49 protein-coding genes and 1 tRNA gene (2 of these 50 cut by a window edge) are annotated in these 57,671 nt (G+C 64.6%); 32 read left to right on the forward strand and 18 right to left on the reverse strand.

Annotation, left to right across the window (positions count from 1 at the left end; all coding sequences use genetic code 11):
• Positions 1-812, forward strand: partial view of a shikimate dehydrogenase gene (locus tag BLT92_RS12375; protein ID WP_092105987.1) — the 3' portion only. It extends 31 nt beyond the left edge of the window; the window shows 812 of its 843 coding nt (coding positions 32-843); its start codon lies beyond the left edge, outside the window; its stop codon occupies positions 810-812.
• Positions 813-832: 20 nt separating this feature from the next.
• Here BLT92_RS12375 and BLT92_RS12380 read toward each other — a convergent pair whose 3' ends face one another.
• Entirely contained in the window at positions 833-1,597 is a 765-nt protein-coding gene (locus BLT92_RS12380) for a DedA family protein (RefSeq protein ID WP_092105988.1), read from the reverse strand.
• Between the two features lie 150 nt (positions 1,598-1,747).
• Between BLT92_RS12380 and BLT92_RS12385 the strand changes: the two genes are divergently transcribed.
• From BLT92_RS12385 to BLT92_RS12430, 10 genes are all read left to right on the forward strand, one after another.
• Complete coding sequence (locus tag BLT92_RS12385) at positions 1,748-2,170, forward strand: hypothetical protein (protein ID WP_157691438.1); 423 nt, start codon at positions 1,748-1,750, stop codon at positions 2,168-2,170.
• Complete coding sequence (locus BLT92_RS12390) at positions 2,121-3,557, forward strand: sensor histidine kinase (protein ID WP_092105990.1); 1,437 nt, start codon at positions 2,121-2,123, stop codon at positions 3,555-3,557. Before BLT92_RS12385 ends, BLT92_RS12390 begins: the two co-directional genes overlap by 50 nt.
• Complete coding sequence (locus BLT92_RS12395) at positions 3,554-4,213, forward strand: response regulator transcription factor (protein WP_092105991.1); 660 nt, start codon at positions 3,554-3,556, stop codon at positions 4,211-4,213. The genes BLT92_RS12390 and BLT92_RS12395 overlap by 4 nt, the downstream gene beginning before the upstream one ends.
• Before the next feature lie 69 nt (positions 4,214-4,282).
• Positions 4,283-5,509 carry a glycosyltransferase family protein gene (locus BLT92_RS12400; RefSeq protein ID WP_092105992.1) on the forward strand — a complete coding sequence of 409 codons (1,227 nt, stop codon included), beginning with the start codon at positions 4,283-4,285 and terminating at the stop codon, positions 5,507-5,509.
• Complete coding sequence (locus tag BLT92_RS12405) at positions 5,499-6,809, forward strand: glycosyltransferase family 4 protein (protein WP_092105993.1); 1,311 nt, start codon at positions 5,499-5,501, stop codon at positions 6,807-6,809. The genes BLT92_RS12400 and BLT92_RS12405 overlap by 11 nt, the downstream gene beginning before the upstream one ends.
• A complete protein-coding gene (locus tag BLT92_RS12410) occupies positions 6,806-7,981 on the forward strand; it encodes a glycosyltransferase family 4 protein (RefSeq protein WP_092105994.1) in 1,176 nt (391 codons plus the stop codon). Before BLT92_RS12405 ends, BLT92_RS12410 begins: the two co-directional genes overlap by 4 nt.
• A complete protein-coding gene (locus tag BLT92_RS12415; protein ID WP_092105995.1) occupies positions 7,978-9,879 on the forward strand; it encodes an ABC transporter ATP-binding protein in 1,902 nt (633 codons plus the stop codon). The genes BLT92_RS12410 and BLT92_RS12415 overlap by 4 nt, the downstream gene beginning before the upstream one ends.
• Complete coding sequence (locus tag BLT92_RS12420; RefSeq protein WP_092105996.1) at positions 9,876-11,141, forward strand: phosphotransferase; 1,266 nt, start codon at positions 9,876-9,878, stop codon at positions 11,139-11,141. Before BLT92_RS12415 ends, BLT92_RS12420 begins: the two co-directional genes overlap by 4 nt.
• Complete coding sequence (locus BLT92_RS12425) at positions 11,141-12,283, forward strand: aminoglycoside phosphotransferase/kinase family protein (protein WP_092105997.1); 1,143 nt, start codon at positions 11,141-11,143, stop codon at positions 12,281-12,283. The genes BLT92_RS12420 and BLT92_RS12425 overlap by 1 nt, the downstream gene beginning before the upstream one ends.
• A 9-nt stretch (positions 12,284-12,292) precedes the next feature.
• On the forward strand, positions 12,293-12,928 hold the full coding sequence (locus BLT92_RS12430; RefSeq protein ID WP_092105998.1) for a hypothetical protein: 636 nt from the start codon (positions 12,293-12,295) through the stop codon (positions 12,926-12,928).
• Positions 12,929-12,950: 22 nt separating this feature from the next.
• Here BLT92_RS12430 and mgrA read toward each other — a convergent pair whose 3' ends face one another.
• Both mgrA and BLT92_RS12440 read right to left on the reverse strand, forming a co-directional pair.
• A complete protein-coding gene (gene mgrA, locus BLT92_RS12435) occupies positions 12,951-13,991 on the reverse strand; it encodes an L-glyceraldehyde 3-phosphate reductase (protein WP_092105999.1) in 1,041 nt (346 codons plus the stop codon).
• Between the two features lie 229 nt (positions 13,992-14,220).
• On the reverse strand, positions 14,221-14,883 hold the full coding sequence (locus BLT92_RS12440; protein ID WP_092106000.1) for a 4a-hydroxytetrahydrobiopterin dehydratase: 663 nt from the start codon (positions 14,881-14,883) through the stop codon (positions 14,221-14,223).
• Between the two features lie 136 nt (positions 14,884-15,019).
• Here BLT92_RS12440 and BLT92_RS12445 point away from each other — a divergent pair, with 136 nt between their 5' ends.
• From BLT92_RS12445 to BLT92_RS12475, 7 genes are all read left to right on the forward strand, one after another.
• On the forward strand, positions 15,020-15,838 hold the full coding sequence (locus BLT92_RS12445) for a GntR family transcriptional regulator (RefSeq protein WP_231938800.1): 819 nt from the start codon (positions 15,020-15,022) through the stop codon (positions 15,836-15,838).
• Positions 15,835-17,019: an anhydro-N-acetylmuramic acid kinase gene (locus BLT92_RS12450; protein WP_092106001.1), complete on the forward strand. Its 1,185-nt coding sequence runs from the start codon at positions 15,835-15,837 to the stop codon at positions 17,017-17,019. The genes BLT92_RS12445 and BLT92_RS12450 overlap by 4 nt, the downstream gene beginning before the upstream one ends.
• A gap of 81 nt (positions 17,020-17,100) precedes the next feature.
• Positions 17,101-18,606 carry a sodium:solute symporter gene (locus BLT92_RS12455; protein WP_092106002.1) on the forward strand — a complete coding sequence of 502 codons (1,506 nt, stop codon included), beginning with the start codon at positions 17,101-17,103 and terminating at the stop codon, positions 18,604-18,606.
• Positions 18,606-19,586, forward strand: a complete 981-nt coding sequence (gene murQ, locus BLT92_RS12460; protein WP_092106003.1) for an N-acetylmuramic acid 6-phosphate etherase — start codon at positions 18,606-18,608, stop codon at positions 19,584-19,586. Before BLT92_RS12455 ends, murQ begins: the two co-directional genes overlap by 1 nt.
• Positions 19,583-20,641, forward strand: a complete 1,059-nt coding sequence (locus tag BLT92_RS12465) for an N-acetylglucosamine kinase (protein ID WP_092106004.1) — start codon at positions 19,583-19,585, stop codon at positions 20,639-20,641. Before murQ ends, BLT92_RS12465 begins: the two co-directional genes overlap by 4 nt.
• A 96-nt stretch (positions 20,642-20,737) precedes the next feature.
• The gene (locus tag BLT92_RS12470; protein ID WP_197679612.1) at positions 20,738-22,414 is read left to right on the forward strand and encodes a glycosyltransferase family 2 protein; all 1,677 of its coding nucleotides are present in this window, start codon (positions 20,738-20,740) and stop codon (positions 22,412-22,414) included.
• Positions 22,415-22,556: 142 nt separating this feature from the next.
• Positions 22,557-23,810, forward strand: a complete 1,254-nt coding sequence (locus tag BLT92_RS12475; RefSeq protein WP_092106005.1) for an FAD-dependent oxidoreductase — start codon at positions 22,557-22,559, stop codon at positions 23,808-23,810.
• Between the two features lie 18 nt (positions 23,811-23,828).
• On the opposite strand, the gene BLT92_RS12480 is transcribed toward BLT92_RS12475, so the two are convergent.
• On the reverse strand, positions 23,829-25,127 hold the full coding sequence (locus tag BLT92_RS12480; protein WP_092106006.1) for a PH domain-containing protein: 1,299 nt from the start codon (positions 25,125-25,127) through the stop codon (positions 23,829-23,831).
• A 459-nt stretch (positions 25,128-25,586) separates the two neighbouring features.
• Between BLT92_RS12480 and BLT92_RS12485 the strand changes: the two genes are divergently transcribed.
• Positions 25,587-25,838, forward strand: coding sequence for a PspC domain-containing protein (locus BLT92_RS12485; RefSeq protein ID WP_092106007.1), 252 nt, complete (start codon positions 25,587-25,589; stop codon positions 25,836-25,838).
• A gap of 82 nt (positions 25,839-25,920) precedes the next feature.
• On the opposite strand, the gene BLT92_RS12490 is transcribed toward BLT92_RS12485, so the two are convergent.
• Both BLT92_RS12490 and BLT92_RS12495 read right to left on the reverse strand, forming a co-directional pair.
• Positions 25,921-25,993 (reverse strand) — tRNA-Lys (locus tag BLT92_RS12490).
• A gap of 161 nt (positions 25,994-26,154) precedes the next feature.
• On the reverse strand, positions 26,155-27,093 hold the full coding sequence (locus BLT92_RS12495) for a hypothetical protein (RefSeq protein ID WP_092106009.1): 939 nt from the start codon (positions 27,091-27,093) through the stop codon (positions 26,155-26,157).
• A 191-nt stretch (positions 27,094-27,284) separates the two neighbouring features.
• Here BLT92_RS12495 and BLT92_RS12500 point away from each other — a divergent pair, with 191 nt between their 5' ends.
• The 3 genes from BLT92_RS12500 (at position 27,285) to BLT92_RS12510 (ending at position 29,811) form a co-directional block, all read left to right on the forward strand.
• Positions 27,285-27,875 (forward strand): hypothetical protein, encoded by a 591-nt coding sequence (locus BLT92_RS12500; RefSeq protein ID WP_231938802.1) that lies wholly within the window; start codon positions 27,285-27,287, stop codon positions 27,873-27,875.
• Positions 27,876-28,131: 256 nt separating this feature from the next.
• On the forward strand, positions 28,132-28,797 hold the full coding sequence (locus BLT92_RS12505; protein ID WP_231938803.1) for a DUF47 domain-containing protein: 666 nt from the start codon (positions 28,132-28,134) through the stop codon (positions 28,795-28,797).
• A gap of 3 nt (positions 28,798-28,800) precedes the next feature.
• Positions 28,801-29,811 carry an inorganic phosphate transporter gene (locus tag BLT92_RS12510; RefSeq protein WP_092106011.1) on the forward strand — a complete coding sequence of 337 codons (1,011 nt, stop codon included), beginning with the start codon at positions 28,801-28,803 and terminating at the stop codon, positions 29,809-29,811.
• A gap of 44 nt (positions 29,812-29,855) precedes the next feature.
• On the opposite strand, the gene BLT92_RS12515 is transcribed toward BLT92_RS12510, so the two are convergent.
• The 12 genes from BLT92_RS12515 to BLT92_RS12570 form a co-directional block, all read right to left on the reverse strand.
• Positions 29,856-30,296 carry a DUF4383 domain-containing protein gene (locus BLT92_RS12515; protein ID WP_092106013.1) on the reverse strand — a complete coding sequence of 147 codons (441 nt, stop codon included), beginning with the start codon at positions 30,294-30,296 and terminating at the stop codon, positions 29,856-29,858.
• Between the two features lie 374 nt (positions 30,297-30,670).
• Positions 30,671-32,473 carry an ABC1 kinase family protein gene (locus BLT92_RS12520; protein WP_092109255.1) on the reverse strand — a complete coding sequence of 601 codons (1,803 nt, stop codon included), beginning with the start codon at positions 32,471-32,473 and terminating at the stop codon, positions 30,671-30,673.
• A 69-nt stretch (positions 32,474-32,542) separates the two neighbouring features.
• Positions 32,543-33,100 (reverse strand): PadR family transcriptional regulator, encoded by a 558-nt coding sequence (locus BLT92_RS12525; protein ID WP_172802591.1) that lies wholly within the window; start codon positions 33,098-33,100, stop codon positions 32,543-32,545.
• Between the two features lie 294 nt (positions 33,101-33,394).
• Positions 33,395-34,174, reverse strand: a complete 780-nt coding sequence (gene pstB, locus BLT92_RS12530; RefSeq protein ID WP_092106015.1) for a phosphate ABC transporter ATP-binding protein PstB — start codon at positions 34,172-34,174, stop codon at positions 33,395-33,397.
• Positions 34,175-34,276: 102 nt separating this feature from the next.
• A complete protein-coding gene (gene pstA, locus BLT92_RS12535; RefSeq protein WP_231938804.1) occupies positions 34,277-35,392 on the reverse strand; it encodes a phosphate ABC transporter permease PstA in 1,116 nt (371 codons plus the stop codon).
• Between the two features lie 26 nt (positions 35,393-35,418).
• Positions 35,419-36,426 (reverse strand): phosphate ABC transporter permease subunit PstC, encoded by a 1,008-nt coding sequence (gene pstC, locus BLT92_RS12540; protein ID WP_407922859.1) that lies wholly within the window; start codon positions 36,424-36,426, stop codon positions 35,419-35,421.
• A 119-nt stretch (positions 36,427-36,545) separates the two neighbouring features.
• Positions 36,546-37,649 (reverse strand): phosphate ABC transporter substrate-binding protein PstS, encoded by a 1,104-nt coding sequence (gene pstS, locus BLT92_RS12545; RefSeq protein WP_092109264.1) that lies wholly within the window; start codon positions 37,647-37,649, stop codon positions 36,546-36,548.
• 221 nt (positions 37,650-37,870) lie between these two features.
• Positions 37,871-38,845, reverse strand: a complete 975-nt coding sequence (locus BLT92_RS12550) for an NUDIX hydrolase (RefSeq protein ID WP_092106019.1) — start codon at positions 38,843-38,845, stop codon at positions 37,871-37,873.
• Positions 38,842-40,986 (reverse strand): RNA degradosome polyphosphate kinase, encoded by a 2,145-nt coding sequence (locus BLT92_RS12555; protein WP_092106021.1) that lies wholly within the window; start codon positions 40,984-40,986, stop codon positions 38,842-38,844. Before BLT92_RS12555 ends, BLT92_RS12550 begins: the two co-directional genes overlap by 4 nt.
• Positions 40,987-40,990: 4 nt before the next feature.
• The gene (gene mshD / locus BLT92_RS12560; protein ID WP_092106023.1) at positions 40,991-41,965 is read right to left on the reverse strand and encodes a mycothiol synthase; all 975 of its coding nucleotides are present in this window, start codon (positions 41,963-41,965) and stop codon (positions 40,991-40,993) included.
• Positions 41,962-42,927, reverse strand: a complete 966-nt coding sequence (locus tag BLT92_RS12565) for a winged helix-turn-helix transcriptional regulator (RefSeq protein ID WP_092109268.1) — start codon at positions 42,925-42,927, stop codon at positions 41,962-41,964. The genes mshD and BLT92_RS12565 overlap by 4 nt, the downstream gene beginning before the upstream one ends.
• 91 nt (positions 42,928-43,018) lie before the next feature.
• Positions 43,019-43,822, reverse strand: a complete 804-nt coding sequence (locus BLT92_RS12570; protein ID WP_092106025.1) for a class I SAM-dependent methyltransferase — start codon at positions 43,820-43,822, stop codon at positions 43,019-43,021.
• A gap of 270 nt (positions 43,823-44,092) precedes the next feature.
• Between BLT92_RS12570 and BLT92_RS12575 the strand changes: the two genes are divergently transcribed.
• The 10 genes from BLT92_RS12575 to BLT92_RS12620 form a co-directional block, all read left to right on the forward strand.
• Complete coding sequence (locus tag BLT92_RS12575; protein WP_231938805.1) at positions 44,093-44,872, forward strand: ammonia permease; 780 nt, start codon at positions 44,093-44,095, stop codon at positions 44,870-44,872.
• 191 nt (positions 44,873-45,063) lie between these two features.
• Positions 45,064-45,663 carry a heme-binding beta-barrel domain-containing protein gene (locus tag BLT92_RS12580; RefSeq protein ID WP_092106029.1) on the forward strand — a complete coding sequence of 200 codons (600 nt, stop codon included), beginning with the start codon at positions 45,064-45,066 and terminating at the stop codon, positions 45,661-45,663.
• 1 nt (position 45,664) lies between these two features.
• Positions 45,665-46,909 carry a CAF17-like 4Fe-4S cluster assembly/insertion protein YgfZ gene (gene ygfZ / locus BLT92_RS12585; protein ID WP_092106031.1) on the forward strand — a complete coding sequence of 415 codons (1,245 nt, stop codon included), beginning with the start codon at positions 45,665-45,667 and terminating at the stop codon, positions 46,907-46,909.
• Positions 46,910-47,024: 115 nt separating this feature from the next.
• On the forward strand, positions 47,025-48,389 hold the full coding sequence (gabT, locus tag BLT92_RS12590) for a 4-aminobutyrate--2-oxoglutarate transaminase (protein WP_092106033.1): 1,365 nt from the start codon (positions 47,025-47,027) through the stop codon (positions 48,387-48,389).
• 63 nt (positions 48,390-48,452) lie between these two features.
• Positions 48,453-50,141 carry a PucR family transcriptional regulator gene (locus BLT92_RS12595; RefSeq protein WP_092106035.1) on the forward strand — a complete coding sequence of 563 codons (1,689 nt, stop codon included), beginning with the start codon at positions 48,453-48,455 and terminating at the stop codon, positions 50,139-50,141.
• A gap of 110 nt (positions 50,142-50,251) precedes the next feature.
• A complete protein-coding gene (locus BLT92_RS12600; RefSeq protein WP_092106037.1) occupies positions 50,252-51,691 on the forward strand; it encodes a type III PLP-dependent enzyme domain-containing protein in 1,440 nt (479 codons plus the stop codon).
• A 123-nt stretch (positions 51,692-51,814) separates the two neighbouring features.
• Positions 51,815-52,798, forward strand: coding sequence for a TAXI family TRAP transporter solute-binding subunit (locus BLT92_RS12605; protein WP_231938806.1), 984 nt, complete (start codon positions 51,815-51,817; stop codon positions 52,796-52,798).
• Entirely contained in the window at positions 52,795-54,867 is a 2,073-nt protein-coding gene (locus BLT92_RS12610; RefSeq protein WP_092106040.1) for a TRAP transporter permease, read from the forward strand. The genes BLT92_RS12605 and BLT92_RS12610 overlap by 4 nt, the downstream gene beginning before the upstream one ends.
• Positions 54,868-55,128: 261 nt before the next feature.
• On the forward strand, positions 55,129-56,949 hold the full coding sequence (locus tag BLT92_RS12615; RefSeq protein WP_092106042.1) for an ABC transporter substrate-binding protein: 1,821 nt from the start codon (positions 55,129-55,131) through the stop codon (positions 56,947-56,949).
• A 144-nt stretch (positions 56,950-57,093) separates the two neighbouring features.
• On the forward strand, positions 57,094-57,671 hold the 5' portion of the coding sequence (locus BLT92_RS12620) for an ABC transporter permease (RefSeq protein WP_092106044.1). Its footprint extends 496 nt past the window's final position; the window shows 578 of its 1,074 coding nt (coding positions 1-578); it begins with the start codon at positions 57,094-57,096; its stop codon lies beyond the right edge, outside the window.

Below are 57,671 nucleotides of genomic sequence, written 5' to 3' on the forward strand. Positions count from 1 at the left end.
GCGAAGGCATCTCCGCCTCCCGCACCCCGCGCATGCACGAGGACGAAGGCGCCGCACACGACCTCACCACGATCTATCGCACGATCGACATCGGCGAGGAGAGCCTGGCGTCCGTGCCGCTGAATGAGCTGCTGGCATCGGCAGTGCGCCTCGGGTTCGACGGACTCAACATCACCCACCCGTTCAAGCAGCAGGTCATCGAGCTTCTCGATGAGGTCGACCTCGTGGCACGTCGGATCGGTTCGGTCAACACCGTCGTCATCGACGAAGCGGGCCGAACGACGGGTCACAACACCGACGCCACCGGCTTCGCTCGTGGCTTCGAAGCCGGACTCGGCGGTGCGGCCAGGAACCGAGTCGTGCAGATCGGCGCCGGCGGAGCGGGACGCGCAGTCGCCTTCGCCCTGTCGGAGCTGGGAGTCGGAGAACTCACCATCGCCGATATCAGCGCAGAGAGAGCACAGGACCTCGCCGCGGAGATCGGGGACCACGTCCGTGCGATCTCCACATCGGACCTGGAGCCGGCCATCACCTCGGCGGACGGGGTGGTCAACGCCACCCCTGTCGGCATGGCTGCCTTTCCGGGGACGCCCTTCGACACGAGCCTGCTGGATACGCAGACCTGGGTCGCTGATGTCGTGTACTTCCCGCTCGAGACCCAACTGCTGGCAGAGGCGAAGGCCAAGGGCTGCCGGACCCTGGACGGTTCAGGGATGGCCGTCAACCAGGCGATCGACGCCTTCGAACTCTTCAGCGGACGCAGGGCCGACCCGACGCGGATGCGCGAGACCTTCCTGTCCTTCGGCGCCTGACGGCTGCATGAAGGCGCGGTTCACTCCGCGTGTTTCTGCTTCCGATATTCCCGGATATAGGTGATGACGAAGATGCCGACGATGATCGCCAAGGTCAGCCACAGCGCGTACTTGTCGACGATCTTGAGTGCGTCGACGGCGGTCTCACCGAGCTGATAGCCCAGTGTCGTCCAGATGAGCGTGAAGATCAGGCAGCCCAGGAGATCGGCGATGAGGAACAGCGACAGCCGCATTCGCGTCCAGCCGGCGACAAGGTAGACGAGGGTTCCCGGCACTCCCGGGCAGCGCGAGACGATGGTCATGAGGAACAGTGCCCAATTGGGGATCCGCTTGAGGGATTCGATGCGTTTGAGCTGGCGCTCGTTCTGTGCGAAGAGCCGCAGCACTCCATCGCCCCACCGTCGGCCGGCCAACCAGAAAGCCCAGTCGAGTTTCGCCATTCCGATGAAGCCGGCGACCACGACGAGCCACAGTGGAATCTCACCCACGCTGGCGTAGGCGCCGGCCGCGACGACTGCGGACTTCGCGCCGTTGATGAACTCCTGCAGGACCGGGGCATGCACCAGCATCCAGGGTCGCACCGGCATGAGTCCCAGGTAGACGAGCGGCACTCCGATGATAAGGAAGAGCAGGAGTTTGTCGAGGCCCGAAGCCTTGCCCTGCCAGGGCTTGATCGCCGCCCAGGGATGCTCCTTCGGGGCCTCGGCAGCCTGTCCTTGATCGGAGGCGCTGAGTTCGGAGTTCCCGCGCCGGGCCTCGTCATCGGGAAGACGATTGTCACTCATTGAGGGCTCCTGCGTGGGGCTGTGCGGTCGGCGCTCACGGTATCACAGGGACACTGGAGGAACCTTGGCAGTCAGCGCTGGAACCGGTCTAAGAAGACTCTCATCACAGACTGCTCGACAAACCTCTCACCCTTGGGCAGTGTTGAGAGTGTGGAAGGACGATCGAAAATTCTGGGCTGGGTAGTGGCCGCTCTGGTCATCGTGCTCGCTGTTCTCACGGTCATCATCGTCAGGAGCTCGGCTCAACCGGAGCCGCCGGATCTCACTCCGGTCGAAGTCACACCAGGGTCCTCGGCGACCTCGGACGCAGACGGATCGCAGGGCGCCGGCGACTCCGCGGGCCAGCCCTCGCAGCCGTCGGGGTCCTCCGAGTCGTCCGGGACCTCCGAGCCGACGAATCCGTCCGGGTGCTCTGACTCGTCGTCCGACGAATCATCGGTGCCAGATGAACTCGAGCATTCGTACGAACCGGTGCCCAATCCACCTCGTGAAGTGCCCGACGACGACGGGGATGACGACGGCGATGATGACGACGACGATGGGGATGACGACGGCGGTGACGATGACGACTGACCGTCCGATTCGGATGACCGTGCAGAATCGCCTGACGATCACAGTCGCCGTTCTCTCCGTGCTCGCGCTCACCGTCGTCGGCCTCGTCCTCTACACCGTGGAAGCGAACAATGTGGCTGGCCGCAATGCTGCGTCCATGTCTCAGGAGATCGCGGAGATGCGCACGTTCGCCCAGAACGGAGTCGATCCCGAGACAGGGGAGCGCTTCACCTCCGTCGACCAGATCCTCAGCCAGTTCCTCGCCCAGAACCAACCGGACGAAGATGAGATTCTGTTCGCATTCCTCACCGATGGGCGCGTGCTCTATCAAGGAGAGCCGAACGCTCCGCTGAGCGGGTCCAAGGAGTTCGAGAAGGCCGTCGCCGGAGTGTCCGGGGACGGCGGCGAGATCAATCTGACGATTGCCGGAGACGACTACGAAGGCTATGTCCTTCCGATCGCCACAGGCGGTCAGACAGGATCTTTCGTCGTCGTCCACAATGTCAGCGCCAGCCATTCCGACCTCACGCAAGTCATGCAGATCTACACCGTCGTCGCACTGGCCGCGGCGTTGCTCATCACCGGAATCTCTTCGATCCTGGCCCGTCGGCTGCTGTCCCCGGTGACCGAGCTGCGACAGACCGCGCAGTCGATCTCCGGAGGTGATCTGAGCAACCGACTGGCCACCAGGGGCAACGACGACCTTGCGGAGCTCGGACGTACATTCAATGACATGCTCGACCGTCTCGAATCCGCATTCGAGACGCAGAAGCGATTCCTCGACGACGTCGGCCACGAACTCCGTACACCGCTGACCATCCTCAGCGGCCACCTCGAGACCATGGACTCCCAGGATGTCGACGACGTCGACGAGACGCGAACACTGCTGTTGGATGAGACTGACAGGATGGCCCGCCTCGTCGACGAACTGCTCATCCTCGCTCGTTCTCGTCGCCCGGACTTCGTCCGCCCCGCTGAGGTCGATGTGCCCTCGCTGCTGGGCGACACCCTGGCCAAGGCCAAGGGACTGGGGCAGCGTGAGTGGCAGGTCGCGACACCTCCGACCATCACCTTCTGGGCCGATCGACAGCGATTGACCCAGGCCCTCCTCCAATTGGCCGCGAACGCGGTCGAACACACCGAAGAAGGCCAGTCGATCACGTTCGGCGCAGGTCACGACGACAGCCACATCCATCTCTGGGTTCGCGACGAAGGCAGAGGCGTCCCGGATGAGATCGCAACCGACATCTTCGACCGATTCAGCCGTGGATCGACTGAGGGCAATGGGTTCGGCCTCGGTCTGTCCATCATCAAGGCCATCGCCGAGGCGCACGGAGGGACCGTCGTCCTCGATCATGCCTCCAAGGGCGCCCAGTTCCGAATGATCCTGCCGAAAGGACCGCAGTGAACAGAATTCTCGTTGTCGAAGATGAGGAGCGGATCTCCGCCTTCATCGCCAAGGGCCTCAAAGCGGCCGGATTCAGCACAGAGATCGCCCGCGACGGCATCACCGGCCGCGATCTGGCGCTGACCGGAGACTTCGATCTGCTCGTCCTGGACATCGGACTGCCGCAGCTCGACGGCTTCAGCGTGCTCAGCCAGCTGCGCACGCAACGGCCCGACCTTCCCGTTCTCGTGCTCACGGCACGTGACAACGCCGACGATACGATCTACGCCTTGGAATCCGGTGCTGCCGACTACATGATCAAACCCTTCCGCTTCGGCGAGCTCCTGGCTCGCATCAGGCTGCGCCTCAAGGAGACTGTGGTCGAGGCGCCGAAGACGGAGCTCATTCGCGGAAACGTGCGCATCGACCTGCTCAAGCGGCAAGTGTGGGTGGCCGGGAAGATCATCGACCTCTCCGCCCGTGAACTGTCCTTGGCAGAGATCCTGCTGCAGAACCGCGGCAATGTGCTCTCACGCGAACAGCTGCTCTCACACGTGTGGGGCTTCGACTTCGATCCCGGCTCCAATGTCGTCGACGTCTACGTCGGCTATCTGCGCAAGAAGCTCGGCAACGATTTCGTTACCACGGTGCGCGGGTTCGGCTACCGGGTGGACTGAATTCGTCCCTAAGAGTCTTCTCATCTGCGTCTTAACTCCACCTTAATTGCGCGCGACAGGATGAGAAGTATGAATTCCACATTGAGAATCGCACTGTTCTCCCATGACTCTCTAGGACTGGGGCACATCCGCCGCAACCGTGCCCTTGCCTTCGCGCTGGCTGCGGCTCTGCCAGCACTGACCGGTCGACGAGTGAGTGGACTGCTGATCGCGGGTAATCCCGAAGCCACCCGCTTCGACCTGCCGGCAGGGTGGGACTGGGTGATTCTGCCGGGTGTGACTCCGGCAGCCGGTGGTTACCAGCCGCGGGCGCTCGCCTCGTCGATGGAGGGACTCAGTGCGCTTCGGGCCGCCGCCATCAAGGCGATCCTCGACCAGCAGGACCCGGAGCTCTTCATCGTTGATCGGCACCCCTTCGGCATCGACGGTGAACTCAGAGAAGCACTTCGCCACGTTCGTGCCCGTGGATGCAGGACGGTCCTCGGCCTGCGTGAGGTTCTCGACTCACCCAAGGTGATTGAGCGCGAATGGAATCGCGTGGGCGGTGCCGGTGCTGTTGCGGACTCCTTCGACGCGGTCTGGATCTACGGCGATCCTGACGTCTACGACCCTCGCACGACCGGCGAGGTGCCGCCAGAGCTCGCCCGCATCGCCGAATGCACCGGGTACCTGGCCTTGGAACGCCCCAATGACCGGGCCACAACCACTCCGGGGAAGTTCGTGCTCACCTGTTTGGGCGGTGGCTCCGACGGGGCCGAACTCGCGTCGATTGCCGTGCACTCGCAGCCACCGGCAGGCTACAACCACCTTGTCGTGACCGGTCCGCAGATGGATTTCGCAGACTTCGAAGCACTCAAACGCACAGCCGCGGAAGAGACGACGGTCATTCGACACAGCGACGACATTCCCGGTCTCATCGCCTCGGCCAGCGTCGTAGTCTGCATGGGCGGCTACAACACACTGAGCGAGGTGATGGCGACCTCGACACCTGCTCTCGTCGTCCCCCGCAACAGCCATCGCGCGGAACAGCCTCGGCGGGCAGAGGCGCTCGCTGCCGTCGGAGCCGTCGACACCTGCTCCTTCGCCGAGGTGAGCGTCGCCGGGCTCAACGACTGGTTCGGAGATCGGGTGGGCCACTCGATCGACCGCTCGAATGTCGACCTCGCCGGTCTCCAGACCATCGCACATTTGGCCGCCGAACTCATCGGTGCAGACGCCGAGCCCATCGGCACAGACTCAGCTGCAGCAAGCCGTGGCAGCATCACTTCGATCAAGGAGATTCGCTATGCAGGCTGATCACACTCCCACCAAGCCTTCCGTCCGGTGCGCCTACGTGCTGAAGATGTATCCCCGGTTCTCCGAGACCTTCATCGTCTCCGAGATCCTCGCCAGGGAAGCCGCCGGTGAAGAGCTCGTCATCTTCTCCCTCCGTCCCACGACCGACACACGCTTCCACCTGGAGCTGGCCAGGGTCAAGGCACCCGTCATCCACGTCGATCGGCCCTCGAGCGCTCGCAGCTACTGGCAGACCTGGCAGGAAAGCATGCAGGATCCGAGGATCGCCTCCGGTCTGCAAGCCCACCTCGGCGACCTTGCCGAACTCGGCCACGACGATGCCGTCCAGGCCGTTGCCGTGGCCCGCCTGGCACTCGAATACGGGGTCACCCACCTTCACGCCCACTTCGCGTCGGTGGCGACGACCGTGGCCAGAGCCGCCTCAGCTCTGACAGCTATTCCGTACTCGTTCACCACACATGCGAAGGACATCTTCCATGAGAGCGTCGAACTCGACGATCTGAGCCGGAAGGTCGCAGGCGCCGACCACGTCATCGCGATCAGCGACTACAACCACAGCTATCTGCGGCGCATCCTGGGACCTGAGCTCAGCGAACGGTTCGTTGTCGTGCGCAACGGCCTCGAACTTGAGCGTTTCCCCTATCGTCCCGCCATCGCCGAGCGACCAAATGGCGCGGCGCAGGCGATTCCCTCGCTGCTGGCCGTCGGTCGCCTCGTTGAGAAGAAGGGCTTCGCACATCTGCTCACTGCACTTGCCCGGCTGCGTGATCGCGGCCTGCCCTGCCACCTCGACCTCGTCGGCACAGGTCCGCTCGAGGACGAGCTGCGTGAGCTCATCGACACTCTGCACCTCACCGAGCTCGTCGACATGCACGGAGCGCTGACCCAGTCCGAGGTCCGCGAGATGTTCGTCAGCCACGACCTCCTTGTCGCCCCCTTCGTCATCGGCACCGACGGCAACGCCGATGGCCTGCCGACCGTCCTGCTCGAAGGCATGGCCACCGGAATCCCCTGTGTGGCCGGCAATGTCACGGCAGTGCCCGAGGTCATCATCAATGGTGAGACCGGCTGGCTCGTCAACGACGGGAGTGATCCCGAACAGATCACCACCGCCATCGCCGAGGTGGTCCGCCGTCTGCGCGAAGCCCCGGATTCCGTGCGAGAGATCACCGATGCCGCGAGGGATCTGGTGTGCCGGCTGCACGACTCGGCGGCCCAGGCCCGGGAACTGTCCCGACTGGTCGAAGGGATCGACCGCGCCCTACCGAAAGCTGACCGCGAACTGGAGTACGTGTCATGAGAATCGCCTATATCCTGCTCGACCCGGGCATCGGAGTCTTCGGCACCAAGGGCGCGAGCGTCCACGTGCAGGAAGTCGTCCGCACCTTCAGAAGTCTCGGCCACGAAGTCAGCATCTTCTGCACCCGCACCGATGACGACATCCCAGCCGACCTCGCCGACGTCGACATCACCCGCCTCGAGGTGCCACGCGGGCTGGACAGAGGCCAACGCGAGATCGCGCTGATGCGCCTGTCCGACATGCTCGCCGATATGGTCGTCGACACCGTGTCCGATCCGGATGCGGGAGCCGACCAGGGCTTCGACCTCGTCTATGAACGGTATTCGCTGTTCTCCACGGCCGGAGCCGAAATCAGCAGCCGCCTGGGCGTGCCATTGGTCCTTGAAGTCAACGCACCTCTGCTCGCTGAGCAGAAACAGCATCGTGGACTCGTCCACGACGAGCACGCGGCTCGGACCACGGCCCACAGCTTCGTCGGAGCCGAGCGGATCGTCTGCGTCAGCGCTGCGGTAGCCGGCTGGGTGAATCGGGACTACCCGGGTCTGAGTGACGTCTCGGTCGTTCCCAACGGTGTGAACACGGACCGGATCACTCCCGCCGCGACCGCCCGGGACGCCTCTGGCAGCCGTGCGGTGCGGATCGGATTCGTGGGAACCCTTAAACCGTGGCACGGCACCGATCGGCTGATCGAGGCCTGCGCGGGTCTGAACGGAAACTTCCATCTCGACATCCTCGGGCACGGGCCGGAATCGGAGGCTCTGCAGAAGCAGGCGAAGGCTCTTCGTCTCGGTGATCGTGTGACGTTCCACGGTGCGCTGGCCCCCGAAGAGATTCCGGCCCACCTGCGCACCTTCGATATCGCCGTGGCCCCGTACCCGGCGGGCGAGAATTACTTCTCACCGCTGAAGATCTACGAGTACCTGGCCGCGGGCCTGCCCATCGTCGCCTCGGCCGTGGGATCGATTCCCGACGTTCTCGAAGGAACCGGTTCCGCGACCCTGGTGGCCGCGGACGACACCGCTGCACTGACCGTTGCCTTGCAGAACCTCATTGACGACGCCGAGGTGAGGCAGCAGATGGGTGCTGCCGCCCGGGCCGAAGCCATGGCCCACCATTCGTGGACCAGTCGGTGCCAAGAGATCCTGGAATCGTTCGTGTTGGAGTCGGTATGAGTCAGACCCCGCTGCCGCAGCAGAGTGCACGGTCGAAGAAGTCCCGGACGAAGATCTCGCCCGGGGCACTGAAGCGAACCCTGCGAATCCTCACCCCGCACCTGGGCCAGCACAAATGGCTCATCCTCGGCGGACTGGCCGCACTGTTCTGCGACGTCATCTTCCGCATCCTCGAACCGTGGCCGCTCAAAATCGCCATTGATGCGGTGACCTCTGCCCTGGGCGCAGAGATCGGGCCGACCCTCGGCGTCGGATCCAACGTCGGGATGACCTTGGCCGCTGCCGCGATCGGACTGGCGGTCATCGTGGCAGGCAGGGCCGTGGCGAACTATGCCTCGACCATCTGCTTCGCGCTCGTCGGCGCCCGGGTTGCGACCCAGCTGCGCTCACGGGTCTTCGAACATGTGCAGGCCCTGTCGCTGAAGTACCACTCGCGAGCCTCGATCGGAGACACCTCCCAGCGCCTCGTCGGCGATATCGGACGCCTCCAGGAAGTGGCGGTGACGGCCGGTCTTCCGCTGGTGGGCAACGTCCTCACCCTGGCCGTCCTCCTCGTCGTCATGGTCATCCTCGACCCGATCCTCAGCGCCATCGTGCTCATCACGGCCGCGATCTACGGGGTGCTCTCGAAGATCGCGACCCCGAAGATCACGACAGCCTCGCGCTCGACCCGCAAGGGCGAAGGCAGGCTCGTCGGCTCCGCAGCCGAAGCGCTGGGCGCCATCCGCGTCGTCCAGGCCTACGGCCTCGAAAACACAGTGGCACGCGAATTCGCCAACGGAAACGAACGCGCCCTCAAGGCCGGAGTGCGAGCACGTCGCCTCGCCGCCGGCCTCGAACGCTCGACCGATGTGCTCGTCGGTATCTCCCAGGCTCTCGTGCTGATCTTCGGCAGCTACCAGGTGCTGCGCGGGGCCATGTCCCCGGGCGACCTGGTGCTGTTCCTCATGTACCTCAAGATCGCGATGAAGCCGCTGCGTGATATGGCCAAATACACTGGTCGCATCGCCCGCGCCACCGCATCGGGGGAGAGGATCGCCGACCTCCTCGACGAACCGATCGAGATCGCCGACGCACCCGGTGCGCTCACCATGGGACCCGTTGCCGGTGATGTCGTCTTCGACCGCATCACCTCGACCGACGGACATGGAAACCCGTTGTTCGACGATCTCAACCTGCTCGTTCCTGCGGGGCAGAAGGTCGGAATCCTCGGCGCCTCAGGGGCCGGGAAATCCACACTGATGAGCTACCTGCTGCGGCTCTCGCAGCCGGAATCGGGATCGATCTTCATCGACGGCTACGACACCCACAATGTCACCAGAGCCTCCCTGCGGTCGAGCATGTCCGTGCTTCTGCAGGAATCGGTCCTGTTCGCCGCGACCGTGCGAGAGAACATCCGCTACGGTCGCTTGGATGCCACCGACGCCGAGGTGGAGGCCGCGGCCCGTGCTGCCTCGGCCGATGAGTTCATCCAAGGACTGCCCGACGGTTACGACACCGTGTTGGGCAACCGCGGCGACACCCTCTCCGGTGGGCAGCGGCAGCGCCTGGCCATCGCCAGGGCACTGGTGCGCGACGCCCCCGTCGTCGTCTTCGACGAAGCGACCTCGGGCCTTGACCCGGCGACCCGTGGACAGGTCACAGACTCGGTCGCCACGCTGACCGAGGGGCGCACCAGCATCGTCATCACTCACGATCTGGCCATGATCCGCGGCCTCGACCGGGTGCTGTGGCTCGAGGACGGTCAGATCGTCGAAGATGGGGTGCCGAACGAACTGGCCGTCGACCCGGGAACCAGAGTCGCCGAGTGGATGCGTTCGCAGGCCGAGGATTCCCGGATCGAAACCACGCCTCAGACGGTGGGAAACACGCACGAGAACGTAGGAGCGGGAGCATGACGACTGTCCACGAAGCCGATGAGGCAACCGCAGCATTTGCGGGACTGCCGTATGTGACCGAGCTCAGGTCCGGTGAAGCTCTCTCGCGGCGCCTAGGATTCGCCGTCGAGCCGGTCCGGATTCGGGTGAAACCCGGCCGCAGCGCGATCGTGTCCTGGAAGCGTGAGGAAAAGGGCCGCCTCGCCGAGGATCAGGACTGGGGGTGGAGCGCGGTGGTGACCGGCGCGGACAAACTTGCCAACATTCGCAGACGTGCCGCGCGCCGGAACGAGACGGTGACCGTGCACGAATGCAGCGAGCCGCGATCGGCCGGAGCCACGGGCAGCGTGCTGATCAGCGGCTCGGTGCGAGCCGACTCGAAGTTGGAGAAGGAGATCGCCCGCGCGACTCGGGAATTGACCGGCGCCGACGACCAGTCCGGCGAGCTCGAGACGATCGGCTACAACCCCGGTCGGCGCGTTCTGCTCAAGCACACTCGGCGTGGGTCCGGAACAGCCGAGCTCGTCCGCATCGGCACAGGCTCCCAGCAGCACCTGGTCGAGACCGCCGCTCTGTGGGCGGACTGGGGCCTGCCCACTCTGTCGGCCGAGGCCCTGGGTAGCAGAGGCACGGCCGTGCGCTCGCCCTGGTGGGGGATCGGTGACCTCGAGACTCACCCCGATCTGGCCGTGGCCGAGGAAGTGGGGGTGATCATCGCAGAGCTTCACCGCCACACGCCCGCCGAGGTGGGGCATCGAGCCCGGGTGTCCCCACTGGAGCAAGCGGCTGAGACCGCGACCGTAGTATCGCAGCTGTTGCCGGAGGCGGGCAGTGCGGTGGCGGACATCGTGCGGACGCTGCACCATCGGATCAGGCTCGAGCCCGGCCCGGGTGCTGCCGGCGGTGCCGAAGCAGGTTCCGGCGATCGCGCCATCCACGGCGATCTCAGTCCTGACCAGGTCCTCGTCGGTCATTCGGAATGCCGCATCATCGACCTCGATCGGGCCGGGGTCGGGCCGACCGGAATGGACCTCGGCCGCTGGGTGGCCTCATGTCGGCGACGCGCCGATGCACACGCCCAAACCCTCGAGACCGGTTTCCTCGGCGGCTACCGTAGCGCCGGAGGTGCGGACGTCGACGTGGAAGCGTGGGCCGCCTGGGCCATGCTCGTCACGGTCCTCGAACCGTGGCGCACTTGCCGCGCCGATTGGCGACGGGCCACACTGCAGATCATCGGCGCCGCCCAGGACTCGTTGGCCGCGACCGGAAATCGGGTGTCGTGATGACGTCACGCATCATTCCGGAGGTCGTCACGGTCGACGGTGAGGAATGGCCGGTGCGCCGGGCATGGCCGGCCAGCCGCGATCGGATCGCCATCGAGGCGGAGAAGAACTCTGCGATCAGAGCCGGATTCCTCAGCACCGGCCGAGACCGTGTCGGCATGTTCGCCTCGGGCAGAGACCCCAAGCTGCCTGGGCTCGAATGCCTCCTCGCCGCCGGTGAAACTTCGGGTGCTGGTGGGGCTTCGGGCGCTGGCGGGAGTTCGGCTGCCGGCAGCACTGGAAACCGCTTGATCTCCCACCGGCCGGGTAAGCGAGCAGTGATCCGATTGGCGGACGGCAACTTCGCCAAATGTGTGCGCCCATCACGGGCGGCAGACATCATCGCCGGCCAAGACCGGGCCGAAACATTCCGGAACGGTTTCGCATTGCCGAACGTCCTCACTGCCGATGATTCGACAGTGGTGCTCAGCGCCCTTCCGGGCGTCGAACTTCACGACCCGAGCCGTCTGGGCGCCGATTGGACGCGTGCCTGGGGAGAGGCCCTCGACGCGTGGGCGCTCGCCGCGGACAGCATCGACTCCGGGTACACGCCGACTGCCACCCCCTCGACGGACGCAGCCCCCGCAGCGATGTCCTCTCTGCCGACCCATTCGGCGGACTCGGAGGCACGGGTGCTCGACGAATGGCGGGCTCGCGCACACCACGTCCTCGGACCGAGGGCCGCCGAGATGGAATCCCTGATCACACAGGTGCGCGGGGACCTCCTCAACGACGATGCCGCCTCGGCGGGGGAACGGAACTGGGGGCCGATCCACCGGGACCTCCACGACAAGCAGATCATGTGGGATCCGGTCGCCGGGCCCGGTCTGCTCGACGTTGACACTGCGTGCCTCGGCGAACGCGAACTCGACCTGGGCAACCTTCGTGCACATGCGAGGTGGCGGACCCACCAGGGGATCTGGACGGTCGACGACGCCGAGGTGGTGCTCGGGGAGATCTCCCGCGTCACCTCGGCGAGCCGGCTGGACCCGCGGAGGGTCAGCGCCTATGAGCGCTCGACCCTGCTGCGGCTGGTCTGCGTCTACGCTTTCCGGCCGAAGTGGAGTGATCGCACGGGTTGGCTGCTCGAGGCGGCACGCTAGCCTGGATGCATGTTGATTCGCGATGGGAACCGATGGGTTCTGCCCGCCGACCCGCGTTCGGTGGGCAGAATCTCGCGGGTCTCACGTGTCCTGGGTATCATCTGCGCGTTCATCGGCGGGTGGGCGCTGCTCTGCGGTCTCGGCGTTCTCGTCTTCGGCGGCGTCCTGTTCGCTGCGATCTCCACCGCGGACCCAGGCAACACCGCCACCGCCCGCTGGGGCATCGGCGGCGGACTGGTGGTGTGCGGAATCGTCTTCGCAGGGGCAGGAGTCGTGCTCCTGGTGCGGGACCGCAAGTTGCGGAGCAATCGCAGGGCGCCCGTGCTGACCATCGACGGGCGTGGAATCACGATCGCCGGAATGGGGTTCGTGACGTATGCGGATCTCGTCTCGATCCAGGCGCACATCGGCCCGCGACCCGTCCTCTGGTCGACGAGTTTCGGTAAGACCGCCGGCAATGAACTCGGTGCGAGGATGACCGGTCGCCCCCGGATCGTTCACGAGCTCAACATCCGCAGACGAAGCGGACCCGATATTCGAGCCGACCTGTCCATGCACACGAATGCCGCGGGATTCACTCGGCTGGTGGCGCACCTGCGGGACCTTCTCGCTCCATACTCAGTTCCGGTCGAGTTTCACTCCTGAACAGTTTCAAGCCTGAGCAGCTTCACTCCTGAGTGCTGCGGCGGGCATCGCCCCAGATGTCGACGCCCGAGTCGACGGCGAATGCGTCGATCTTCTTCAGTTCGTCAGCGCTGAGCGGTTCGGAGCTGAGAGCGGCGACGTTGTGTTCGAGCTGCGCGACACGACTGGCGCCGATGACCAGCGAAGACACCCGATCGTCGCGAAGTGCCCAGCTCAGGGCCATCTGGGCTAAGGATTGTCCGCGTGCCGCGGCAATGTCGTTCAGGCTGCGGATGCGCTCGAGGTTGTCCTCGGAGAGGAACCCGTCCCTGAATGACGGCGTGGCCTTGCCGGCCCGTGACTGCTCGGGAACTCCGCCCAGGTACTTGTCGGTGAGCAGGCCCTGCGCGAGTGGGGAGAACGCGATGACGCCCAGACCCTCTGCCTCCGTGGTCTCGAGCAGATTGTCGGATTCGATCCACCGGTTGACCATCGAATACGAGGGCTGGTGGATGAGCAGCGGAGTGCCCAGATCCTTCGCCAGCGCCGAGGCGCGGGCCGTATCGGCCGCAGAATACGAAGAGATGCCGGCGTAGAGGGCACGGCCCGAACGCACCGCGGTGTCGAGGGCACCGATGGTCTCCTCCAGCGGAGTCGAGGCATCGGGGCGGTGAGAGTAGAAGATGTCGACATAGTCGAGGCCGAGCCGGTTCAGCGAGGCGTCGAGGCTCGAAAGCAGATACTTCCGACTTCCGCCCGGACCACCGTAGGGGCCAGGATGCATCCCCCAGCCGGCCTTGGTCGAGATGATGAGTTCATCGCGGTAGGCACCGAGGTCTTCGCGCAGCAGGCGCCCGAAGTTCGTCTCGGCCGAGCCGGGAGGCGGGCCGTAGTTGTTCGCCAGGTCGAAGTGGGTGATGCCCAGGTCGAAGGCCCGACGCACGATGTCGCGCTGATTCTGGAAGGCGACATCATCGCCGAAATTGTGCCACAGCCCCAGGGACAGCGCCGGGAGGACGAGACCGGAGCGGCCGACCGGGCGATAGGTCATCGATTCGTAGCGGTTCTCGGCTGCTTGGTACACGGTGCCTCCTGCGACGGGAAAGTACTCGGGATGGTCCACTCAGCTTATGCGAGAACGAGAAACGAATCGCTGGCTGCACGCGCTCGATCAACGCTCAGTTCGAATTTGTCGTCGCCGGCGACGACAAATTCGGGCGCTGCGTGGACCGAGCGATCACAGGGCAGGAGGCACCGGACGGTGCGACTCCTCGGCGACAGCGCCCGACAGGGGCGACAGCCTCCGGCAGCAACTACGAGCGATTCTCCAGGGTGCAGACGCAGGCGCGATTGCCGTCGGCATCGGCGAGGACGGTGAACGACGGTGCCTGGGACTCGTCGACGACCGTGCCACCGGCCTCGACGGCCGCGCGGATGCGCTCGGGTGCGACCGCGCCGGGGACCGAGACGTCGACGTGCAGGCGCTGATGCGGCACCGCGTGCTCTTCGCAGTCCTGGAACCACAGCAGCGGCATCTGCCCGGCGGGGTCGATGACATCACGGCCGGAGACATTGCTCGCATCGCCAGTGAGCAGGGCGGCCCAGAACGGGGCGATGGCATCCCGGTGCGCCGTGTCCAAGCCGAGCTCGAGCAGTGCGGGAATCTTCGGATCCGCGCTCACCCCCGCCGAGGCGGCGAGTTCGCTGATCTGTGCCGCGAGTTCGAGGTCGCGTTCGGTCACGGCTCCGGTGTCGTGACTGGTCAGTCGAATATCGACATGCGGAAAAGTGAGGGTGATGTCTGGGTGGTGGTTCGCCTCCTCGGCGGCGGCGCCGATGCGTGAGACGAGGTCGAGCCCGGTCGCGAAGTCGCCGGTGAGGAACCGTGCGCCGATGCGGCCCGGCAGGCCCTGCCAATCCTCGAGACCGTGCGCATCGAGGGTGTCGAGCAGCTTCTGTCCGGTGTATGCAGTCATGAATCAATGCTAGAAGCTCGATGGGTGCCTGTGAACCTCGCCTCCCGCCTCCTTTCAGTGATAGGTAGGGATCAGTTCCGCAAAAAATAGACCAGTGGTCTTGATTTTGGGGTGTGTCCTATGCCTCAATGGTCACGTGACGAAATTCCACTCGATTCGCGATCAGCTCCTCGACCGCCTTGAATCCATGGCTGCCGGCGAGCAGTTCCCACCCGAACGCCAGCTCGCCGAGGCGCTGGGCATCTCGCGGATGACCCTGCGTCGGGCCATCGCCGAACTGGTCGCCAAGGGGGTGGTCCGGCGCCGCCACGGTTCCGGTGTCTTCGCCCTCGGACCGAAACTCGATCAGCCGCTGGCTGCGAGTTCCTTCACCGAGGACATGCTCGCCCGCGGTATGCGCCCCGGTTCCCGTGTGCTTGCCTTCGACGTGACGAATGCGGGTGCCCACATCGGGCGCAGGCTGCACATCGACGATGATGCCGAGGTGATCACGATTCTGCGTCTGCGCTTGGCCGATGACGAACCGCTCGCGCTCGAAGAGCTGCACATTCCGGCCGCACTCGTCCCGAGCCTGAGAGCTGAGGACTTGGAGAACAGTTCGTTCTACGAGCTGCTGCTCTCGCGCTTCGACATCGCTCTCAACCACAGCGTGCAGACCATCGAACCGACCCTACTCGATGCCGATGAGGCGAAGGTTCTCGGCGTCCCCGAACAGTCCCCGGCGCTGCTCTTCGAGCGCACCTCACGCGGGGCCGAGGGCATTCCCTTCGAATTCGTTCGCTCCGTCTACCGCGGCGACCGCTACAAGATCCGCACCGAGCTCACCCTGCCCGATCGGCTCAGCGAGACGGACCAGCTCAGCGAGACGGACCAGCTCAGCGAGACCGGCCCGCCCGCCCGCGACAGGACCACCGCATCGGCCGAACAGCCTCAGCCCGAAGGAGATCGCGCATGATCATCGCCGGCCTCATGACGGGCACCTCCGCCGATGCCCTCGACGTGGTCCTCGCCGAATTCGTCGACGACTCGATCGCCGAGGCGACCCTGGGCGTGCGCATCCTCGCCAGTCGAGAGGTCGAATTCGACCACCGGCTGCGCGCCGACATCCTTCGTCTCCTCGAGCCGGCCGATGTTCCCCTGTCGCTGGTCTCCAGCGTCGATGCGCGCCTGGGCCTGTTCAGCGCCGAGGCGCTGCAGCAGGTCTGCACCGAGCTCGGAGTCGAGGCCGACCTCGTCGTCTCCCATGGGCAGACGGTGCGCCACGACATCACCGACGGGACCGTCACCTCGACTCTGCAGATCGGCCAACCCGCTTGGATCGCCGAGGTGACCGGAGCACCCGTACTCTCCGACGTTCGCGCCCGCGACGTCGCCGCCGGCGGTCAGGGAGCCCCACTCGTCGGAATCCTCGACGGGCTCCTCCTCGGGAACGTCGAGGCGCCGACTGCGGTGCTCAACCTCGGCGGCATCGCCAACATCACGGTTCTCGCGCCCGAACGTGCACCGTTGGCCTTCGACACCGGCCCGGCCAATGCGCTCATCGACGTCCTCGCCCGCCGAATCACCAAGGGCGAAGAGGGCTTCGACCGCGACGGCGACCTGGCGGCACGGGGCAGGGTCGACGACGATCTGCTGGCCGATCTGCTGGCCGACCCGTACTACCGGCTGCCGGCACCGAAATCGACGGGCAAGGAACTCTTCCACGCGGACTACCTCGACCGTTTCCTCGGGACTCGGACCAACCTCGGCGAGCATGATGCCATCGCCACGGTGACGGCGCTGACCGCACGCACGGTCGCCGATGCCTGCCGAGTCCACGGGGTCACCACGGTCATCGCCTCCGGAGGGGGCACCCGGAATCCGACGCTGCTGGGGCGTTTGGCCTCGGAACTCGGGCCCGGCGTCACTCTGACCGGCACAGAGGAAGCATTCGGGCTGCCCGAAGGCGCCAAGGAAGCCCTCCTCATGGCGCTGCTCGGGTGGTTGAGCTGGAACGGCCTGGCGGGAACCGAACCGAATCTCACGGGTGCCGCACATCCGAGCATCGCCGGTCGCCTGAGCCCGGGACACGGCCCCCTGAACCTGCCCGCACCTCGGGAGGCCAGACCCACGCACCTGAGAATCCTGCCGACCTGACAATCCTGCACTGACGAGAATCCTGCACTGACGCACACCCTCTCGAAGCAACGCACACCCCTTGTACGAAGGAGACACACCATGCAGATCATCGACCTTCTGGTGATCATCGCCTACCTTGCCGCCACGGCATGGTTGGGACTGAAGCTCAGCGGAAAGCAGAAGGACCTCCAGGGCTACTTCCTGGGTGGCCGGAACATACCGTGGTGGGCGGTGTGTCTGTCCGTGGTCGCCACCGAGACCAGCGCGCTGACGGTGATCGGCATCCCGGTCATGAGCTACCTCGGCGACATCAACTACCTGCAGCTGGGGCTGGGCTACATCCTCGGCCGAGTCATCGTCGCCTTCTTCATGCTCCCGAGATACTACGACGGCGAGATGCTCACCGCGTACGCCTACCTGGGCAAACGCTTCGGCACTTCGACCCAGACGACCGCGGGTGTGACCTTCCTGTTCACCCGTCTCCTGGCCGACGGCATCAGGGTCCTCGCCGCAGCCATTCCGGTCAAGGTCATCCTCGACGGTCTGGGCATCCACACGAACTACTTCGTCATCATCGTCGTCCTCTCGCTGGTGACGATCGCCTACACCTTCATCGGCGGCATCAAGGCCGTGGTCTGGGTCGACGTGGCTCAGATGTGCCTCTACGTCGTCGGCGGCCTCCTCACCATCATCGTCATCACCGCGACCTTCGGCGGCGGATGGGTGGCCGATGCCGCCGAGGCGGGCAAGCTCAACATGTTCATCTTCGAGGGCAATCCGATCTCGGCACCCGACTCGTTCATTCCCTCGCTGCTCGGCGGTGCCGTCTTCGCCATGGCCTCCCACGGCTCTGACCAGCTCGTCGTCCAACGGCTCCTGTCCTGCCGGTCGAAGATCGAGGCGCAGAAGGCCCTCATCGTCTCCGGCGTCGTCGTCTTCGTCCAGTTCGCGATCTTCCTCGCGGTCGGACTGGCGCTGTGGGCCTACTACGATCGTGCCCTGCCGGCCGATCTGGGACTGAGCCGCGATGACGAGATCTTCCCGCTGTTCATCATCGAAGGCCTGCCACCGGGCATCTCGGGACTGCTCCTGGCTGGCATCCTCGCCGCGGCCATGTCGACCCTGTCCTCGTCCCTGTCGGCGCTGTCCTCGTCGACGGTCAACGACGTCTACGCACGACTGAAGAAGACCCCGATGACCGACGCCGAGGGCTTCAAGGTCGGGCGCTGGGCGACGATCGGCTGGGGCATCGCCTTCATCCTCCCCGCCACGGTCTTCCAATCCGATGAGGGCAACATCGTCATCCTCGCCTTGGGCGTCGCAGGAATCACCTACGGCGGGCTGCTCGGCGCGTTCGTCTTCGGCATCATCAACAAGCGCGCCACCGCGGTGGATGCAAACATCACCTTCGCCCTGGCAGTCGCGGTCAACGCCTTCTTCTTCGTCATGGAGAAGTACGTCACCGGCGAGGTCTGGGTCGCCTGGCAGTGGTACCCGCTGCTCGGTGTCATCGTCATGGTCGTGCTCGGCGGGCTCCTGTCCCTGCGCCATCCGAAGGCGGCAAACCGGAACACCGTCGCCGAGGTGGAAGGCAGCAACCGCTGATGAACCAGTCCCAGCAGCCACCGTCCTGGCAGCCGCTGTCGCCGACCGAACAGCGCAACCCCCGCAGTGCGGGACTCGATGATCTCGACACCCTCGGTGTCCTGCAGGTGATGAACGAAGAGGACCAGGCCGTTCTCACCGCCGTCGCCGGGGCTCTGCCGCAGCTGGCAGAGCTCGTCGACATCGCAGCCGAGCGCATGCGCCGAGGCGGTACGGTTCATTACTTCGGAGCCGGCACCTCGGGTCGGCTCGGAGTCCTCGACGCCAGCGAACTCCTGCCGACGTTCAACCTCGAACCCGGTCGTGTGGTCGGGCACATCGCCGGTGGGCAGGCGGCACTGGTCAATGCGGTGGAGAACGCCGAGGACTCCGCCGCCGACGGTCGCCTCATCGGGGGAGAGCTCGGACCCGACGATGTGGCGATCGGGATCGCGGCCAGCGGCTCGACTGCCTACGTCCGTGGAGCCTTGGAAGCCGCAGGTGAGGCGGGGGCGCACACCGTGCTCATCTCGAACAATCCTCACGCTCCCGTCGCCGAGGCGGCGGCCGCCCATATCGTGCTCGACACCGGGCCCGAGGTGATCACCGGCTCGACCCGGCTCAAGGCCGGCACGGCACAGAAGCTGACACTCAACGGGTTCTCGACGGCGCTGATGATCGCCCTGGGTCGTACCTGGCGCAATCTCATGGTCTCCGTTGTCGCGACGAACTCCAAGCTGCGGGAGCGGACCGTGCGCATCCTCTGCGAGGCCGCGGACCTGTCTGATGCGCAGGCGCGTGAATTGTTGGAACGCACAGGAGGGGATCTCAAGACGGCGCTGGTCGTCGCATTCACCTCGGCGACGCCGACTGCCGCGGCACAGCGCCTCGAGGACAATGACGGCTCGGTCAAAGCTGCGATCGCAGCAGTCACCGGGGTCGGGGGTTTCCGGTCGTCCGCAGCGGCGGCGCCGGAGCAGCCCGGGCGGCCGGACGCATGAGCGGATTCGTCCTCGGGATCGACATCGGCGGCACGGGCAGTCGGATCGCAATCTCTGCGCTCAATGCGAATTCTGGACCCGATGCGAACCCTGGACCCGAGGCGACCACCGACACGGGTGCGGACCATGGCGGGCCTGCGCCGCTGTACACCCTCACCGGTCCCGGAGTGTCGATCGGAGCGAACGGAAGCAGCGCCCCACAGCAGATCCGAAGCCTCGTTTCGGCTGCCGGGGAGGAGTGGCCCGAATGCTTCGAATCGCTTCGCGGAGTCGGCATCGGTGCGACCGGGATCGCCTCGCTGAGCACGGACGTCGGGGAGCTGCCACGATTGCTTGCGTTCGAGACGAAGGCCGAGACGGCGGTGGCGGTCGACGCGGTGACCGCCCACCTCGGCGCCCTGTCCGGACGTGGGGGAGCGGTGACGGTCCTCGGAACGGGAGCGATCGCGATCGCCCATCCTGGTCCCGATGTTCACGGGATTCTGCTGCCGAGGTGGAAACGGGTCGACGGGTGGGGGCACCTGTTCGGCGACCGTGGGGGAGGTGCCTGGTTGGGCAGGTGCGCCCTCGAAGCAGCACTGAAGTGCCACGACGGCGTCGATGATCGAGGGGCGGCGCTGCTCGACGCTGCACGGGAGAGATTCGGTGATCCGGCCACATGGCCCGCGCAGTTCTACACGCGCAGTGACCGCGCCGGGCTGCTTGCGGCGTTCGCCGTTGATGTGGCGCGCCTTGACCGCACCGGCGATCCCGTGTCGACGGCTCTGTTGGCCGAGGCCGGACGTGAGGCGGCACGCAGCGCGATCGCTGCAGGCAGCCATGCGCCCCAGACCAACGGCCATGGCGTCGATGCTCCACCTCTGATCGCGCTCACCGGTGGCCTGCGACGGTCCGGCGAGTCGCTTGTCGAGGAGTTCCGTTCCGAGGCGCATCGTCTGAGTGCAGAGACGACCGTCATCGAACCCGCCGGGGGCCCGCTCAACGGGGCGCTGACCTTGGCCTCTCTCGTGGCGGAGAGGCGAGTGCGGCCGCAGCCGGGAGTGCTGTGGACCTGACATAGTCTCACCTCCGTCGGCAAATATGTTCAGTGTTCATCTGACCTGCATCTGCGGACCAACAGACGGTCAGGATCCTCACAGAGAATCGACTCCGTGAGAACGATTCGTGAACTGTCTTCCGCGGTCCAACGTCCTGCCGATGTGCTCGAGCTTCCCCTGGGAACCCGCACACGTGCCTACCGGCTCTTCGAAGCACTGCCTGCCATCATCAGCTTCTCCGCCATCGGACTGGTGTTCGTCCTACCCTTCATCGATGCGATGGCCGGGGCGGTCTATGTGCTCATCGTCGTCGGACTCACGCTGATACGGGCGATGCGCGGCGCGATCGACGTCTCCCGCGGCTTCGTGCGTTACCGTCGCAGCTCTCGGGTGGATTGGGGCGCCAGGCTGCTCGACATCGAACGGGCGATGGATGGGCACCCGTCACGGCCATACCCCTGGTCCGGGTTCCACTCCCGGGAGCACGCTGCAGCCCTGGCCCGTGTGCGCGACGATCCCGGCTCGGTGATGCGGCCGTCCAACCTGCTCCACGCTGTCGTCGTCGCGGCCTACAACGAACCCTACGAGGTGGTTGCCGACGGAATTCGCTCACTTCTGCACACCTCGACCTCGCCCTCGAAGATCGTCGTCTTCTTCGCCTACGAGGCACGAGGCGGCCCACAGATGGCTGAGACAGCACGCCGTCTGGCAGACGACTACGGAGACGGCTTCGCAGCTTTCGTTCTTGTCGAACACCCTGCTGGGATCCCCGGGGAGATCGCGGGAAAGGGCGCGAACATCACCTATGCGGGCCACAGACTGGCTCACTGGGTGCAGGCGAACGGGATCGATCCTGAGTCGGTGCTTGTCACCAGCCTCGATTGCGACAATACGCCGCATGAGGCGTATTTCGACTACGTTGCCTACGAATACGCGCTCGCGTCCGATCGCACCCACCTCTCGTTCCAGCCCATCAGCCTCTACATCACAAACATCTGGGAGGCACCCGCACCCTCGCGAGTCGTCGCGAGTGCAAACTGCTTCTGGAATCTCACGACAACGGTCCGTCCTCTTGCACTGCGCAACTTCGCATCCCACACGCAACCGCTGACTGCCCTTGAGGACATGGGATTCTGGTCGACTCGGACAATCGTCGAGGACGGTCATCAGTATTGGCGGTCCTGGTTTCACTTCGACGGTGACTACCGTGTCGTTCCCATCCATGTGCCGATCTATCAGGACGCAGTCCTGGCAGGCGGGTTCAAGGACACGATGGTCGCCCAGTTCAAGCAGCTCAGCAGGTGGTCCTACGGTGCCAGCGATGTGCCCTATGTGGGAGTGAGGGTGTTCTCTGCTGGGACGAGAACACCTTTCTGGCCCGGAGTCCTGCGTTTCCTCTCCCTCCTCGAAGGTCACGTCAGCCTGGCATCGATCTCTGTCATCATCGCCGTCGGTGGGTGGATCCCTTTCGTCGTTGCGACGCAGACAGGGCAGGTGACGACCCTCATCGAGCGGATGCCGATGACGGTGGGCCTGGTGCAGCAGATCGGCATGCTCGGCCTCATCGCATCCGTCCTCGTCTTCAATTCGCTGCTGCCGCCCCGTCCCGTCCACGTCCCGAAGGTACGGCGTGCGACCATGTGGCTGCAGTGGCTGCTCTATCCGCTGACTCTGCTCGTCTTCAACTCCTCGACGGCGCTGCACTCACAATGGTGTCTGCTCGTCAGCCGCTACCGTGAGCGTTTCGATGTCACGGAGAAGGTCTCCGGGTCTGTGCGCAGAACCGCGTGAGGCATGACTCCCGGCTGCAGCAGAAACCTATTTCGCAGGCGCCGGGGATGAGGCTCGTCGCATCATGTCTTTCGGCTCGCTCGTGGTCTAGCATCGATTCTGTGCCCGCAATGCTGAGGAACACAATGCTGAGGAGGGTGTCATGACAGACGCCACGCACGACGAGTCCGATGTCGAATACGACTGCATCATCTCCGGCGGCGGGCCCGCCGGAATAGTCGCCGGTCTGCTCCTGGCGCGCGGAGGCGTGAAGGTTGTGATGCTGGAGAAGCACAAGGATTTCTTCCGCGACTTCCGCGGTGACACCATCCACCCGTCGACGCTGCGACTGCTCGACGAGCTGGGCCTCTACAACGAATTCGCTCGAATCACGCACCGCAGGGTGACCAATATCAGTCTCGCCGGCGACGACGGTGAGGACTTCATCCTCGGCGATCTGTCCAGGTTGAATACGCCACATCCGTTCATGACGATCGCACCCCAGTGGGACTTCCTCAACCTGCTCGCCAAGGCAGGGGAGGACGAGCCCGGGTTCGATCTGCGCATGGGCGTCGAAATGACCTCCCTGATCTGGGCTGATGACCGAGTCGTCGGCGTCCATGCGGACACTCCCGGTGGCCAGACGGCGCTGCGGGCCCCACTCGTCGTGGCTGCCGACGGTCGTTGGTCGAAGGCGCGGGACGAAGCGCAGCTGTCGATGCGGGAACTGCGATCGACGATCGACGTGTGGTGGTTTCGGATCGACACCACCCAACAGCTCGCTGAATCGATCGCTCCTCGCGCCGAGGGCGGCAATGTCTTCGTCGCAATTCCACGTGACGGGCACGTGCAGATGGCCCGCCTCATCCCGAAGGGTGAAGACGCACGGTTCCGTGAACAGGGCATCGAGTCTCTTCGCCGTGCGGTTGCAGAGACCTTCCCCGTGCTGGCAGACGACGTTGATGCACTCGAGATGGACGATGTGAAGCTGCTCGACGTCCGGCGCAACGAGGCCAGACGCTGGTTCATCGACGGACTGCTGTGCATCGGTGATTCCGCCCATGCCATGAGCCCTCTGGGCGGGGTCGGCGTCAACCTGGCGGTCCAGGATGGTGTGGCCACGGCCCGTCTGCTGGCCGAAGCCCTGCGTTCTGGGTCCGTGTCCACCCGCGATCTCAGGCGTGTGCAGCGCAGACGAATGCTGACGACGAAGGCCGTTGAGCTGCTGCAGGGCGGCATTCACGCGATGATCGAACCGGTCGTCCACAATGGCGGAGTCATCCGTCCCCCGGCACCGGTCGAGTGGCTGCTGAGGACGTTCCCTGCGCTGACTGTGGTCCCGGCTCGAATCCTCGGGATGGGTGTCACTCCCGAGCACGCTCCGGACTTCGCACATCGGAAGCCGGAGCCGGTCTGACCTGTGACACGGCTGGCCTCAGCCTCGGGTCCGACGCTGCCGAGCCAGCAGCTCGGCGAGCTGACGGCACTCGGCCTCCGACATCGATCCCAGACCGAACTGGGCGTCGGCGACGATCTGACTGGCGCGGTCGGTCAGGGCACGGCCTTTCGGGGTGATCTCCGCGAAGACCTCCCCGTCGTCACCGGGCTCCAGCACCCTCTCGATCAGGTCGTTGTCCTCCAGCCACCTGACCGAGGAGAAGGACGAGTTGGCCTCGACTTGAAGCTGATCGGTGAGCTCAACGAGGGGGAGAGCGCCTCGGTGGTCGAAGAACAGCAGGAGCAGAACCTCGTATCGTGCATACGTCAGGCCCATGGGACGGAGCTTCTCATCGAGATCGGTGATGAGCATCCGGTGGGCGTGCATCAGTTCCGTTGCCGTCTGCATCCGGTTCCGTTCGGGCCACCGCTGCTCCCAGGAGCGTGCCGCCATCGAAACGGGATCATTCAGTGCCGGTGATGCGCTCCCGATTCTCATCTCCTCCGAGTCCGTGAAGCCGTGACCGGTGTTGAGCTCCATCGTGGTCCACTCTTCGGTGTCCACGTCCGGACCCGCTCCTGTGCGCACCGCCGGATGCGCACCAGTTCTGACTCCCGCACTGAACCGGGGCTGGTGGCCAACAGCAATGTGGTCTGGAATGAGGTCATCATCGTCATCGGCAATAGTCTCGGAGCCGAACTCAGCGTCGGATTCGGGATAAATCTCCTCGAAGAGGTCTTCATCGCCGGGGACGTCTTCGTCGTCCTCCTCCTTGGCGTTCAAGGAGGAGATGGCCGAACGCAGTCCGGAGCGCTGAATCACAGTCTGAATGATCTGGTCGCGCTCGTCGGGTCGGCCGACAAAACGGATGTCGCGCAGCCCCTGGTCTTGGGCGGCTGACTCGAACACGAAATGCCCGTACCTGAAGACCCGGCCGACCAGCGGCTTGTGCACCGAGATGTCGAGGATACGTGACATCGGCATCGTCGCCTTGTGCTGAGTGAAGACCCCGTGGATTCTGAACACCCGCATATTCGTGATGACGAACCGGTCCATATGCACAGCCAGTCCGCGATACAACCCGAACAGGCCAATGGCAACCCCGACGCCCAACGGGATCGAGGCGAAATCGACAGGGACCACGAAGCTGATGGCCACGACGGCCAGACCGAGCAGGATGATGAGTGTGGGAGTGACGAAGGCGAGCGGGTGACGACGCACCTCGTCGACGATCTCTTCGCCCTCATCCGAGATGAGATGATTTTCGACCCTCGGGTCGGCCAATAACCTCAGCACGTCTGGGCGCCCGTCACACGCTTACGCGGACAGAGAAGAGAAGAACGTGACCAATGAGCCGACGCCGTTGCCCACTGCCTCGAAAGCGTTTCTGACTGCGTCGGCTGAATCTTCTGGCCGACTGAACAGATAGAACGCCACAAATATGACGACGAGCGTGAGGACGGCCTTTTTAACCCACTTCACAACGGACTCCTCTGTGCCGCGTCGCTGAGATTGCAGATGCGGACAATTGGTTGCACAACTCCATAAGCGTAACTGCCCTTGCCTCCCATTCACGAGGTGACGCGCCCAAAACCTGTGATCACGATCTCATATCCTGAGAATGGCACCTGCAGAGTCGCCGAGGTGGGCTCGCCCTTCCAGCCCGTCCACGCGGCCGTGATTATGGTTTCCCCCAACCCGGTTCGACGGTCAGCACCCCTGTTCAGAGCGCAGGAAATGCGTAGTGTTGAGGGTATGAGAAAACTATTCGATGCCATCCGCAATACCGGCTTCCGTCGCGGACCCGACAGGGTCTTGGGCGGCATCTCGGGAAGTCTCGCCAGGTCGACCGGCCTGAACGTTTGGCTGGTCCGTCTGCTGGTCCTCGCCTCATTCCTGCTTCCGGTCCTCGGAATCGGAGCCTATCTGATTGCTTGGGTCCTCACCCCGTGGCAGGACGGAAGCATTCCCCTTGAACAGGCATTCGGCGGCCGCCTCGAGCGGTGACCCGCGCGTAGCGCGGGACAACAGCGAAGAACCCCTCCGATAGCGGTGCTGACGCCGGATCGAAGGGGTTCTGTCGTTTGGGTGGGCCCCGTGGGGATCGAACCCACGACCCACGGATTAAAAGTCCGTTGCTCTACCAACTGAGCTAGAGGCCCCGCCCCAACCCGACCGCGTGAACATGCGCCACACCGGTGTTGTTGGAGACTCAATAATATTAGAGGTAAGGCACCCGAATACTCAAACCAGCCGACGGCCGGTCAAGCGCCCACACGACTCCGCTGCGCTATCGCCAGCAGCAACAGAGTCCGTGGCGAGGTCACTTCTCCAGTTCGGGACGGTCGTCTTCTGAGCGATTGTCAGTCGCAGAGTCCGTGTGCGAGGAGTCCTCTTCGGCCGCCTCGTCGATGACGTCGGACTCGATCGCCTTTTTCTTCTTGACCTTGTCCCGCAGTGCGGCGACGTTCTTCAGCCCCGCCAGCAGCTTGCGATCCTTCTTCGGTGCGACGTACTCAGGATCGGTTTCGAGCGGGAAGATCGTCGGCGCAGCGCCGAAGGCCTCCTTCGACTCGTCGGCGACCTTGCGTGCCATCTGGGCATTGACCACGCCGCCGATGATCGCGCCGATGCCGAAGGGCAGCAGACGGCCGATCAAAGAACCGCCGGCGCGAGCGGCAAATTTGCGGATGAAGGTTTTGCGGAGCTTGCGCAGCAGCAGATCGACGACCGGGGTAGGCAGCTGTTTGGTTACAGTCGAGCCCCAGTTGCTGAACATCGACTCCGTGCCGCCAGCCTGCTTATTGAAGCGCTGGACAAGGTTCTTCCCGTCCTTGCCGAGCATGAGACCCAGCACCAGTGCGTTCGCTCGTTTGGAATCCTGAACAGGAAGACCATGAATCTCCGAGATCGCCTGCGCGAACAGGGCCGTGCCTTCGAGGAAGCCAGCAGTCTCAGCGGTCGCCACACCCAGAGCGGCAGTTGTGCCGAGGCCGGGAACTGCAGCGGTCGCACCGACCGCTGCACCACCTGAGGTGGTCAGCGCGAGGTAGTGCCGACGAATGATCTTGATGAGCTCTTCCGGAGTCGCCTCCGGATTTTTGCGGCGCAGGCTGCGTACATAGGCAAGGGCCACTGGGCGTTGGACCGACAGAAGCTTCGAAAGCATCGACTGGGCGCGGGGATTGAGGGTTCCGTCTTCATTGACAGCAAGTTTCGCTGCCTTGTCCAGGCCCTTCTTCGCCACTGATGATTTTGCCACGGGAGTTCCTCCTCGGTGTCTGCACTTGCCACCTGCTGGTCGCAGGCACGAATCTGCTTCCAGTTTAATGGTGTCCACTGTGAGCCGGGCGAATAGACCCTGACCGCGAAGCGACAACGCATTCGCACGACCGACAACTGGCTCGGATGAGCGACCACTGGCTCAGAGTGGGGGACTAGACTGCTCTGACCATGACACAGCCACGCTTTCACCGCCCTATACCTCTGGCCGATCTCGATTCCGTCACCGCGACGAGTGACCCGGTGGCCAGATCGGAGACCTCTCACGCGACCGCAGCGCTCCTCCTCGGAGATTCGCGCGGGCAGCGCGATGAGGCTGCGACGAAGCGGTTCGTCGAGTTGGCCGACGACATCGGTCTCGAAGTCATTGCCGAAATGTGGTCTGCCGCGCCCGCGGTTTCCGCACCGGGAGCGCTCTGGCGCCTGTACGCGCTGCGCGAATGGATCCTCACGGCTCCTCGTGAGCTCACCGAAATGTTCGCCACCGGTCAGCGCAGGATAACGTCAGAGGGCCTCGGGCTCGACGAGATCCTCGCCGGAGTCGAGCTCCCGGCAGGCCCCGACGAGGTGGCTCGCGCCATCGATGAGATCTTGGCCGGTGCCTTCCGCGGGGATGTCGTCATCGCCCTGCTGCGCGCCGCGGCCTTCGTTAGGATGTGCGCCGAAGGCACCGCTGACTCCGAGGCTGCCACTCGTTTGCGCCAGTTCGCGAAGGACCTCAAAGATGCCGCCGTCTCCCACCGTCATGGCGGGCTGGACTGACCGATCCACTGCCGGGCCGCTGCGGACGCACCTCGTAGCGGGGTACCCGGCCACGGTCGCCCACTGTGAGATTTTCAACTATCGTTCACCCGCCTCGGCGGTGGACTCATGGGTGTGAGCGAGTATCGTGGTGGGTGGCCCTCGTGGCCACCGGACGCTGGATCTGAAGCCCCGGGCTCCAAATTCAGCCGCTTCGAGCGGCCTACCGCCGAGAGGCGCTCTCGGTTCAGCGTCCGGCACATACAATTGAAGCAACATGCACATTCGTCCGGCTCGACCGGGCCCCGGGCAGGAGGAGCGCATGCGGCTCAAACGAGTACCGCAGGACACTGTCTTCTATGAGCGACTGTCCGATCTGGTCGGGCAGATGAGGCAATGCAACCTGGTGCTTGCCGAGCTCTCCGGCATCGAAGTCAGTGAACGCCGGCAGGTCGCGGACCGCCTCCGCGAGATCGGTGATCAGGCCGACGAAGACATGGGAGCCGTGCTTCGCGCACTGCGCGAGAACTACATCACCCCCTTCGATCGTAATGACCTCTACCTGCTCGGTCATCACATGCGCGACATCTGCCACCTGCTCCACGGTGCGGGGTTCGTCCTCGCTTCGGAAGCATTCGACGAACTGCCCTCCGGCGTTCCCGAAACTCTCGCGGTCCTGTCCAATCAGACGGACCACACCTCACGAATGATCACTCGTCTGCCAGGCAAGCTCGATCAGTGGGACTACGTCGACAACATCAATCGCCTCACCTACCAAGTCGAAGCCCTGCAATGGCGAATGTCCGACGCCGTGCCGAACTCGAAGCGCGGGCTGACTTACATGGCCGCGGTCTCGCAGCTGGGGCAGGCTTTCGTCCGTGCCGCATACGGTTTCACCGAGCTGGGCAAGGTCGTCGCCGCCATCGCGATCAAGGAGTCGTAGTCCGTGGAGCTGCTCTTGGCGGGAGTCATCGTGACCGCGGTGATCTTCGCCGGTTCGAACGGATTCCATGACGCTGCGCTGACCATCGGCAATGCCGTCGTCGGACGATCCATCAACGCGGGCTGGGCTCTGGGCCTGGCCGTGGTCTTCAACTTCATCGGGGCGCTTCTGGGCGAAGGCATCGCCTCCGTCGTGGCCAACCAGATCGTTCACTTCGAGGGCGATCCCGAGGTCATCCTCACCTCCCTGATCATCGCCTTCGTCGCCGCGACGGCGTGGAGCCTGTTCACGTACTACCTCGCATTGCCGGTGTCCTCCACACACTGCCTCATCGGCGGTCTGCTGGGGGCCGGTCTGGTGCTGGGGTTCTCCGTCAACTCCTCCGAAGCGATCAACTCGGTGATCCTGCCGCTCGTGATCTCGCCGATCCTCGGGTTTGTGATCTCCTGGGGCCTCACCGCTCTGCTGTCCAAGGCCTTCGCGTCATCGCCGCCCAAGCCGCTCTTCCGTGGTGCCCGCATGGTCGACTCGGTGCTCACCTCCTCGCTGTCCCTGGTCCACGGCATCCAGGATGCGCAGAAGATCGCGGCTCTGGTCATGGTCGGTATGCTCGCTGTCGATACCAATCCGCACACGGAGCTGGCCGTCGTGGAGATCTCCTGGCCGGTGCGGCTCATCATCGCCGCAGCCCTGGCGATCGGCACGGGTTTGAGCGGATGGCGAGTGGTACGGACCCTGTCGGTGCGCATGGCCGGCCTCGACCCGCTGAAGTCCGCGACGGCCGATGCGACCTCCACGTTGCTCATGTACACGGCGGCACTCATCATGCGGGTCCCTGTGTCGCTGACCTTCATTCTCGGATCGGCGATCCTGGGCACGCAGTATGCCGGCCGCAGGGGCCGGCCCCGGGCCCGTTTCATCGTTCCCATCATCGGGGGCTGGCTGCTGACCATTCCTGCGGCCGCGGCACTGGCGATCTGCATCGGTCTGGTGGTCAGACTGCTGGTCGGCTGAGGCGTCACCACTGTGCCGCATCACAGCGTCACCGCGTCACCGCGTCACCGCGTCACGGAGGTGCGAGCCTTCCGGCCGAAGATGATGCCGGTTGTGATCATGGCCACGGCGAGCACGAAGTGCAGCCAGTTGTCAGCGGTGTTGAGCGGAACGAAGTTGCCCATCGATTCCATCGGAACTACGAGGCCGTAGATCCACAGCACCGCGTAGACGATGCCGCCGACGATGAGGTAGGTCTCGGCCAGCTTGCGTGACCTGAGCCCGAGTAGGCCGACGATGCCGAAGAGCAGATGGACGATGTTGTGCAGCACCGAGACCTGGAAGATTCCCAGCAGTGCGGCCTGAGAATGATGCCCGGCGAACATGATCGTGTCCAGGTCCGTCGTGATGCCTGGAACGAATCCGAGGATCCCCACCAGTAGGAACACGGCGCCGAACAGGCCCGAGATGACCTGGATAGGGCTGCGTACGGTGTGGGTGGTCATGACAATCCTTTCGAAGTCTCTCGTCGTACACCAGCTGATTCGGAGCCGAGCGCGCGACGGATGGGTTCGGATCTGGATCTTTTCGCTAACAACGTGGCACGGGGGCCCGCACCGGCAATGCCGCTGGCTGAGTTCCCTCGCGCGCGGAGTGCCTCTCACCAATGTCGCGGTCGAACAGCGTGCAGACAGCCTAAAAGCCGCAAACGGTCGGTAAGTCCTGGTCGATCCAAGGGCTTGAATCGACCAGGACTTACCGACCGTTGGGCTCTGCCCCGGCGAGTGGACGCGCAGGGGGCTGGTTGGCAGCGATTGGAAGTTTCAGTCTGAGCTGTCGGTGGGTCGGATGACCGCCCGTGTTCACAGACCGCACCTTCTCACAGCCGTCGGTGTCTGCGGCTGAACGCCCTGTGTCGCAGCATGGTGAGCAGACTGTGGATCAGCGCCGGCACCGAGGCGATGAGCAGCAGCACCCCGCCCAGAGTCGTTGCGCTCAACAGCACCGCACCGGCGATGACGAAGCCGGTGAACAGCACCGCCGAGATCACCCCGCTGGCCAGGAGCTCGAGACCGGCAACCCGACGATCCAGCTTGGGCGTGGCCACCGAGAGTTCGCCGTTCTCGAGCCTCTGGACCAGGCTGTCGAGCCGTCCCGGAAGACCCAGCGTCAGACGCACGAAGGTGAGCGCTTCCTTCGCCACAGTACCGGCGGCGCCGCCCTTCTCCTCCTCGATCAGCTCGCTCGCATAGGGTTCGACGACCTCCCAGATGTTGAACGAAGGGTCCAGAGAACTGCACAGACCCGACACCATGGACAGCGAGCGGATGATGAGGAAGAGGTTCTCCGGCAGCTGCACGGGCAGATCCCGCACCACCGATTCGAAATCCGTGGAGAAGGCTCGCAGCTCCTTCTCGTCGACGTCGCGCAGCTGAGCGAACCCCATGCCCCCGAACCGGGCGAAGAGCCCGGTGAGGGAGCGTTCGAGTTCGTCCGTATCTGCGCCGTCCAGCAGAACGCCGATGAGTTCGACGCTGGCGACGAGGCGGCGGGAGTCCCGCATGGCCACGGCGATGATGAGTTCCCGCAAGCCCGTTCGCAGGGTCTCGGGCACATGTCCCATCATCCCGAAGTCGACGAAGGTCAGATGCCAGCCGGTCTCCGCCGAGGTTGTTGTCGAGTGGGCGGGAGTGACGAAGATATTGCCGGGGTGGGGATCGGCGTGGAAGAACCCTGTGCGGAAGAGCTGGTCGAACATCGTGTGCGCGAAGGCAGCGGCGACCTCGTGGGGGTCGATCCCGGCTCGATGCAGCGCAGTGACGTCATTGGCCTTGATCGCTGTGACGTCCTCCATGGTCAGCACCTGCGGTGTGGTCTGCTCCCAGACGATTCGCGGAGCCTGCACCCGGTCCGAGCTGGTCGATCGGTCCGACTTGGACCCAGAAGGGGCAGTGTCTACCGAACCAGTCGCCGAACCCGCTACCGAATCAGCTGCCGACGCAGCCGCATCCAGGGCGAAGGCCTCCGCATTCGCCGCCTCGTGGAGATAGTCGATCTCCTCGAGACTGACATGGGCGAACTCTTCGACCAGCGCCGGCATATCGACGCGGCGGGAGATGAATCGGACGCGGGAGAGCCATCCGGCGATCCGGCGCAGGGCTCGCAGGTCGACCTCGACGACATCGGCGATTCCCGGCCGCTGAACCTTGACGACCACCTCGGCGAATCCGAGCTCTGCGGCCACGCTCGGGGCCAGAGTCGCTGAGTGTGCCTGCCCCAAGGACGCTGCCGCTAACGGGCGAGTGTCGAAGGAGGCGAAGGCGTCGGTGAGCCCCATTCCCAGCTGAGCCTCGGCGAGAGTGCGGATCTGCGGGTAGGGGACCGGTGAGACCTCGTCCTGCAGGCCCTCGAGCTCCCTGGTGATCTCGGGCGGCAGCACATCCTTCCGCGACGACAGGAACTGTCCGACCTTGATCATCAGACCGCCGAGTTCCACGGCCAGGACGCGGAACCGCTTGGCCGTCGACCGCCACCGTTCTACCCGACTCCGCGCCGCGAACCGGCCCAGGCCGATCCGCGGCAGCGTCATCTCGAACCACCAGGCCAGAACCATCTGAGCTGCTGCAAAGCGGAGAATGCGACCGTATCGCGCCCTGAGGCTTCGCCTCTGATCGGGCTTCATCGGGGTGGTGGGTTCCGGTGCGGCGCGGTCCTCTGGCGGCACGCGCCGCTCGGTTCCCGCCGTCACCGCTCAGTCCTCGGCGAGGATCGAATACAGCTTGCGCTTGGTCTCCTCGAGCGCGGTGACCGCCTCCGCGACCTGTTCCTTGTTGCCGGATCGGCCGACCTGAGCTGCGGCCTGGGCCAGCTCGACGCCGGCCTTGGCCAGGTTTGCAGCCCTGGGCGCGTCGGGCTTCTTCGCTGATTCCCACGGAGCATTGGACTCCGGCTCGGATGCGACCTGTTCGCGTCCGGCCTCGGTGAGGGAATAGGTCTTGCGTCCGCTGGAGGACTCCGAGCTGATGAGTCCCTCATCCGTGAGCAGCTGCAGCGTCGGGTAGACCGATCCCGGGCTGGGCTTCCAGCTGCCGCCGCTGCGCTCTTCGATCTCTTGGATGATCTGGTACCCATGCATCGGCGCCTCGGCCAGGAGTGTGAGAATTCCGGCGCGGACATCCCCGCGATTCATGCGGAATGGCTGTTTGGGGTTGAAAGATGAGCGCAGCTGCTCCACCGCTTCCCAGATATTCGCCCCGCCCCAATCGCCGTTTCGACGAGAGAAACCTCCGTGCGTGAATGGCTCGTTCATGATGACCTCCAGGTTTGTTCGTATCGCTCTGACGATATATAACGATATATCGGCGATGGGTTGCTGGGAAGATCATTCGACCGATCGCGGAGGCAATTCCCAGACCGTGTTCAGACAGGCACGACGAAGGGGTGCGGCAGTGACGCAGCAGCCGCCTCGGCGAATGCAGCCGATCGGGAAACAGACAACGGTTGGTCTGTTCTGCTCGACCCGCGCGCCGCTGAGATCGTGCAGAACATACCAACCGTTGAGTATTGCCGAGGCCGCTGAGTGTTCCCGCGACCCGAATTCAGATCAGCCGAAGCGGCCGGAGATGTAGTTCTCGGTCTCTTCCTTGTCAGGGTTGGAGAAGATCGTCGAGGTGTCGTTGAACTCGATGAGCTTGCCCGGCTTGCCGGTGCCCGCGATGTTGAAGAACGCGGTCCTGTCGGAGACTCGAGCGGCCTGCTGCATGTTGTGAGTGACGATGACGACCGTGTACTGGTCCTTGAGGTCGTTGATGAGGTCCTCGATGGCCAGGGTGGAGATCGGGTCGAGCGCGGAGCACGGTTCGTCCATGAGCAGGACCTCGGGCTCGACGGCGATCGCGCGAGCGATGCACAGGCGCTGCTGCTGGCCACCGGAGAGTCCCGAGCCGGGCAGGCTGAGACGGTCCTTGACCTCGTTCCAGAGGTTCGCGCCGCGCAGCGCACGTTCGGTGAGGTCATCGGCGTCGGACTTCGAGATGCGCTTGCTGTTCAGGCGCACGCCGGCCAGTACGTTCTCCTTGATGCTCATCGTGGGGAACGGGTTCGCACGCTGGAAGACCATGCCGACCTCGCGACGCACGTTGACCGGGTCGACGCCCGCGCCGTAGATGTCATTGCCGTCCATGAGGACCTGACCGGAGACGGAGGCGCCCGGAATCACTTCGTGCATCCGGTTGAGTGTGCGCAGCACGGTGGACTTGCCACAGCCCGAAGGGCCGATGAGGGCTGTCACCGAGCGGGGTTTGATCTGCATTCCCACACCGTCAACAGCGCGGAAGTCGCCGTAGAAGATGTCGAGATCCTTGATGTCGATCTGCTTGGACAATGTGTTTCCTTATCTTTGGGAACGTCTGTGGCAAGTTCTGCGTAAGTCTGTCGTGCGTTTCGGTTTTCCTGCAGTGCGGTGAAGTGCGTTGCAGGAGACGCGTCAGCGCCCTGTCTTCGGGGCCAGCACTTTTGCGATGACACGTGCCAGGAGGTTGAGGAACATGACCAGTGCGACGAGGACGAGCGCTGCTGCCCAGGCACGTTCCGAGCTGGCGATGGCGGCCTCGCCGGGGGAGACAGGACGCAGCTGCGAATCGTAGATGTAGGTCGGAAGCGTCGACATCCAGCCGGAGAACAGGTTCCAGTTGAGGTTCTTCGCGAAGCCGGCTGTGACCATGATCGGCGCGGTCTCACCGATGACGCGGGCGATTGCGATGGTGATGCCGGAGAGGATGCCCGACACCGAGGTGGGCAGGACGATCTTGACGATCGTCTTCCACTTCGGCACGCCCAGAGCATAGGACGCTTCACGCAGGTCCATCGGCACGAGCCGCAGGATCTCCTCCGTATTGCGCACGACGATCGGAATCATGAGCACGGACAAAGCCACCGCGGCGGTGAAGCCGGTCTTTGCGATGCCCGCAGCCTCCGGCATGACGAGGTTTGCGATGGTAGAGAACAGGGCGAAGGCGAAGAGGCCGGCAACGATCGAGGGGATGCCGGTCATCACGTCGACGAGGAAAGTGATGGCCTTGCCCAGTCTGTTTTTGCCGGCGTACTCGACGAGGTAGATCGCGGTCAGCACGCCGATGGGGATCGAGATGACGCAGGCGGCGATGGTGATCAGAACGGTGCCGACGATCGCGTGGTAGAAGCCACCGGCCAAGGTTGCTTCGCCGGCGACGTACTGCTGGTCGAGGATGCCTTTCATGCCGAGCATCGTGCGGGACAGGAGGTCGCCGTTGATGGCGGCTCCGCCCTTGGAGACGGTCAGCCAGAGCAGAGAGATGAGGGGAACGCATGCGAGGACGAAAGCGGAGGTGACGACGGTCGTGGCCACCCGGTCAGTGGCCTTGCGGCGGCCTTCGTAGGACGCGGAGAGCGCGAACACGGCCACCATGTTGATGAGTCCGGCGAGGACTGCGACGACGGGGATGTTGAAGCCGCCGAAGATGAGGAAGCCGATGACGATCGCGACGATGATGGAGGCGACCGCAATGACCCAGGGGGTGGCCTGGGGCAGCTGCTTCGAGGTCAGGTTGCGCGACGTGGTCATCGAACTGTTCGTATTGGTCAACATTCTCAACTGCCCTTCACCGAGGTCTTGGCTACGATTGCACGTGCTCCCATGTTCACCAGAAGGGTGATGACGAAGAGGACGAGGCCGATCGTGATCAGCTCGGACAGCCGTAGGCCGGCGGCCTCGGGGAAGTTCTGCGCGATCTCTGAAGCGATCGTCTGGTTGCCGCTGACGACCAGGGAGGCGGTGAGCAGACCGGGGGAGAGGATCATGGCCACGGCCATGGTCTCACCGAGTGCGCGGCCGAGGCCGAGCATGGTCGCCGAGGCGATGCCGGACTTGCCGAACGGCAGCACCGACATGCGGATCATCTCCCAGCGGGTGGCACCGAGTGCCAGCGCCGCTTCCTCCTGCAGGCGGGGAGTCTGCAGGAAGATCTCCCGGGTCAGGGAGGTGATGATCGGCAGGATCATGATGGAGAGCACGAGGGAGGCGGTCAGCAGGGTGCGCCCGGTCTGCGACACCGCACCGTTCTCATCGGCTGCGAAGATCGGGATCCAGCCGAACCACTTCGACAGCCACAGGTAGAAGGCCGTGAGGTTGCCTGCCAGGGCGATTCCCCACAGTCCGTAGACCACCGACGGAATCGCTGCGAGCAGGTCGATGACGTAACCGAGGACCGGCGCCAGCTTCCGCGGAGCCATGTGCGTGGTGAACAGGGCGATGCCCAGAGCGAACGGAGTCGCCACGAGCAGAGCGATGGCGGAGGAGATCAGCGTCCCGATGATGAGCGGCCAGACGTAGGAGAAGAATCCCTTGCCACCGGTGATCGAACTCGGATCATCCATTTGGGCCTTGATGGTCTCCGTGGACTGCGCCAGAAGGAACAGTGCGACTCCTGCCAGGATGAGCAGGATCAGGATGCCGGCGATGAGCGTCGCGGCAGAGAATATGCGGTCACCGGGACGAACAACGGCTTTGGGCTTCTGACCCTTGCCGGGCTCGGGATGTGAGTCCGGTTCAGGTTCTCCGGCGGGACCGGACGCGGTGGTCTGTGTGCTGGTCGGCACAAGTGCTCCTCATGAAACTTGCGGTGGGCCCGGCGGGCGGACCCGTAGGCACCGAAGAGCGGCGCAGGGGCGCTGCGCCGCTCTTCGGCTTATCAATTCTGCAGGTCAGGGGCCAAAAATCAGCCTTCAACCTTGATCGAATCGATGACGGTTTCGATCTGCGAACGGAGGTCATCGGACAGGGGTGCCGAGCCTGCGGACTCCGCTGCGGACTTCTGTCCCTCTTCGGAGACGACGAACTTCTCCCAGGCCTTGACCATGTCCACGGTCTCCTGGTCCTTGTAGGACGAGCAGACCAGGTGGTATGACACCAGAACGATCGGGTAGGCACCGGACTCGGTGGTGTCGCGGGCCAGATCGAAGGCGAGGTCACCTTCGCCGCGGCCCTCGACCTGCTCGGAGGCGTCGACGACCTTGGAAGCGGCCTCTGGGGAGAGCTCGACGAACTCCTCGCCGACCTTCACCTTGGCCTTGCCCAGCGATCCGACTGCGGAGGCATCAGCATAGCCGATGGCGCCATCGGTGTCGGAGATGGTCTGCACGACACCATCGGTGCCCTTTGCGGCCTCGCCGCCGAACTCCTTGGGGAAGTTTCCGCTGACTTCGGCGTCCCAGTCCTTCTCGGCGGTGGCCTTGAGGTACTCGGCGAAGTTCTCCGTGGTGCCGGAGTCGTCGGAACGGTGAACGGCGGTGATCTTCGTGTCAGGGAGGTCCGCGTCCGGGTTGTCGGCCTTGATGGCCTCGTCATTCCACGTGCTGATCTCGCCCTTGAAGATCTTGGCGATGGTCGACGGGGAAAGGTTGAGCTCGTCGACGCCCTCGACGTTGAACGCCACAGCGATCGGGGAGATGTAGACCGGGTACTCGAAGGCACCTTCTGGGCCGCAGACTTCCTTGCTGGCCTCGACCTCTTCTTCGTCGAGGTGAGCGTCGGAGCCGGCGAACTGAGCGTTACCGGCGAGGAACTGCTCACGGCCCGCACCCGAACCGTCGGGAGAGTAGTTGACGGTCATGCCGGAGTTCGCCGAGGCGAAGTCGGCGGTCCAAGCGTCCATCGCCGCCTTCTGCGAGGAGGCACCGATGCCGGTGATGGTGCCCTGCAGGTCACTGTTGCCGCCCTCGGAGATTTCCTCTCCGGTGGCGGAGCCGCCGCCGCAGGCCGACAAGGTGAGTGCGCCGACTGCCAGAATCGCAGCGGATGGTGCCAGGTGCTTCAGCTTCACGAAGATGCCTTTCCAGTATGAGCGAGAATGCTGCTCGAGATTGCTCGATCTTTCGTGTTCCACGCTAAGGATCGTGTGTAAAGGCTGGGGAGTGGCAAAGTGAATGGAGGGTGAATGAATCCTGAAGGCTTCGAGTCTCCGTGAGTGCTCTATCACAGGAACAGGCGAATTCGTGAAAGGATGGTTGCCGGAACGGCCGTGCCGTGGAAATCGGCATCGGTTCACGTGTCGATCGGGCGCATCCGTTCGAAGTCGACGATGCGGGGCACAGCACCTGGACGCACATAGGCGACGATGATCTCACCGGGCTTGAGGTAGGGGTCTTCGCGCGGCAGCTTGTCCGCGATTCGCTGTGGGGCGTGCTTCGCGTAGATGCCGAGGATCAGCGGCAGCACCGGCCGGTGGGTGCAGTAGATGACGGGTTTGCCCTTCTCGAGGAGCTTCTCGATGAACCGAGCGGTCTTGTCCGGATTCGCGGAGCTCGCCTTCTCACTCAGGCACGAGGCCTTCCGGATCGGCCTGCCGGTCGCCGCAGACAGCGGAGCGAGCGTGGCCATGCACCGCTTCCAGGGGCTCGAGATCAGCCTCTTCGTCCCCCATGCCGAGAGCAGTCCGGTCAGTGCCATGGCCTGTCGGGTCCCCAGTGCCAGCAGCGGGCGCACGTGTTCCGTCTCATGCCACTTCGCCCGGGGGAATGCCTTCCCATGGCGGACGAGGATCAGTGGCCAGGCGCGCAGCGCGTCGGTGGAGTCGAACTTCTCCAGAGCATCGAGCTGGTCGCGATCAGCGTAGGAGGATAGCTTGGTCCGCGCCTCACCGAGGGGAAACCACCTCACCTCGTCGACTTCTCGCTGGTTCAGCGGCGCAAAGGTGTGATCGCCCCTGACCTGTGCTGACCAGTAGAAGACCTTCTTGAGATACTTTCCTCCGACCATGTACTCGGCCGAGGGCAGGGGGACGCCGATGGTGATATCGAGCCCGGTCTCCTCCTTGACCTCGCGAACCGCCGTCTCCGGGAGGGTCTCACCGGATTCCACCTTGCCCTTGGGCCATGACCAGTCGTTGTAGCGGGGGCGGTGGATGAGTGCGACCTCGAGGCCCTCAGCGCCGTTGCGCCAGCACAGGGCGCCGGCGGCGAGGACATCGGCGGTGACGCGCGAGGATGCCTGCGCGGTGCCGACCGCTTTCGCGCTCACGCCTCGTCCCCGATCTCCCGGCGCTTGCGATGTCGGCGGATGAGCTCCGTCTGGTAGTCGGTGAGCCGGTTGCCTGCCTCGTCATAGGTGTTGCGCGTCCACTTGCCGTCCCCGGCGAGCACGAACGCCGAGGTGGTGTCCGCGAAGGCGAGTTCGAAGAGTTCGATGACCTCCGCCTTGTGATTGGCTGCGACAAGCTCGACGAGGGTCTCGACGCGACGGTCGAGGTTGCGGTGCATCATGTCCGCCGAACCGATGTAGACGATGGGTGCACCGCCGTTGCCGAAGACGAACGCACGCGAGTGCTCGAGGAAACGGCCGAGCATGGACCGAACCGTGATGTTCTCACTCAGCCCGGGGATCCCCGGGCGCAGGGCGCAGATGCCGCGGACGAAGACTTCGACCTCGACCCCTGCCCGGGACGCCATGTAGAGGGCGTCGATGATGGCCTCGTCGACGATGGAGTTGACCTTGATCCGGATCGTGCCGGTTCCGCCCGCCTCGGCGATTGCGGTCTCCTTGTCGATGAGTTCGATCAACCCCGAACGCACCCGGGTGGGGGCGACGAGCAGGCGTGAGTACTCGGTCAGAGGCGCATACCCGGAGAGCTGGTTGAACAGCTTCGTCAGGTCATCGGCGACGTTCTTGTCCTTGGTCAGCAGTCCGAAGTCCTCGTATCCGCGCGCGGTCTTCGGATGGTAGTTGCCGGTGCCGACGTGGCAGTATCGGGTCAGGCCCTCGGCCTCCTGGCGGACGACGAGGGAGAGCTTCGAGTGGGTCTTGAGCCCGACGATTCCGTAGACGACGTGGACGCCGGCACGCTCGAGTTTGCGCGCCCAGGTGATGTTGGCCTCCTCGTCGAAGCGGGCCTTGATCTCGACGACCGCGAGGACCTGGATTCCTGCCTGCGCGGCATCGACGAGGGCGTCGATGATCGGGGAGTCGCCCGAGGTGCGGTAGAGCGTCTGCTTGATCGCGAGCACGTTCTTGTCCGCAGCCGCCTGCTCGAGGAACGCCTGCACACTCGTCGAGAACGAGTCATAGGGATGGTGGAGCAGGATGTCGCGGCTGCTCACGGCCGCGAAGACGTCGACCTGGTCGCTGGATTCGCGCAGCGACAGGTCCTTGTTCATCTGCGGGACCATCTTGCGAAAGTGCAGGTCATCGCGGGGGACGTCGGCGATGTCGGACATGCCGGAGAGATCGAGCGGGGTGGGCAGTTGGTAGATCTCGTTCTCGTCGATGCCGAGTTCGTCCTTGAGCATCTCGCGCACCCGCGGGTGGATGTTCTCCGTGATCTCCAAGCGGACGGCCGGCCCGAAGCGGCGTCGCAGCAGCTCCTTCTCCAGAGCCTTGAGGAGATTCTCCGCATCGTCCTCCTCGACCTCGAGGTCCTCATTGCGGGTGACGCGGAAGGTCGAGTGGTGGATGATCTCCATGCCCTCGAAGAGCGTGTCGAGGTGTTCGGCGATGATGTCTTCGAGCGCGACGAAGCGCGCGGGGACATCGCGACCGACGGGGCGGTCCGATTTGCCCGCGACGTTGAAGAACCGGGGCAGGCGCGGCGGCACCTTGATCCGGGCGAAGAGCTTCTTGCCGGAGTCCGGGTAGCGCAGCAGCACGCCGAGGTTGAGCGAGAGTCCCGAGATGTAGGGGAACGGGTGGGCCGGGTCCACCGCCAGAGGGGTGAGCACGGGGAAGACGTGGCCGGCGAAGAACTCGTCGACACGGGCGCGTTCGTCCGCGGTGAGCTCGTCCACCTGGACCTTCGTGATCGACTCCGCATCGAGGCGGGGGCCGATGTCGTCCTTGAGTAGGGCCGCATGCCGGGTCATGAGGTCATGGGCGCGGACCCCGATCGCGTGCATGACCTGCAGCGGCATCCGCCCGGTGACGCTGGGCACGGCCAGGCCGGTGTTGATGCGGCGTTTGAGGCCGGCGACGCGGACCATGAAGAACTCGTCGAGGTTGGTCGCGAAGATCGAGAGGAACCGGACCCTCTCCAACAGCGGCATATCAGGGTCGGAGGCGAGGTCGAGGACACGCTCGTTGAACGCCAGCCAGCTGAGTTCTCGGTCGAGGAATCGATCCTCCGGATCCGGCAGACCCAGCTCCGCTCCGACTGCACTGATGTCGTACATCGTCTTACTCCTGATTGCGTTCGGTCGGGGAAGCCGGCGCATAGGACACGTGCGCCACCGCGACATGGAAGCCCAGCCGCTCGTACAAGCCTAGCGCCGGTGCGTTGTCGGACTCGACGTAGAGTTCGATCGCCCTCGCCCCGGCAGCGACCATCCGGCGCATGCCCTCGATCGTCAGCGCCTTGCCCACGCCCTTGGCATGGACGCTCGGGTCGACCCCGACGACATAGACCTCGCCGAGGCGACCCTCCTCATCCGTGTCCGTGAGCTTGGTCTGATGGAATCCGATGACCTGCCCGTCCCGGAGGGCGAGGATGACCGAATCCGGATCGAAATCGTCGGCTCCGGTGACCTCGGCGAAGTCCTCCGGCGTCTGGGATCCCTGCTCCGGGTGCCAGTCGAAGGCCGCGTTGTTGACGCGCAGCCATCCGGCTTCATCACCGGAGGTGAAGGAGCGGATCGTGACGTCCTCGGGACCCGCAGTCTGCGGCAGGTCGTCGAGGCCGAGGCCGGTGTCGGTGCGCATCTGAAAGAGCACCCGGTCGCGTCCGAGTCCGTGTTTGTCCGCGAGTCTCTGTGCCGCCGGGTGATCGCCGTGTGACCAGCACCAGGACGAGGGCTCTTCGTTAAGGATCGTCGACAGCAGAGCCTGTCCGTGGCCGCGTCCGCGGTGGTCGGGGTCGATGAGGAACTCGGCCGCATGCCGGTCGCCCTGCAGGGCGCGAATTCCGAACCCGATGAGAGCTGCCTCGTCCGGTCCGGTGGTCCCGTCGGTGCTGTCGCCGGCATAGACCCGCCACACGCTCGAAGCGACCTGCGCGGAATGGGCAGTGTCGTCACCGGTGGCGATGGCCAGGAGTCCGCCGGAGATCTCGGGGGACCCATCGGCTGCTGCCACGCGGTTGAGGAAGGTCAGCTCCTCCTCCGCGAGGGTGGTGATCGGTGAATTGGTCACGGCTCCGCTGGCTTCGATTCTCATACCTTCACGTCCTCCTCGTTCGGCTCTGCTGCTGTCTGCCCGTGTTCTGGTCGCTCATTCGCCTCTGGTCGGCCTCGCGCGTCGGGCTGTGTCTCGGGTTCCGACTCGTCGGCGCTGTCCGTCTCGGGTCCGTCGCCGTCGACGGCTGCGGACTCGGGGCTGAAGCGGTAGCCGACGTTGCGGACGGTGTGGATGGCATTTTCCAGGTCTTTGCCGAGTTTCGCACGCACGCGGCGGACATGCACATCGACGGTGCGGGTCCCGCCGTAGTAGTCATCACCCCACACGGCGAGCAGGATCTCGTCGCGGGTGAACACGCGTTCGGGATGCATCGCGAAGAACTTCAGCAGGGCGAATTCGCGGTAGGTCAGGTCGAGGCTGCGCTCGCCGAGGTGGGCGGTGAATGCGGTTTCGTCGATGCGCAGAGCTCCGCTGACGACGATCATGGGCTCGCCCTCGCTCGTCCACGGACCGCTGCTGCTCCAGGAGGCTCCGTCTCTCACGGGACGGGTGCCGTGGGCAGCCGGCCCGGCCTCGTGTGAGGCATTCCTGCGGTGGTGATCACGTGCCAGACGAAGGCGAGCTTCCACCTCGGCGGGACCAGCGGTCGTGAGGACGATGTCGGAGACATCCCACTTCGCGGAGGCGGTGGCCAGCCCGCCCTCGCTGAGCACGACGATGATCGGCGCGGTGATGCCCGCCCGCACCACCACCTCGGCGATGGCAGGCGCCAGAGACAGGTCGAGGCAGGCATCGGCGACGACGACATCTGCGGTGATCGAGTCAGCGATCGAGTCGGCGGTGGACGAGTCGGGGGCCGAGTCCGCGGGAACGGGGGACGCAGCGGCCGGGCGCAGCTGATCGAGGCTGAGGCGTTCGACCTGGTGGCCCAGGTACTGCAGGGATTCCGGGGCCAGAGGGGAGTCGATCCGAGGTGCGGGGCAGATGTGCAGGATTCGCATGGGCTCCATCCACCTCCTCGGACTCGGCGCGGCCGATCATGTGCGGCCTGGGGGAAAGTATACCGAGAGCGCCGGTGGGAGGAGCCGGCGGTTATGCGGTCGGCTTTCGTCCTATTGTGTAGGTCAGCGAGAAGAACCGGGCACGGAACTCGGGGTCTGCGAGCATGGTGCGGTAGCGTTCCATGTCCTCCATGCTCAATCCGGTGGACAGGAGGGGCGCCTCTGCCTGCCTGCTGAGGTTGGAATGGTACATCGCCCAGGGGCCGCCGCCGCGGCCGAGGGGAACGACGTGCTCCGCGGCGACATCGGTCAGCCCTGCATCGAGCATGGCTGCTTCGATCTGGTCCGCCCACGAGTAGTCGTGCCCGGCTGCCGGACCGATCTGCCGATATGCTGCGTCGTTGTACTTGGCCCAGACATCATGATCGGATTCCTGGGGTGCCACCAGGAGCTCCTCGGCCAGGCCCACATCTGCAAGGACGAGCCAGCCTCCGGGTGCCAGCTCGTCGACGAGCTGCGCGAATATCTCTCGTCGCGCACTCAAGTGGGTCAGGACGAGTCGTGCGTGGATGAGGTCGAAGGGGCCGACGGGGACTCCTTCGCGGATGTCGTGACGCCGTGGCTCGACCCCGAGCGACTTCGGCAGGTGTGTCGTATCGAGATCGATCGCGACCACCTGTCCACCGGTCTGTTCGGCGATCATCCTGGCCACCGAACCGTTTCCGGCTCCGATCTCCAGGCAGTGCGGTGAATCGGGCAGGAGCAGAGGACTCAGTATCGAGCGGGTGTTTCCGTCGAAGAGCGCGGACAGTGAGTTGAGCTGCTGTGCTCCGAGATCCGATCCGCTGTCGAAGAGATAGTGGTCGTCGGGTGAAGTCGTCTTCATCGTCGTCATGGTGTCCTCCGTCGGACTCAGGGAGTCAATGGTTCTGGTGGTGGGGTTCGGTCAGCGTAGGTCGGTGAGAAGAACGTGACCAGGTTCGGCTGTGACTCAGGCCGATGCCCGCGAACGGAGGTCGACGCCCGCGAAGCGAGGCCGATGCCTGCGAATACGGGGATTCGCCCGCCCTCGGTGCCGGGCCGGGATCGCCGAGCCTGACCCAAATCGCGTCGCCGCGGCGAAATGAGGCACGATAGTGCTGTGATCAGATGGATTCGAGTAGCTGTGGCCCTGGTATTGGCACTGGCCCTCAGCGCCTCCGTGTACTGGGGCTACACCTTGTTCCTGCTGGCGACGGGACTCATCGTCTTCGGCGTGGCCTACGGGTGGCCCAGGCTGACCGACTCTCCGCAGCCCCGCGCGACCTCGATCATGCTCTTCATCTTCGGCGTGGCCGGTCTGATCGCGGCGTTCCGGGACAGCACGGCTCCCTATCTTGACTGGCTTCCGGTCCTGGCGGGTCTCGGTCTGCTGTGGACCTTCGTGCAGAACCTCACCCGAGGAATGGGCGCATCCGACGCCGTGGCCAACGTCTCAGCGCAGGTCGCGGGCGTGGTCATCGCCTTGTCAGCGAGCACCTGGGTCGCGGCGATCACCATGCCCGGAGATAAGGAAGCCATCGTCGTGGGACTCGTCTCACTCATCGTCGCCGGCTGCATGACGGCTCTGCCCTGGCCCGCGATCTACACCTCCCCACTGGCAGTGGCGATGCCGACCGCGGTCGCCGGAATCCTCTCGGTCCTCATCTTCCGGGATGCGATCAGCTGGCCGGTGGCGCTGATCCTCGGCGCCGTCATGGGGCTTCTGGTCGCTGGAGTCGACCGCATGCTCGGTCTCATCGCCCACAGCAAGTACCAGGCCGTGAGCCTTGAGATCTCACAGAACATCGAGCTGAAGAAGAATGTGGAGAAGGCCCGCAGCTTCGCCGTCCAGCTCGCACTCGGCGCCGCCCCCATCGCCCTCGGCGGCGTCATCGTCTACGCTCTCGAACGCGTCACCCTCTGAGGTGAGCGCATCGCTCTCAGTGGCCGGACTGGGTGCACGCACCGCAGTTGGGAAATGTAGACTGGGAGCATGGAAAACCTTGTCGCTCTCGAAATCGTCTTCTCCAGTCTCGTCGGCATTGCCGCACTCGGCGCCCTGGGCGTCGGAGTCAAGGTCGTCACGGCGCTGTTCAAAGACAATCGCTGAACTCAATGATCGAACTTGATTCCTCGGTTCATCCCGAGCTCGTTCCCCTGTCCTGGCTGATCGGTTCGTGGGAAGGCGTCGGGGTCGTCGGCTATGCGGACACCCCGGAGAAACAGTTCGGCCAGCGCGTCGACTTCGTCGCCCATCCCGGAACTCCGTTCCTGCAGTACGCCGCGCATGCATGGCTGCTGAGCGAGGACGGTGAACTGGAATCGACGCTGACCCTGGAGACAGGGATCTGGCAGCTGGTCCGCCCCCGCGATGCCGGAGACGTGGGCCCGGGAATGCTCGTGCCGACCGAAGAGCCCAGCTTCACCTCGGCGGCGGCCGTCGAAACCCTGCGCACGAACGATGAAGGATTCGAGATCGAGGCCGAGATCGTCCACCCCCACGGTGTGATGGAGCTCTACGCCGGTCACGTCAAGGGACCGCGCATCGACCTCTCGACCGACGTCGTCGCCCGGACCAAGACCGCGAAGGAGTACACCGCCTCGACCCGCATGTACGGACTCGTCGGCGGAGAGCTCATGTGGGCCTGGGACATGGCCGCGCTGGGCCACGAGCTCGCCACGCATTCCTCGGCCCGCCTGAAGAAGCTGGCCTGAGATGACCGAGCCCGAGTCGAACGAGCCCGTGTCGAACGCGCCTGAGTCTCACGCGCTCGGTCAGGGAGAGAACGTACCTGAGGAGGAATCCTTGCAGTCGAATGTGTCCTCACGTCCCTCATCATTGAGTCGCCCGCTGAGTTCCACTGCGGTCTTCGGTGAAGGCGAGCTGCAGCACACCCCTGTCCACTACGGGTCACCGCTGCGCGAGCAGCGGGCGCTGCTCGAGAAGGGCGCGATCGTCGATCTGCCTCATCTGCGGGTCCTGCGCCTGAGCGGAGCCGACCGTCTCTCCTGGCTGAACTCCATCACCACTCAGAAGCTGGACTCCCTGGCGCCGGGCGTGGCCACAGAGACCCTCGTCCTCGACCCGAACGGTCGCATCGAGGGCTGGCTGAAGCTCGTCGACGACGGTGAGTCGCTCTGGGCGATCAGCGAACTGCACACGGACGCCACCCTCGAGTTCCTCCGCAAGATGGTCTTCATGATGCGAGTGGAGATTGAGGACGTCAGCGACGAATTCCAATGCCTCGGAGCCGTCCTGAAGTTTCCGGACGTCTTGCCCACGGCACAGCTGTGGAACGACCCCTGGCCGCATATCGGGAGCGGTTCGGCCTCGTATGCGCAGGTCGATCTCGGACTCGAGGTGGCAGGGGAGGACCACCCCGGGCTCGAGACTCAGTTTGTCATCGGCATCGTCGCCCGCACGGACCTGCAGGCCACCTCGGCGAGCGAATTCACGATGGCCGGGTACGACGCCTGGGAGGCCCTGCGGATCGCCGCCTGGCGGCCCGGCGTGAACGACATCGATCACAAGTCGCTCGTCGGAGAACTCGACATGCTGCGCACCTCGGTGCACCTGGCCAAGGGCTGCTACCGCGGTCAGGAGGCCGTGGCACGCGTGCACAACCTGGGCCAGCCGCCCCGCCGCCTCGTATTCGTCCACCTCGACGGATCCGGGCACATCCAGCCCGAAACCGGCGCCGAGGTGCTCGCTGAGGTCCGCGGTTCCCAACGGCCCGTGGGTCAGCTGACCTCGGTCGCCCTGCACTGGGAGCTCGGGCCTATCGGCCTGGCAGTGGTCAAACGCAACCTCGCCGCGGATGCTCCGCTGAGCTTCGACCTCGGCGACGACGCGGCACCGGTGGCAGGGGCTCAGGAGACGATCGTTGCGCCCGTGCGCGAGCACGAGATCGACCTGCCGGCGCGCAACAGGGACGTCGACATGCGCAATCAGCGGCGCTGAGTTCACCCCCTCAGCGGCAACGAATTTCGCATCTGGGTGTTCCGTGATGGGGCGATCTGCTCAGCCTGCGGACGGTAAGTGACAAGAACCGTCATGAGGCTCTACTCTTCTCGTTATGACAGCTTTGGAAATTGGCGGCGAAGCGCTGCCGCAGGAACGTAAACTCGTCACCGAGATCCCCGGACCGAAGTCCCGTGAGATCGAGGCGCGTCGCCAGTCGGCAGTGGCTCCCGGAGTCGGTTCCAGTCTGCCCGCCTATGTGGTCGCAGCCGGCGGTGGAATCGTCAAGGACGTCGACGGCAACCAGATCATCGACCTGGGAGCGGGCATCGCCGTGACGACCGCCGGAAACTCGAACCCGCGGGTCGTCAAGGGCGCCACCGAGCAGCTCGAGTCCTTCACCCACACCTGCTTCATGGTCAACCCCTATGAGGGCTACGTCGAGGTCGCCGAGGCGCTCAACCGGCTGACTCCCGGCGATCACGAGAAGCGGTCCCTCCTGCTCAACTCCGGCGCCGAAGCTGTCGAGAACGCCGTCAAGATCGCTCGCGCCCACACCGGTCGCGACGCCGTCGTCGTCTTCGACCACGCCTACCACGGCCGCACCAACCTGACCATGTCGATGACGTCGAAGGCCGCGCCCTACAAGGCAGGATTCGGCCCGTTCGCCGGCGAGGTCTACCGTGCACCGATGTCCTACCCGTACCGCGACAACGATGCGGCCGGCACGAAGGTCAGCGGCGAGGACGCTGCCAAGCGCGTCATCACCATGATCGAAAAGCAGATCGGCGCCGAACACGTCGCCGCGATCGTCATCGAGCCCATCCAGGGTGAGGGCGGCTTCATCGTTCCCGCCGAGGGCTTCCTGCCCGCCCTGACCGAGTTCGCGCGTGACAAGGGCATCGTCTTCGTCGCCGACGAGGTCCAGGCCGGCTTCGCCCGCACCGGCAAGATGTTCGCCTCCGAATGGGAAGGCATCGTGCCCGACCTCATCGCCACGGCCAAGGGCATCGCCGGCGGTCTGCCGCTGTCGGCCGTGACCGGTCGCGCGGAGATCATGGACTCGGTCGGACCGGGACGTCTCGGCGGAACCTACGGCGGCAACCCGGTCGCCTGCGCCGCCGCACTCGGCGCCATCGCCTCCTATGAGGAAGACGGACTCGTCGACAACGCCGTTCACATCGGCGAGATCGTCACCGACCGTCTCACCAAGCTGCAGGGCAAGTACCCGGAGGTCGGCGATGTTCGCGGCCGTGGCGCCATGATCGCCGCCGAGTTCGTCCAGCGCGACTCGATCGACCCGAACCCCGAACTGGTCAAGAAGATCGCCGACCACTGCGCGAAGAACGGCGTCCTCGTGCTCACCACGGGAACCTTCGGCAACATACTGCGCTTCCTGCCGCCGCTGACGATCTCCGACGCGCTGCTGAACGAAGCTTTCGACGTCATCGAAGAGGCCATCGCCGCTTCGCTGGCCTGACTGGATCCGGTCGCTCCTGCCAGCGTCCTCGGAACCACCGCCCACGTTGACTACAGTGGGCATATGAGCGAAACGAATGCCCTGCGCGTCTCCCGCCTGCTGCGGGAGACCGCAGGGTTTCTGCTTCCCCTGAATCAGGTCGAAGCCGACGTCGAGGTCACTCGCATCGAGTTCGACGTCGACCTCAGAGGTTCAGCTGCCGAGTTCCAGTCGCCTGCTGATCGTCGGTCGTCCGCTGATCTCGCGGGGGCGGTCGTCCTCGTCACCGAACCCGTGGACGGTGCAGTCGGACTCAACGCGAGCGGACTCCGTGCCGACGGGCTCGATGCGATCCGGGCGCGGTACTCCGGCGCCGCGGCACTCATCGTGCCGCCGGGAACGCACACTCACCTCGGCGAGGGGGCCGATGATGTATCTGCCGGGTCGGCTGCGCCCATTCTGCTCGAACGATCCACGGGCGTGACCTGGTCCGAGGTCCTCGTCCATCTGCGTCAGCTCAACGAGGGCGCCTCGAGCGCTCTGGCCTGGCCCGACGTCGATGACCTCAGCGCGCTGGCAGCGGTCATCGCGAAGATGACGGGGGCATCGATCACGATCGAGGACCCGGCCTCACGCGTGCTCGCCCACTCCAACCTCGGCGATGAGATCGACGATATTCGACGGGAGACGATCCTCTCCGGTGCGATTCCCGACTGGCGCATCGCCGAGCTGGAGGAGTCCGGGTTCCTTGACGTGGTGCGCCGATCGACTGATGTCGTCGAGCGGCCCGCCGCAGGAGCCACGCCCGCCCGTTCCGTCATCGCGCTGCGCAGCGAGGGCGAGCTGCTCGGCACGATCTGGGCCGCCTACCCGGACACGGTGGATCCGGCGTCGCTGCGCGAAGTCCTCCGCGATGCCGCCCGCGCGGCCATCCCGGTGATGCTGCGGACCCTGCGACGCTCCCCGTTCGAAAAGCGCATCCGGCGCGAGGCCCTCGGATCGATCCTCGGAGGTTCCCCGGATCTGGGGCCGGCCGCGACCCTGCTCGCGCTTCCCTTCTCCGGGCACTATGCAACCCTGGCCTTCGCCGAGGTGGCCCCCGACCGAGAGCCCGTGCTGAGGTTCCATCTGCGGGCCGCCTTCGCCGATGCCGTGCTCGCCCACGTCGGAGTTCATGGCCACCTGGCGGTGCTCGTGCATATGAGCGAAGGCATGTCGGCGATTGAGATCAAGTCTCACGTCGCCTCGACGCTGCAGCGGTCCCTGCCTCCGAGCGAGCCGCTTCACTTCGGAGTGGGCGCCGCCGTCGAACGCCTCGACCATGTGCAGCGATCATGGACCGAAGCCGTGTACGTCGTCGACGCACTGCTGGCCAAGGGGCCGCAGACTGGGACGTCCGCGCCTGCGGGCAGCGAATCTGCCGACGATCAGGACGTGGTCCGCGGGGCGACGGCCGAGGACGTCGCGGCCGAACTCGTCGGCCTCGAAGCCGCCGATGCCCTGCGCTCAGTGGGTCCTCGCATCACGGAGCCTGCCCGATTGCTCGCAGCTCACGACGCGAAGCTGCAGGGGCAGCTGCTCGAGACCCTGCGGGTGTACTTCGCAACAGTTGGAAACTCCGCCGAAGCGTCGCGCCGTCTGCACGTCCACACGAATTCTCTGCGGCATCGTCTCACCCGGATCGAGGAGATCACAGGCCTGTCGACGGCGGATCGTGCGGGCAGGCTGTGGCTGGAGTTCGCTGTGCTCGTCTTCGACAGGGAAAGCCACTGACTCGGCTGTGCGGTTCTTACAAGACAGTGCGGAAAAGTTTGGCAGATTATTGTTCGTTCGTCCTGGTCGCGGCGTTCTAAGGTAACAGCACACCACGAACGAAGGACACTATGCACAGCAACCAGTCGGGACCGCCGGTCCAGGCCAGCCGAGAACGAGTGATCAAGGCCGTGGCGAAGAGCTCGACCCGTGAAAGCAGTGCCGTAGGAACCGGTGCCGACGCGACTGTCACCGCGGTGAACGGTGTCGACGCACAGTCACCGCAACTCGACGACACGACTCCGGTGATCGGACTCATCGACCTCGACCAGGTCTCTGACGCGTACGAGCGGCTGAGGACGGCATTCTCCGGGGGCACCGACGTCCTTCACGCCGTCGCCTGCAAGGCCGTACCGCTGCTGCCCCTGCTGCGCTATTATGCCGAGGCCGGTGCCGGTTGTGAGGTCGCCAGTCCCGGCGAGCTCGACCTCGCCCTGACAGCAGGCTTCGCTCCTGAGCGCATCGTCTTCGACTCTCCGGCGAAGACCCTGTCCGAGCTCAAGCGTGCCGTGACGCTGGGGGTGTCGATGAACATCGACAACTATGAGGAACTCGATCGACTCGATGCGATCCTCGACGGCAGAACCACCTCGGCGAGGGTGGGGATCCGGATCAATCCGCAGTCGGGCACGGGCACGATCGGTGCCCTGTCCACCGCCACACAGACCTCGAAATTCGGCATCGGCCTGGCCGACGCGGGCGCTCGCGAAGCACTCATCGACGCCTACCTCGCCCGTCCCTGGCTCAACCAGATCCATGTGCACTCCGGGTCCCAGGGGATCAGCCTCGACCAGGCCGCGGCGGGCATTGAAATCGTCGTCGAGCTCGCGCAGGAGATCAACCGGCGCGCCGCGCAGACCCACGGACGCGACCGGCAGGTCACCCGCATCGACATCGGAGGGGGACTGCCCGTGAACTTCGCCGGCGAAGAGATCACCCCGACATTCGCCGACTACCGCGCTGTGCTCGCCGCCCAGGTCCCCGGCCTGTTCGACTTCGACATCATCACCGAATTCGGGCGCGCACTGCTGGCCAAGGCCGGCACCATCCTCACCCACGTCGAATACGCCAAGACCACCGGCGGCCGGCGCATCGCCATGACTCACGCCGGCGTCCAGGTCGCCACCCGCACGGCCTATGCCCCCGCCGACTGGCCCCTGCGCATCCTCCCCTTCGACCCGGACGGCAATCCCAAATCCGCCGAGGAGGTCCCCACCGATGTCGCAGGCCCGGCCTGCTTCGCCGGTGACCTCCTGGCCCGCGATCGTGTGCTGCCGCGACTGGATGCCGGCGACATCGTGGCCGTGCCCGACACCGGCGCCTACTACTTCTCCAACCCGTTCTCCTACAACCTGCTCCCGCGAGTGCCCGTCTACGGGTACCGGGCCAACCAGGGAGCAGTCGAGTACGCGCTGATCCGGCGTGGTCAGAGCCGCGAAGAGATTCTCGCCGAGGCGGGCGAACCCGAGATCGCACCGTATCGTCTGGTGCAGAACGAAGGAGACAGTTAACGATTCAGCAAACATTCAGTTTGAGTGCATGAATGATGGCAACCTCCGCATACCCTCGGAGGGAAGCACCCGAATGACCAGCAAGGCAGCTGGTGACAGAACTTCGACGACGAAGAGGAAACGATGAATATCAGACGCATGACCGTAGCGGCCATCGCCGCGCTCGCACTGAGTCTCTCCGCCTGCGGATCCGGCGGTGGATCCGGCGACGGAGGTGAGACCACGAACGACCTCACCTTCGGAACCGGCGGCACCTCCGGAACCTACTATCCGCTCGGCGGTGAGCTCGCGACGATCTTCGAAGAGAACGTCGAGGGCACGACCGTCAACTATGTGGAGTCCGGAGCCTCGGCTGAGAACCTCGGCAAGATCTACCAGGGTGAGTGGCAGCTGGGCTTCACCCAGAGCGACACCGCGAACAATGCCGTCAAGGGTGAGCTCGAAGACCTCGACGGCACGAAGATCGACAATGTCGGGTGGATCGCCTCGCTCTACCCCGAAGCCGCACACATCATCGTGCGAGAAGATTCCGGGATCGAGTCCGTTCAGGACCTCAAGGGCAAGAAGATCGCTGTCGGTGATGCCGGATCCGGTACCCGCGCGATCTCGGACGCGATACTCGATGCGGCGAACATCAGCGAATCGGACTACACCCCGGAGATCACCGATTTCGGGGCGTCGACCGATATGCTCGCCGACAAGCAGATCGACGCCACGATCTTCGTTGTCGGCACGCCAGTGGCCGGGCTGACACAGCTGGCAGCGACCACCGACGTCAGACTCCTCGGCCTCGACGAGGAGACGACCTCGGCAATCGAAGAGAACAGCGGTGCCGAGTCCTACGACATCCCTGCCGATGCCTACGACTTCCTCAAGGAGGACGTGCCCACGGTGTCGGTCTTCGCATCCTTGGTGGCCTCCACGGACCAGGTGAGTGAGGACACTGCCTACGGTCTGACCAAGGCGCTGTTCGAGCACAGCGATGAAGTCACGCTGGATGTCGGAAAGCTGATCACCAAGGACTCCGCCATGCTGGGCGTCGGCGATGTGCCGCTGCACCCGGGCGCCCAGAAGTACTACGAAGAAGAGGGCATTGACCTGCCGTGAGTGAACACCCGACACCGCCCCGGCCATCCGACAACGCGGCCGGGGCGGTCGCCGAGCAGACCGCCGAGGCGGAGCAGGCATCCGCTGAAGTCCTTCGCAAGGTCGACTCCTCGAGTCGATTCCGCACGAATCTCGGGTGGTGGGCTTGGGTGATCGGCGGTGTCTCCATCGTCTTCACTCTCTACCACCTCTATGCGGCGTTGGAGCGTCCATTCAACACCTGGATGCACTCGTCCCTGCATCTGGCGGGGGCGACTGCCCTGATCTTCTTCCTCTACCCGGCCAGCAAGAGGCTGCTCGACGCACCGGCCAGCGGAAACCGGGTGGCCGATGTCCTCATCGGCCGCGGCAAGGGGATCCCCTGGTATGACGTCCTCCTCGGGCTGGCGGGACTCGGCTGCAATCTCTACGTGTTCTTCGACTACACGCGCCTGGTGAGCAACTCGGTGCAGATTCTCGGGTATTCCGACCTCGACTTCTTCGTGGCCGTACTCGGAGTGCTTCTCATCCTCGAAGCCACGCGTCGGTGCGTCGGTATGCCGATCGTCATCATTGCCGGAGTCGCGCTGCTCTATGGTCTCTTCGGCAACTACCTTCCGGTGTTCACACACTCAGGATTGAGCATCAAAGATCTCGCCACGAACATGTTCCTGTCCAGCGGTGGGGGCATCTTCGGCACACCGATCCAGGTGTCGGCGAACTTCATCTTCCTGTTCCTGTTCTTCGCGGTGATGCTCGTCCACACGAACATCGGACAGTTCTTCAACGACCTCGCCTTCAGGCTGACCGGTAGGTTCACCGGCGGTCCGGCGAAGGCGGCCGTGGTGGCCTCGGGTCTGCAGGGAATGGTCTCGGGCTCGTCGGTGGCGAACACGGTCGCCTCAGGATCATTCACCATTCCGCTGATGAAGCGGGCCGGGTTCAAACCCCACTTCGCCGCCGCGACCGAGGCCACAGCGTCGACCGGCGGGCAGCTCATGCCCCCGATCATGGGCGCAGCGGCATTCATCATGGCTCAGAATGTGCCCGACCTCGAATACAACGGGCTCATCGTCATCGCGATCATTCCCGCTCTCCTCTACTTCCTCGGAGCGTTCCTCTCCATCCACTTCGAGGCGAAGACGAGCGGAATTCTGGGCATGGCGAAGAGCAGCCTTCCCAACGGCGTCGAGCTGCTCAAACGCCTCGACCTGCTTCTGCCCCTGGTCGTCATCATCCTCACCCTGCTGTCCGGCATGTCGCCGATCCGTGCGGCCCTGTTCGGCATCGGCACCGGATTCGTCCTCAGCTTTCTGCGCAAGGTCACCCGGCTCACTCTGCGGGGATTCGTCGATCTTCTCGTCTCGGGCGCGCGAACGGCTCTGCCGGTCATCGCAGCGTGTGCGACAGCTGGGATCGTCGCGGGCACGGTCACGGTGACAGGTCTCGGCGGACAGTTGGGCAAGGGACTCGTCGATCTGGCGGGCGGCAACTTCTTCGTCGTGCTGTTCATGGTGATGATCGCCTGCCTGGTGCTCGGCATGGGGCTGCCCACGACGGCGAACTACGTTGTCACGGCCACCATCGCCGCACCGATCTTGTACAACAACTTCGATGTTCCGCTCATCGCCGCACACATGTTCGTGTTCTTCTTCGGCATCCTCGCCGACATCACACCTCCGGTCTGCTTGGCGGCCTATGCCGGTGCGGGCATCGCGGCGGCGAACCCGATGCGCGCAGGTGTCACAGCGGTGCGCATCGCCATCGCGGGCTTCCTCATCCCCTATGTCTTCATCCTGGAGCCGGCGCTCCTGCTGCAGGGAACCGTGCCGGAGATGCTCATCGCCCTGATCACGCTGATTCTGGGCATGGTCGGAGTCTCAGCGGGCATGGCCGGCTACTTCTTCGGCTCGGCAAACGTCATCGAACGATTGCTGCTCGTCGCCAGCGGAATAGCCCTGGTCTATCCGAACCTGTGGATCTCGGTGGTGGGCCTGATTGTGCTGGTCATTATCGCGGTCGAACAGAAGCTGCGCAAGGCGACCACCTCTGAGCAGATCGCGAAAGGGTTTGCGCAGCAGAAGGCCTGATCCCTGAGGCGGGCCCCACGACCGGGGCAGGGGCAGAGCCGGGGCCGTGCTGAGGGTTCATCGTCAGCACGGCCTTTCGGGCAGGGGTCAATGTGCATTTCGCACAGCTCAACGCATGCGACATTGTGAGATGTTGTGACATCTTCGCCAACGATCAGCCGTAAGGTGACAAAGAGCACATCGAATTCTCACAAGGTGCATGGGTATCGGTGAGGTTCGGGTGCCGAGGTTCCAATGCCCACGGCGATGCGAAGGACAATGATGTTCAGACACAGAATGCTGCGCAGGACGATGGCGAAGGGCCTTGCCGGACTGGCGGCAATGGCTCTTGTCTCTACGATGGCTGCCGCCCCTGCCCAGGCCGCAACCGAAGAGACCCAAGATCCGACGGTGATGCGGATCGCCACGGATGGTTTCATCGACTCGTTCAACCCGTTCACCTCGTTCTACCTGATGCCGACGAATACGTTCAAATACATGTATGAGAACCTCGTCGCCAACAGCCCCGAGACCGGTGAGGTCATCGAGGGTCTGGCCACCGAGTGGAACACCGAAGAGGGCGGAAAGGTCTGGACGTACAAGATCCGCCCTGACATGAAGTGGTCCGACGGGGAGCCGCTGACCTCCGAAGACGTGGCGTGGACGTACAACCAGATGATGGAGAAGGACGAACTCTCCGTCGCCAACGGCGCACTCATCGAGAACTTCGCCACGGTCGAGGCACCCGACGACTCCACCCTGGTCATCACGCTGAAGGAGCCGCAGGCGAACAATCCCGGCCAGGAGATCCCCGTCGTGCCGAAGCACATCTGGTCGAAGATCGACAAACCGGGTGAGTTCAAGAACAAAGAGAACACCGTGGGCTCGGGACCGTTCCAGCTCGAGAGCTACGAGGCGAACAAATCCGTCACGCTCAAGTCGAACCCGAACTTCTGGCGCGGCGAGCCCACACTCGACAAGATCCAGTACCGCTACTACACGAACTCCGATGCGCAGGTCCAAGCCATCCGCTCCGGCGAGGTCGACTTCATCACGGGATTGACTCCCGAGCAGTTCAAGGCGCTCGAAAGCGCCGACAATGTTGAGACCAGTGTGGGCAACGGACGCCGTTTCAGCGGCATCTCGATCAACTCCGGCCTGGCCGATGCCGATGGTGAGGAATTCGGGACCGGACACGAAGCGCTGCAGGACAAGAAGGTCCGCCAAGCCATCCGCGCGGGCATCGACATCGACACCCTGCGCGAGCAGGTCATGCAGGACTACGCCGAGCCGGCCACGAGCTTCGTGCCGTCGGTGTATGAGAAGTGGGCGCTGCCCGAGGACGATCCGGTGATCACCGGATTCGACGTCGAGCGGGCGAAGAAGCTGCTCGACGACGCAGGGTGGAAGGAAGGTTCCGACGGCATCCGCGAGAAGGACGGTGAGAAACTCTCCTTGCGTTTCCTCTCCGACGCCGACGCGACGATCGAACAGAACACGGCGAAGTTCCTGAAGCCGTGGATGAAAGACATCGGCATCGAGCTCAAGAACGAGGCCAGCGACGTCGACACCGTATCGGAGCGCACCACCAAGGGCGACTACGACATGTACTACTCGGGGTGGTCGCTCAGCCCGGACCCCGACTACCAGCTGTTCATCAACACCTGCGGTTCTCGCCCCGATGCCGAGGGCAACGGCGGCACCTCGCAGGATGGGTACTGCAACAAGAAGTTCGACAAGCTCTACCAGCAGCAGCACGTCGAACTCGATGAGGACAAACGCGCCGACCTCGTCCACCAGGCGCTGGCTCTGCACTACGAGGATACTGCTTCGATCACCCTGTGGTACCAGAACCAGCTCGAGGCCTTCCGATCGGACCGGTTCACCGGCTTCACCAAACAGCCCACCGATGACGGCATCATCGCCAACCAGGTCGGCTACTGGGGATACACCTCGGTCGAACCCGTCAGCGCGGAGAATGCCTCCGGCGAGGGCGGCATGGGGGCCGGCGGCTGGGTCGCCATCGCTGCCGCAGCCATCGTGGTCATCGGCGGAGGCGGCTTCCTGATCAGCCGGCGCAAGAAGTCCGACGATCGCGAATAGTCCCGGCCCCGGAGCCGTCGTCGGCGAGCCTCGTGGCAGCGAGGCTCGCCGACGTTGACCCCTGCACCACGAGGTTCCCCAGCGAGACCATGAGCTTCCCCAGAGAGACAGTGAGCTTCCCCAAGTGAGACCAGGAGTTCCCCAGTGACGACACCGACCCATGACCACCCCACCCCACCCGGTGGTCCCGACCCCGGCGGCTCGGGCGGGTCCACCGGCCGCGACATGGACGAACCGCCGAAGGGCGGGTCGTTCCTGGGCTACTTGCTGCGCAAACTCGGCGGCGCCCTGACCTCGATGATCCTCGTCGTGGTCCTCGGCTTCTTCGCATTCCGCATGCTGCCGGGCGACCCCGTCCTCAAGATCGCCAAGGAACGGCCCATGAGCCCGGCTCAGATCGCGGAGCTGCGCAGCCAATACGGTCTGGACAAACCGGTCATCGTCCAGTTCTGGGACTATCTGGTCGGCATCTTTACCGGCGAACTGGGTGAGAGCTACGTCTACCGCAAACCCGTCTCCGATCTCATCGTCGACTATCTGGGGCCCACGCTCCTGCTCACCGCCACCGCGGCCATCCTCGCGATCGGACTGGGCCTGTGGCTGGGTCAGCTCTCGGCCTGGCGCCGCAACTCGCTCTTCGACAAGATGGCGTCCTCGACCTCGCTCGTGTTCTGGTCGGTGCCCACCTTCTGGCTGGGCCTCATCCTGCTCATGATCTTCGG

Source organism: Brevibacterium picturae (genome assembly GCF_900105045.1).
In the GTDB taxonomy this organism is placed as follows: domain Bacteria; phylum Actinomycetota; class Actinomycetes; order Actinomycetales; family Brevibacteriaceae; genus Brevibacterium; species Brevibacterium picturae.

Excerpts from the sequence above, each read along its gene's own strand:
- BLT92_RS12380 (WP_092105988.1), bottom strand. The coding sequence starts at position 1,597 with ATGAGTGACAATCGTCTTCCCGATGACGAGGCCCGGCGCGGGAACTCC.
- BLT92_RS12390 (WP_092105990.1), top strand. The coding sequence starts at position 2,121 with ATGATGACGACGACGATGGGGATGACGACGGCGGTGACGATGACGACT.
- BLT92_RS12400 (WP_092105992.1), top strand. The coding sequence starts at position 4,283 with ATGAATTCCACATTGAGAATCGCACTGTTCTCCCATGACTCTCTAGGA.
- BLT92_RS12405 (WP_092105993.1), top strand. The coding sequence starts at position 5,499 with ATGCAGGCTGATCACACTCCCACCAAGCCTTCCGTCCGGTGCGCCTAC.
- BLT92_RS12410 (WP_092105994.1), top strand. The coding sequence starts at position 6,806 with ATGAGAATCGCCTATATCCTGCTCGACCCGGGCATCGGAGTCTTCGGC.
- BLT92_RS12415 (WP_092105995.1), top strand. The coding sequence starts at position 7,978 with ATGAGTCAGACCCCGCTGCCGCAGCAGAGTGCACGGTCGAAGAAGTCC.
- BLT92_RS12420 (WP_092105996.1), top strand. The coding sequence starts at position 9,876 with ATGACGACTGTCCACGAAGCCGATGAGGCAACCGCAGCATTTGCGGGA.
- BLT92_RS12425 (WP_092105997.1), top strand. The coding sequence starts at position 11,141 with ATGACGTCACGCATCATTCCGGAGGTCGTCACGGTCGACGGTGAGGAA.
- BLT92_RS12430 (WP_092105998.1), top strand. The coding sequence starts at position 12,293 with ATGTTGATTCGCGATGGGAACCGATGGGTTCTGCCCGCCGACCCGCGT.
- BLT92_RS12440 (WP_092106000.1), bottom strand. The coding sequence starts at position 14,883 with ATGACTGCATACACCGGACAGAAGCTGCTCGACACCCTCGATGCGCAC.
- BLT92_RS12450 (WP_092106001.1), top strand. The coding sequence starts at position 15,835 with ATGATCATCGCCGGCCTCATGACGGGCACCTCCGCCGATGCCCTCGAC.
- BLT92_RS12455 (WP_092106002.1), top strand. The coding sequence starts at position 17,101 with ATGCAGATCATCGACCTTCTGGTGATCATCGCCTACCTTGCCGCCACG.
- murQ (WP_092106003.1), top strand. The coding sequence starts at position 18,606 with ATGAACCAGTCCCAGCAGCCACCGTCCTGGCAGCCGCTGTCGCCGACC.
- BLT92_RS12465 (WP_092106004.1), top strand. The coding sequence starts at position 19,583 with ATGAGCGGATTCGTCCTCGGGATCGACATCGGCGGCACGGGCAGTCGG.
- BLT92_RS12475 (WP_092106005.1), top strand. The coding sequence starts at position 22,557 with ATGACAGACGCCACGCACGACGAGTCCGATGTCGAATACGACTGCATC.
- BLT92_RS12485 (WP_092106007.1), top strand. The coding sequence starts at position 25,587 with ATGAGAAAACTATTCGATGCCATCCGCAATACCGGCTTCCGTCGCGGA.
- BLT92_RS12500 (WP_231938802.1), top strand. The coding sequence starts at position 27,285 with ATGACACAGCCACGCTTTCACCGCCCTATACCTCTGGCCGATCTCGAT.
- BLT92_RS12505 (WP_231938803.1), top strand. The coding sequence starts at position 28,132 with ATGCACATTCGTCCGGCTCGACCGGGCCCCGGGCAGGAGGAGCGCATG.
- BLT92_RS12515 (WP_092106013.1), bottom strand. The coding sequence starts at position 30,296 with ATGACCACCCACACCGTACGCAGCCCTATCCAGGTCATCTCGGGCCTG.
- BLT92_RS12520 (WP_092109255.1), bottom strand. The coding sequence starts at position 32,473 with ATGAAGCCCGATCAGAGGCGAAGCCTCAGGGCGCGATACGGTCGCATT.
- BLT92_RS12525 (WP_172802591.1), bottom strand. The coding sequence starts at position 33,100 with ATGAACGAGCCATTCACGCACGGAGGTTTCTCTCGTCGAAACGGCGAT.
- pstA (WP_231938804.1), bottom strand. The coding sequence starts at position 35,392 with ATGACCACGTCGCGCAACCTGACCTCGAAGCAGCTGCCCCAGGCCACC.
- BLT92_RS12555 (WP_092106021.1), bottom strand. The coding sequence starts at position 40,986 with ATGTACGACATCAGTGCAGTCGGAGCGGAGCTGGGTCTGCCGGATCCG.
- mshD (WP_092106023.1), bottom strand. The coding sequence starts at position 41,965 with ATGAGAATCGAAGCCAGCGGAGCCGTGACCAATTCACCGATCACCACC.
- BLT92_RS12565 (WP_092109268.1), bottom strand. The coding sequence starts at position 42,927 with ATGCGAATCCTGCACATCTGCCCCGCACCTCGGATCGACTCCCCTCTG.
- BLT92_RS12570 (WP_092106025.1), bottom strand. The coding sequence starts at position 43,822 with ATGACGACGATGAAGACGACTTCACCCGACGACCACTATCTCTTCGAC.
- BLT92_RS12580 (WP_092106029.1), top strand. The coding sequence starts at position 45,064 with ATGATCGAACTTGATTCCTCGGTTCATCCCGAGCTCGTTCCCCTGTCC.
- ygfZ (WP_092106031.1), top strand. The coding sequence starts at position 45,665 with ATGACCGAGCCCGAGTCGAACGAGCCCGTGTCGAACGCGCCTGAGTCT.
- gabT (WP_092106033.1), top strand. The coding sequence starts at position 47,025 with ATGACAGCTTTGGAAATTGGCGGCGAAGCGCTGCCGCAGGAACGTAAA.
- BLT92_RS12595 (WP_092106035.1), top strand. The coding sequence starts at position 48,453 with ATGAGCGAAACGAATGCCCTGCGCGTCTCCCGCCTGCTGCGGGAGACC.
- BLT92_RS12600 (WP_092106037.1), top strand. The coding sequence starts at position 50,252 with ATGCACAGCAACCAGTCGGGACCGCCGGTCCAGGCCAGCCGAGAACGA.
- BLT92_RS12605 (WP_231938806.1), top strand. The coding sequence starts at position 51,815 with ATGAATATCAGACGCATGACCGTAGCGGCCATCGCCGCGCTCGCACTG.
- BLT92_RS12615 (WP_092106042.1), top strand. The coding sequence starts at position 55,129 with ATGTTCAGACACAGAATGCTGCGCAGGACGATGGCGAAGGGCCTTGCC.